Source organism: Chitinophaga sp. 22308 (genome assembly GCF_052045305.1).
GTDB lineage: Bacteria > Bacteroidota > Bacteroidia > Chitinophagales > Chitinophagaceae > Chitinophaga > Chitinophaga varians_A.
The window spans coordinates 328,932-386,602 of sequence record NZ_JBQEOP010000005.1 but is presented as its reverse complement, the minus strand read 5'-3'; the positions used below and the strand labels follow the sequence as shown (position 1 = coordinate 386,602).

The 57,671-nt window shown below is 51.2% G+C and carries 35 protein-coding genes (2 of these 35 cut by a window edge); 33 read left to right on the top strand and 2 right to left on the bottom strand.

Going from position 1 to position 57,671, the window contains the following annotated elements; genetic code table 11:
• The 18 genes from ACTJJS_RS21780 to ACTJJS_RS21695 form a co-directional block, all read left to right on the top strand.
• Window position 1 carries a 1-nt sliver of a PH domain-containing protein gene (locus ACTJJS_RS21780; protein WP_440665240.1) on the top strand. It extends 380 nt beyond the left edge of the window, so a 1-nt sliver of its 381-nt coding sequence is all that appears in the window; its start codon lies off the left edge, out of view; its stop codon straddles the left edge of the window (only 1 of its three bases is visible, at window position 1).
• Between the two features lie 180 nt (window positions 2-181).
• Window positions 182-736 (top strand): RNA polymerase sigma factor, encoded by a 555-nt coding sequence (locus ACTJJS_RS21775; protein ID WP_168871884.1) that lies wholly within the window; start codon window positions 182-184, stop codon window positions 734-736.
• A gap of 66 nt (window positions 737-802) precedes the next feature.
• Window positions 803-1,897: a FecR family protein gene (locus tag ACTJJS_RS21770; RefSeq protein WP_440665239.1), complete on the top strand. Its 1,095-nt coding sequence runs from the start codon at window positions 803-805 to the stop codon at window positions 1,895-1,897.
• 112 nt (window positions 1,898-2,009) lie between these two features.
• Complete coding sequence (locus ACTJJS_RS21765) at window positions 2,010-5,369, top strand: TonB-dependent receptor (protein WP_440665238.1); 3,360 nt, start codon at window positions 2,010-2,012, stop codon at window positions 5,367-5,369.
• Between the two features lie 12 nt (window positions 5,370-5,381).
• Complete coding sequence (locus ACTJJS_RS21760; RefSeq protein WP_440665237.1) at window positions 5,382-6,785, top strand: RagB/SusD family nutrient uptake outer membrane protein; 1,404 nt, start codon at window positions 5,382-5,384, stop codon at window positions 6,783-6,785.
• 71 nt (window positions 6,786-6,856) lie between these two features.
• Window positions 6,857-7,897 carry a cyanophycinase gene (locus ACTJJS_RS21755; protein WP_440665236.1) on the top strand — a complete coding sequence of 347 codons (1,041 nt, stop codon included), beginning with the start codon at window positions 6,857-6,859 and terminating at the stop codon, window positions 7,895-7,897.
• A 24-nt stretch (window positions 7,898-7,921) separates the two neighbouring features.
• Window positions 7,922-8,959: an isoaspartyl peptidase/L-asparaginase family protein gene (locus ACTJJS_RS21750; RefSeq protein WP_440665235.1), complete on the top strand. Its 1,038-nt coding sequence runs from the start codon at window positions 7,922-7,924 to the stop codon at window positions 8,957-8,959.
• 300 nt (window positions 8,960-9,259) lie between these two features.
• Window positions 9,260-9,817 carry an RNA polymerase sigma factor gene (locus ACTJJS_RS21745; protein ID WP_440665234.1) on the top strand — a complete coding sequence of 186 codons (558 nt, stop codon included), beginning with the start codon at window positions 9,260-9,262 and terminating at the stop codon, window positions 9,815-9,817.
• 86 nt (window positions 9,818-9,903) lie between these two features.
• Complete coding sequence (locus tag ACTJJS_RS21740; RefSeq protein WP_440665233.1) at window positions 9,904-10,992, top strand: FecR family protein; 1,089 nt, start codon at window positions 9,904-9,906, stop codon at window positions 10,990-10,992.
• Between the two features lie 179 nt (window positions 10,993-11,171).
• Window positions 11,172-14,615 (top strand): SusC/RagA family TonB-linked outer membrane protein, encoded by a 3,444-nt coding sequence (locus tag ACTJJS_RS21735; protein WP_440665232.1) that lies wholly within the window; start codon window positions 11,172-11,174, stop codon window positions 14,613-14,615.
• A 12-nt stretch (window positions 14,616-14,627) separates the two neighbouring features.
• The gene (locus ACTJJS_RS21730; RefSeq protein WP_440665231.1) at window positions 14,628-16,325 is read left to right on the top strand and encodes a RagB/SusD family nutrient uptake outer membrane protein; all 1,698 of its coding nucleotides are present in this window, start codon (window positions 14,628-14,630) and stop codon (window positions 16,323-16,325) included.
• Window positions 16,326-16,637: 312 nt separating this feature from the next.
• Entirely contained in the window at window positions 16,638-17,237 is a 600-nt protein-coding gene (locus ACTJJS_RS21725; RefSeq protein WP_168871892.1) for an RNA polymerase sigma factor, read from the top strand.
• A gap of 85 nt (window positions 17,238-17,322) precedes the next feature.
• Window positions 17,323-18,471, top strand: coding sequence for a FecR family protein (locus ACTJJS_RS21720; protein WP_440665230.1), 1,149 nt, complete (start codon window positions 17,323-17,325; stop codon window positions 18,469-18,471).
• 100 nt (window positions 18,472-18,571) lie between these two features.
• Window positions 18,572-22,036: a SusC/RagA family TonB-linked outer membrane protein gene (locus ACTJJS_RS21715; protein WP_440665229.1), complete on the top strand. Its 3,465-nt coding sequence runs from the start codon at window positions 18,572-18,574 to the stop codon at window positions 22,034-22,036.
• A 10-nt stretch (window positions 22,037-22,046) separates the two neighbouring features.
• Window positions 22,047-23,555 (top strand): RagB/SusD family nutrient uptake outer membrane protein, encoded by a 1,509-nt coding sequence (locus tag ACTJJS_RS21710; RefSeq protein WP_440665227.1) that lies wholly within the window; start codon window positions 22,047-22,049, stop codon window positions 23,553-23,555.
• A 6-nt stretch (window positions 23,556-23,561) separates the two neighbouring features.
• The gene (locus ACTJJS_RS21705; RefSeq protein ID WP_440665226.1) at window positions 23,562-24,401 is read left to right on the top strand and encodes an endonuclease/exonuclease/phosphatase family protein; all 840 of its coding nucleotides are present in this window, start codon (window positions 23,562-23,564) and stop codon (window positions 24,399-24,401) included.
• 8 nt (window positions 24,402-24,409) lie between these two features.
• Window positions 24,410-26,458: a DUF5689 domain-containing protein gene (locus tag ACTJJS_RS21700; RefSeq protein ID WP_440665224.1), complete on the top strand. Its 2,049-nt coding sequence runs from the start codon at window positions 24,410-24,412 to the stop codon at window positions 26,456-26,458.
• 180 nt (window positions 26,459-26,638) lie between these two features.
• Window positions 26,639-26,977 carry a TfoX/Sxy family protein gene (locus ACTJJS_RS21695; protein ID WP_168871898.1) on the top strand — a complete coding sequence of 113 codons (339 nt, stop codon included), beginning with the start codon at window positions 26,639-26,641 and terminating at the stop codon, window positions 26,975-26,977.
• 1 nt (window position 26,978) lies between these two features.
• Here ACTJJS_RS21695 and ACTJJS_RS21690 read toward each other — a convergent pair whose 3' ends face one another.
• On the bottom strand, window positions 26,979-27,440 hold the full coding sequence (locus ACTJJS_RS21690; protein WP_440665223.1) for an Lrp/AsnC family transcriptional regulator: 462 nt from the start codon (window positions 27,438-27,440) through the stop codon (window positions 26,979-26,981).
• A gap of 113 nt (window positions 27,441-27,553) precedes the next feature.
• On the opposite strand from ACTJJS_RS21690, the gene ACTJJS_RS21685 reads away from it, so the two are divergent.
• The 6 genes from ACTJJS_RS21685 to ACTJJS_RS21660 all read left to right on the top strand — a co-directional run bounded on the left by ACTJJS_RS21685 (window position 27,554) and on the right by ACTJJS_RS21660 (window position 37,857).
• Window positions 27,554-28,786: an aminotransferase class V-fold PLP-dependent enzyme gene (locus ACTJJS_RS21685; protein ID WP_440665222.1), complete on the top strand. Its 1,233-nt coding sequence runs from the start codon at window positions 27,554-27,556 to the stop codon at window positions 28,784-28,786.
• A 646-nt stretch (window positions 28,787-29,432) separates the two neighbouring features.
• Window positions 29,433-32,633 (top strand): SusC/RagA family TonB-linked outer membrane protein, encoded by a 3,201-nt coding sequence (locus ACTJJS_RS21680; RefSeq protein ID WP_440665221.1) that lies wholly within the window; start codon window positions 29,433-29,435, stop codon window positions 32,631-32,633.
• A gap of 20 nt (window positions 32,634-32,653) precedes the next feature.
• Window positions 32,654-34,573, top strand: a complete 1,920-nt coding sequence (locus ACTJJS_RS21675) for a RagB/SusD family nutrient uptake outer membrane protein (RefSeq protein WP_440665219.1) — start codon at window positions 32,654-32,656, stop codon at window positions 34,571-34,573.
• A gap of 29 nt (window positions 34,574-34,602) precedes the next feature.
• A complete protein-coding gene (locus ACTJJS_RS21670; protein WP_440665217.1) occupies window positions 34,603-35,823 on the top strand; it encodes a DUF5000 domain-containing lipoprotein in 1,221 nt (406 codons plus the stop codon).
• A 14-nt stretch (window positions 35,824-35,837) separates the two neighbouring features.
• On the top strand, window positions 35,838-36,560 hold the full coding sequence (locus tag ACTJJS_RS21665; protein ID WP_440665216.1) for a DUF4998 domain-containing protein: 723 nt from the start codon (window positions 35,838-35,840) through the stop codon (window positions 36,558-36,560).
• A 157-nt stretch (window positions 36,561-36,717) separates the two neighbouring features.
• Window positions 36,718-37,857: a glycoside hydrolase family 88/105 protein gene (locus tag ACTJJS_RS21660; protein ID WP_440665215.1), complete on the top strand. Its 1,140-nt coding sequence runs from the start codon at window positions 36,718-36,720 to the stop codon at window positions 37,855-37,857.
• A gap of 96 nt (window positions 37,858-37,953) precedes the next feature.
• Here ACTJJS_RS21660 and ACTJJS_RS21655 read toward each other — a convergent pair whose 3' ends face one another.
• A complete protein-coding gene (locus tag ACTJJS_RS21655; protein ID WP_168871906.1) occupies window positions 37,954-38,247 on the bottom strand; it encodes a hypothetical protein in 294 nt (97 codons plus the stop codon).
• Window positions 38,248-38,489: 242 nt separating this feature from the next.
• Here ACTJJS_RS21655 and ACTJJS_RS21650 point away from each other — a divergent pair, with 242 nt between their 5' ends.
• The 9 genes from ACTJJS_RS21650 to ACTJJS_RS21610 all read left to right on the top strand — a co-directional run.
• Complete coding sequence (locus ACTJJS_RS21650) at window positions 38,490-39,089, top strand: RNA polymerase sigma factor (RefSeq protein ID WP_168871907.1); 600 nt, start codon at window positions 38,490-38,492, stop codon at window positions 39,087-39,089.
• A 105-nt stretch (window positions 39,090-39,194) separates the two neighbouring features.
• Window positions 39,195-40,193: a FecR family protein gene (locus ACTJJS_RS21645; RefSeq protein ID WP_440665213.1), complete on the top strand. Its 999-nt coding sequence runs from the start codon at window positions 39,195-39,197 to the stop codon at window positions 40,191-40,193.
• 417 nt (window positions 40,194-40,610) lie between these two features.
• Complete coding sequence (locus ACTJJS_RS21640) at window positions 40,611-44,255, top strand: SusC/RagA family TonB-linked outer membrane protein (RefSeq protein WP_440665212.1); 3,645 nt, start codon at window positions 40,611-40,613, stop codon at window positions 44,253-44,255.
• A 10-nt stretch (window positions 44,256-44,265) separates the two neighbouring features.
• The gene (locus ACTJJS_RS21635) at window positions 44,266-45,753 is read left to right on the top strand and encodes a RagB/SusD family nutrient uptake outer membrane protein (protein ID WP_440665211.1); all 1,488 of its coding nucleotides are present in this window, start codon (window positions 44,266-44,268) and stop codon (window positions 45,751-45,753) included.
• Window positions 45,754-45,781: 28 nt separating this feature from the next.
• Window positions 45,782-46,681 carry a zinc-binding metallopeptidase gene (locus ACTJJS_RS21630; RefSeq protein ID WP_440665210.1) on the top strand — a complete coding sequence of 300 codons (900 nt, stop codon included), beginning with the start codon at window positions 45,782-45,784 and terminating at the stop codon, window positions 46,679-46,681.
• A 12-nt stretch (window positions 46,682-46,693) separates the two neighbouring features.
• Window positions 46,694-47,989, top strand: coding sequence for a DUF4302 domain-containing protein (locus tag ACTJJS_RS21625; RefSeq protein ID WP_440665209.1), 1,296 nt, complete (start codon window positions 46,694-46,696; stop codon window positions 47,987-47,989).
• Between the two features lie 43 nt (window positions 47,990-48,032).
• On the top strand, window positions 48,033-56,969 hold the full coding sequence (locus ACTJJS_RS21620) for a gliding motility-associated C-terminal domain-containing protein (RefSeq protein WP_440665208.1): 8,937 nt from the start codon (window positions 48,033-48,035) through the stop codon (window positions 56,967-56,969).
• 19 nt (window positions 56,970-56,988) lie between these two features.
• Window positions 56,989-57,330, top strand: a complete 342-nt coding sequence (locus tag ACTJJS_RS21615) for a T9SS type A sorting domain-containing protein (protein ID WP_168871914.1) — start codon at window positions 56,989-56,991, stop codon at window positions 57,328-57,330.
• Window positions 57,331-57,357: 27 nt separating this feature from the next.
• Window positions 57,358-57,671 carry the beginning of a PKD domain-containing protein gene (locus ACTJJS_RS21610; protein WP_440665207.1) on the top strand. The gene runs 3,817 nt beyond the window's last position, so 314 of the gene's 4,131 nt are visible here — the first part of the coding sequence; its start codon is at window positions 57,358-57,360; its stop codon lies off the right edge, out of view.

Here is a 57,671-nt window from a genome sequence, read left to right as displayed (position 1 = left end):
ATGACCGTTCATCTGTTTCTATAAAAAACCGGCTCTGTACAGGAGCCGGTTTTTTTTGTTCAATAATCTACTGGATAATTTGACGGGTCTGTTTATCCTGACTGATCTGCTGCGGCTGGCAAATCCGGATAAAAAAATATAATTTGGCCGCCTGCCGGCATTATATTCTTAAAACCAGCCCATGTCAACCGAAGAAGATCATCATAGCCTACAATGGGAGCGACTGCGGAGCGGCGACAAACAGGCCCTGTTTGCGCTGTACAACAGCACCTATTCCCATTTGCTGCGCTTCGGGCTGAAGCTGTGTGGCAATGATGAGCTGGTAAAAGACTGTATCACACAGCTGTTTTTACAGCTCTGGAGCAAACAGGCGCAGCTGAAACCTGTTACTAACGTGCCCGCCTATCTGTTTACCGCCCTGAAACGGCAACTGCTGGACCAGCTGGCCTATCAGGCACGCATGCACGACGCCATCAGCCGTATGACCGGCAAAGAAGCCGAAAATGAATTGTCCTATGAAGAGATCATCATCCGGGTGCAGCAGGACGATGAAATAAAACGACGCCTGTACGAAGCCATGAAAGCTCTCACCCCGCGGCAGACAGAGCTGGTGCGCCTTAAATTTTTCGAAGGGCTTAGTTATGAAGAAATCGCCGCACAGACTTCCCAAACCGTGAAAACGGCCTACAACACTATCTACGACGCTATTAAAACCCTCCGGAAAAAACTTTCCTGAAAAAAAATGCTTTTTGTCTAGGAAAAACAGCGAATCCTGCCGTCTGTATTAAAAAGGGTCAACTGCATGAACTTCCAGGATTACGAGGCAATAGATTTTGCCTGTGATGAATCTTTCCAGCGTTATTGCCGGGAGGAGCATGAAGCGGACATCGCTTTCTGGGCCGAATGGGCGCGGCAGCATCCCGGTAAAACGGCCGTATTGGAAGAGGCCCGTCAGCTGGTAGCCTTGTTGTCTGCCCGCCAGGGCGGGCGTATGGAGCAGCTGAAGCATCTTCGGGACGGGCTTACGCAATACGAGCGGCTGCAACACGCGCTGGAAGGGAGCTTGCCGGCACTGCCTGAAGAGCCGGCGCCGGTCAACCGTTACCGTTATATACGATATGCCGCCGCTGTGATAGGCGGGGCCGTTATCCTGGCCGCCGGATATTTCTTCAGCCGTCAGCAGCGTGCTGCGCGTGTGTCCTCTGAAGTGGCTGCAGCCACTGTCATTTCCGCCGGTGATGAACCGCGTAAATCGGTGATACTGCCCGACGGTTCCGCGCTGGTATTACGGAAAAACAGCCGGGTGGAGCTGGCAGAAGGATTTAATCGTGTGAACCGCGACCTGACACTGACCGGCGAAGCCTTTTTTGATGTGGTAAAGGACGTGCACCGGCCTTTTATGGTACATACCAGCGCCTTCGATATTAAAGTACTGGGCACCGTGTTTAACGTGAGCGCCTATACGGGCCATCCCCTGATGGAGGCGTCCCTTTTCAGAGGAAGCGTAGAGATCACCTGTGCGCAGGGACCTGCACAGAAAATAGTACTGCAGCCGAATCAGAAACTGACCATAGCAGGCACCGCGACAGGGAAAACAACTGCTGCGCCGGTGCTGAAGGTGGTACCACTGGACGCCGACCCTGTCAACCATAAAGCCCGGGAAATAGCCTGGGTGCGCAACCGGCTGGAGATAGAGAATGAACCGCTGGCAGATATCGCCGGCAAACTGGAGAAATGGTACGGCATCCGCATCGCCTTTGCAGATGATGCCGTAAAACAATACCGCTACTCCGGTACGTTTGAGAGTGAAACTGTACTGAAAGCACTGGACGCCCTGCAGCTGTCCTATCCCTTCAACTTTAAAATGGTAAACGATACGATCATCATCAGCAAATAAAAATATCAACCAGTAACAACCAAAATAAAGAAGGGGAAGTGTTCGCACCACTCCCCCTGAAATAGGCCAGATAATGTCCTGAACGATCATTAACTAAACCAACATCAAAGGTATGGTAAAACTTGTATTCCTGAAATGGAAAGGGAAGGCTGTTCCCGCCGGCAAACTGCTGCTCACTATGAAATTGACAATCTTTCTTTTTTTGACCTGTCTGCAGGTGCAGGCGGTATGCCTGGCCCAGGAAACGATCACCCTGCAGGTGAGGGAAACCAGTATCCGGCAGTTCCTGAAAACACTGGAGCATCAGACCTCTTACCGGTTTGTTTTCCATGATAAAACACTCCCCGAAAACAGCAAAGTGTCTGTTACCGCTAAGGGCGCCTCGCTCGATGCCGTGCTGACACAGGCGCTGGCCGGTACCAACCTGGCCTGGTCCCAGCGGGAAGACGGCCTCGTGGTGCTGTATGCCGCAGATGCCAATAATAAACCCGCTGTGGATATGACAATCCGCGGAAAGGTGCGTGGCATCGATAACCTGCCGCTGCCCGGCGTTACCGTCAGGGCCGTTGGCTCCAATGCCGGCGCGCTCACCGCTGCCGACGGCAGTTACACCCTCACCGCCCCCGATCAGGTCCGTACCCTGCAATTCTCCCTGGTAGGATATACCACCCGCCAGGTAGACATCAACGGCCGCCACGAAATCAATATCACCCTCGAAGAAGATGTAAAGACACTGAACGCGGTAACAGTTACCGGATATACGAACTATGCCCGTGATAAGTCCACCGCTTCCGCCGGTATCGTAGGCAGCGATAAAATCACCCAGGTGCCCATGGCCAGCTTCGAACAGATATTACAGGGCCGTGTGCCCGGTATGGTGATATCCGCAGGCTCCGGTCAACCGGGGACCGCCGCCACAGTGACTGTCCGCGGCGTAGGTACCATCAACGGCAGCTCTTCCGTGCTGTACGTGATGGACGGCATCCCTATTGAAGCCGGACAGTTCCAGGGCATCAATCCCGAAGACATTGCTTCCGTAACTGTACTGAAAGACGCTTCGGCCAAAGCATTGTACGGTTCCCGCGGCTCCAACGGCGTTATCGTGATCACCACCAAAAAAGGGCAGGCAGGCAAACTGTCTTTCTCCTATAAATCACAGTACGGTTTCTCCAATATGACCACGCCGAAGTTCAAAATGATGAACTCCGCAGAGCACCTGCAATTTGAAGAAGAGATAGGACTGGAAACCGGTTCCAATATCGGCCCGGGCTGGGAGTTCTCCCCCAGGAACCCTGACTACGCCACCAAAACCCCGGAAGAAAAAAGACAGGCCGATCATATACTCGACAGTCTGCGTAATACCAATACCGACTGGCGCAAGATATTCCTGCGCACAGGCAAGTTCCAGGAGCATCAACTCAGTGCCAGCGGCGGTAATGACAATATCCGCTTTTATAGCTCGCTCAACTATTTCGATCAACAGGGCATCGCGCTGCGCTCCGGCCTGAAACGCTATAGCCTGAAGAACAATGTGGACTTCAACGCCGGCCGGTTGACCGGTAACGTGAACGTAGGACTGGCCTATTCCGAATCTTCCTTTATTGAGCGGGAAGCATCCAGCAGCGGCTCAAATCCGCTGGCAGCCGTTTATTACGCACTGCCTTACGAATATCCCTACCTGCCAGACGGCACGCTGGTCACCAACTGGAACGACGACGTGTATCCCGTGTATGACCTGCGGGAAGGCAGCAACGCCCTGGAGGCGCTGCTCAACACCAGCAACAAAGACAACCAGCTGAAAAGCATCATTGGTACCTCGCTGAACTTCACCATCGCCAAAGGGCTTGTGGCTAAGACAAGACTGGGACTGGATTTCAGGGAAACCACCACTGAGCGTTATGTGAACCCGGATTCTTATTCCGGTTATAAAGTAGATAACGGTGGAAAAGGCAGCTTTGGAGAAGGCACTACCCGTAACTTCACACTGGTCACTACTTCCGGCCTGACCTATTCCAAAAATATCGCTGATCGCCATGACTTTGAAGTGTCCGGTTATTTTGAATTCACGAAGAACAATTACCGTGCATTCAACTATACCGGCTTTGATCTGGATGGCCGCCTGCCGGCCACGCCTGCTGCCATTACGCCAGGTTCGCCTTTTGCGCCGGTAGTAGGCGGCAGCCGTACCCGCAGCGCACTGGCTTCCTACATCGCTGTGGGCCGTTATACTTTTGATGAAAAATATACACTTAACGCCTCCTTCCGCTATGATGGCGCTTCTACCGTGCCGCCTTCCAACAGGTGGCATGGTTTCTATTCCGTGGGCATCGGTTGGGAAGTGAAGAAAGAGAATTTCCTCAAAGACGTGAGTTTTGTGGACAACCTGCGTTTCCGCGCCAGCTATGGCACTTCCGCTAATCCGTTCTCCACGCTCGGGCCCTTCGCTTATTTCCGCACTTACGGCACCGACCAGTATGCCGGCCGTCCGGCCATTGTGCCATCACAACCTGGTAACCCGGGCTACGACTGGGAATATGCCAAAGAGCTGAATGTCGGCTTTGACCTGGGTATCTGGAACAACCGTATCCGCGTGGTGACAGACGTGTACAATAAAATCACCAACAACCTGTTCATCGAACAGCCGTTGTCCATCACTTCCGGCTTCAGCAGCATGTTCCTCAACTCCGGCGCCATGCGCAACCGCGGCATCGAGATGGACGTGCAGGCAGACATCATCCGCCGGAAAGATTTCACCTGGAACGTGGGCTTTAACTTCGCTTACAATAAAAACGTGATCACCGATCTGGGCGGCGCCAGCGAATTCACACAGGGCGATTCAAAAATTGTGCGGGTGGGCCTGCCTTATGGTTCGCACTACGCGCCTAAATGGGCCGGCGTAGACCCGCAGACCGGCGATCCGCTGTATTATGACCGTTCCGGCAAAACCACCAGCGATTATAACGAAACCGCGTTGAGCGTAGCGGAATTTGGTACTTATATTCCGCCTTTCGCCGGCGGCTTCAACACCGGCATTACCTATAAAGGTATTTACCTGAACGCGTTGTTCACTTTTGCAGATAAGACCATGCGTTATCTCAACGAAGATTATTATACCGAGAACCCGGCCTTCGGCAGCAGCAACCAATCTATACGCATGTTGTACGACCGGTGGAAGAAACCTGGCGACAACGCCATCCTGCCCCGTTTCGGCGCCAGGCGCGGTTACTCTTCCCGCGATATCCAGAACGCCTCTTATCTCCGTTTGCGTAATGTAAGCATCGGGTACAACTTCCCGAAGGCGCTGTTGTCGCAGTTGAAATTTATACAGGGCGTGCAGGTGTTTGCGCAGGCGCAGAACCTCATCACCTGGACCAAATGGAAAAGCTTTGACCCGGAAAACAACAATGGCGAAGGGCGTTTCGACTATCCCGCTGCGCGGACTTACACCTTCGGCCTGAATGTTAACTTTTAAATCCTGCTGTTCATGATCCGTTATATTCAACATACTGTTAAATACCTGGCACTGATGCTGCCGGTATGTCTGCTTTCGTGCAACAAACAACTGGACCTGTCGCCTACAGACAATATTATTGATCCGGGAAGGACTTTCCGTAACGTCGCCGACCTTAATGGCGGCCTGCTGGGCGCTTACTCACGGCTTACTTACAATACCATTTACAACGTATCGCTGGTTACGGACGAGTGTACGTTGCCCAGCGAAAACGGTACCGGTGGCGGCGTAGCTTCCTACCGCTGGCAGATAGACCCGGGCAACGGCACCATTACCGCTTCTTTCAATGAATACTATGTTACGATAGACCGTGCCAACCGTGTGCTGGCCGCATTGCCACAGGTGCCTGCCAAAGGCGATGAAGTAGCAAAGCGCGACCAATATCAGGGCGAGCTGCTGGCATTACGGGCGTACTGCCACTTCCAGCTGTTGCAGAGCTACGCACAGGACTATACGCCCAATGCGCTGGGAGTGCCTTATATGGACGTTTCCAAAGTCAGCTCACCCGCCCGTAATACTTTTGCGGAAGTAATGGCACGTATTGAAGATGATCTTAAAACCGCGAAGAAACTGATCCCTGCCTCCTTTGACGATAATACCCATATCACCCTGGCAGCAGTGTCAGCGATTCAGGCACGGGTAGCCCTGTACGAAAAGAAATGGAACGATGCCGTCACCTATGCCACAGAAGCTATCCAGGCCATGCCGCTGGCGGCACGTAACAAGTTCGCCGCCATCTGGAAAGATACCGACGAATCTGAGGTTATTTGGAAACTGAAGCAGATGCCCGGTACCGACGATGACCTGATCGGCGGTGTTTATTTCAAAAAGCGTGTAGCCTTATACGTTCCCTCCTTTGAACTGATCAAATTGTTTGACAAAGACAATGATGTGCGTTATCCGGCTTATATACAGTTTGATGACAGCCGTGGTGCCGGCAAATCCGCTTACCTGGTCAATAAATACACTGGCAGTAGTGGTAATCCCGGGCTGGCAGACCTGAAGGTGTTCCGTACCGGAGAGATGTACCTGGTCCGTGCAGAGGCCGCGGCGGAGCTGGGCCAGAACGGCGATGCCGCCAATGACCTGAACGGTCTGCGTGCCGCCCGTATTGACGGTTATACACCGCAGGTGTTTGCCGATAAAGATGCGCTGATCACTGCCATCTATACAGAACGATTTAAAGAACTGGCGTTTGAAGGGCATCGTTTGTTTGACTTGAGGAGACGTTCCTTACCAGTAACACGTGAACCGGAAGACGCGGTGAATGCGCTGGGAGCAGTGCTGCTGAAGCCGGGACAGCGCGGTTATGTGTTCCCTATACCTGACGCCGAAACCAAGGCTAACAGGAACATGGAGCAGAATAAACCTTATTAAATTACGAATTACGAATTACGAATTACGAATTACGAATTTGAGGTATCCACAAAATGTAAAACGATCAGTAAATGAACGGAACAAAGATAATGGGCCTGTTAACGATAACGGCTATATGTTTTAGTGCTTGTGACGGTGGTGACAAAGCTCCTAAGACGATTCCCGGCCGTCCGGCTTCTATTGGTATTGTGGGTGATACGGCCGATGTGATTAAACCGGTGACGGGAGGCGTGGCGCTGATAGGTGGCGGCGGCAATGTGGACGGCGCTTTCCGCTGGATGATAGCCCGCAGCGGCGGTGGCGATGTGGTAGTGCTCACTGCCTCTGCGAACGCCGGTTATAACGTGGACATCGATTCACTGGGCAAGGTGAATTCCGTCGAAACGCTTAATATCACTAGCAGGGAACTGGCGAATAATGATACGGTGGCACGTACTATCCGGAATGCGGAAATGTTGTTTATCGCCGGTGGCGACCAGTCCCGTTATATGAACAACTGGAGAGGCACTAAAACAGCGGAGGCCATCAACTATCTGCTGACAGAGAAAAAGGCGCCGGTAGGCGGTACCAGCGCCGGTTGCGCTGTGCTCAGCGGGCTGTACTACAGCGGAGAAGGCGGTAGTGCGGTGTCCGACAGCGTGCTGGCCAATCCATACGATACGCTGGTAAAAGTGTATAACAATGATTTCCTGCATGCGCCTTATCTGTCCGGCGTAATCAGCGACCAGCACTATGTGAAACGCGGCCGGCAGGGCAGGCATGTAACTTTTATGAGCCGTATTATCACAGATTATGGTATTTTTCCGATGGGTATTGCACCGGACGAGAAGACGGCCGTTTGTATTGACGAGCATGGCATGGCAACGGTTTTTGGGGTGAGCAAAGCTTATTTTATCCAGGCGGATAGCCTCAAGAAACCTGAACTTTGTGTGAAAGGACAGCCTTTACAGTGGAATTGTAACGGGCAGGCCCTTAAAGTATATGAAATACCTGCCTCCGCGACCGGCAATGGCCGTTTCCCGTTGTCTGCCGGTGATACCACGGCGCCGGCTGGCGGCACCTGGTACTGGTGGTGGGTAGAAAATGGTGTACTGAAAACCAGGCAGATTTGATGATTTTATAAAATGACACTTTACATGAAAAAAGGTTTTTGCTATTTGTTACTGGCCTGTTGCCTGATGATGTCCCGAAATATGGTGTCAGCGCAGAAAAAAGCAGGGCAGTATGTACTGGTGATCCATGGCGGAGCGGGCACTATCCTGAAAAAGAACATGTCGCCTGAGATGGAGGAAGCATATAAGGCATCGCTGAAGCGGGCGCTGGAGAAGGGTTATGGCGTATTACAATCCGGCGGCAGCAGTCTCGATGCGGTGGAGGCCACCGTGCGGGTACTGGAAGACGATTCTCTTTTTAACGCCGGAAAAGGGGCGGTCTTCACCCACGAGGGCCGTAACGAACTGGATGCGGCCATCATGAACGGCAAAACCAGGGCAGCGGGCGCTGTGGCTGGTGTGACGGTGATCAGGAACCCTGTCAGTGCCGCCCGTGCAGTGATGGAAAAATCCGAACATGTGATGATGATCGGCCCCGGAGCAGAGAAGTTCGCCAAAGAAGCCGGACTGGAAATTGTGGACCCTTCCTATTTCCGTACTGAGTCCCGCTGGAAAGGCCTGCAAAAAGCGTTGAAAGAAGACTCGCTTGCTTCGGCCAAATCCAACGCCTATACGAACCCTGCGAAGCTGGGCATTATCAACAAGGATAATAAATTCGGCACGGTGGGCGCTGTAGCACTGGACAAACAGGGAAACCTGGCGGCCGCTACTTCCACTGGTGGTATGACCAACAAAAAATATGGCCGTGTGGGTGATTCGCCGATTATTGGCGCCGGCACTTATGCGAATAATAATACTGTGGCTGTGTCCTGCACCGGCTGGGGCGAGTATTACATCCGCAACGTGGTAGCCTACGACCTTTCTGCGCTGATGGAATATAAAGGGTTGTCTGTGCAGGATGCCGGTAAAACCGTTATCAAAAAAGTGGGCGATATGGGTGGTGATGGCGGACTCATTGCGCTGGACAAAAACGGTAATATGGCCATGCCTTTTAATACAGAAGGCATGTACAGGGGAGCTGTTACCAAAGACGGGAAGATTGAAATTTATATTTATAAATAACAGTTTGTCCTAAGATATATCCGATTTTCAGGGGTTGACCGAATAGGTCGGCCCTTTTGTTTTTAACTCCATATGCAGGAACGGGAAGATGGATATTGCTTGCTACGCTCAGGAAATAACGTCCATCTTAATGCCATCGATTGCTTTCTGCGGGCGGCCGACAGCTGATTGCCTCCCTGAAAATTGTCTTGTTAATTCAGTATCAGTATCCGCTAAATTTCAGGTATTGTGGATAACCGGACTGGGCTACCTTACCAATACCATCTTTGTTGAGGGAATGCGGTTCACAATTATTTGCAGATGCAGGATCTGTTAGAGAAAATATACAGGGACAATGACCAACTAGCCTTTCGCCAGCTGTTTTTGCAGTACAGCGAACGGCTGATTGTTTTTGCCGCATCGTTGCTGCCTTCCCGTGAAGAAGCAGAAGAAGCCGTGTCCGATGTATTTGTGAAGATATGGCAGAACCGCGCCTCGCTGCCTGCGGTGCGTAACCTCAATACCTACCTGTACACCGCTGTCCGTAATACTGCTTACAACTACCGCACCAGTGCCGGCAGGATGCCGGAGATGCTGACAGGTGAGCATATCCAGGTGGCTGTTAATGCGATGGCTGCCTCCCCGGAGGATATGCTGATCAGCAAGGAAAACCTGCGGAAGATAGAATCCGCCATCAACCTGTTGCCCGCCCGCTGTAAACTCATCTTCCGCCTTGTAAAGGAAGATGGCCTTAAATACCGTGAGGTGGCGGAAATCCTGGAAGTGTCCATCAACACGGTGAACACCCAGATGGCCATCGCCCTGAAAAAATTGGGTGAGGTGATCGATATCCGCCAGCATTTCGGCTGGATGGAATAAAAAAAATAAAAAAATTTCTCCCGCGCTTCATAGTATTTCTCCAAAATACTGTCTTATCTGTTACATCACCGTAACATGTCAATTTAATGGAACAACACGAAAGGCTTTGGGAACTGATAGCCAAACGGACGGCAGGCATTTTGTCGGCCGCAGAGGAGATGGAGCTGGAAGTCCTGCTGGAAGCCACCCCTGAGGTGGCCCGGCAACAGGAGCTGTTGGACAAAATATCCCTGCAAAGTACGGGCAAGCCTACACTCGAAAGGAAGGAAATGCTGCTGGACCGCATCATGGGTGACATCGTCGCTGCTGAAAATAAGGAAACACCATCGGTGCCGGAGATGACGGACAACAATATGCAGGTGTCACGCCGCCGCTGGCGGGCAATAGCCGTTGCCGCTTTCCTGGCGTTGCTGCTAGGCGCCGCCATGATGACGTACCTGCGTACGGCCACTTCCCCCGCAGTGGTGTGGAGCACTGTGCAAACACGGCCCGGCTCCAAAACACGCATCACCCTTCCGGATGGCACGCTGGTCATGCTCAACGCCGGCAGCACCTTGTCTTATCCCAGTAATTTCGCCAAATCCGGACGGGAAGTGAAGCTCACCGGGGAAGGTTATTTTGATGTGACCAAAATGGCCAGCTATCCGTTTGTTATCCACACTAATACGGTTGATATAAAAGTATTGGGCACCACTTTCAACGTAAGGGCCTACACAGATGAATCACATACGGAAACAGCCCTCATCAGCGGCGCGGTGGAAGTGACCGTGAAAGATGCGGGGAAACAACATATAACGCTAAGCCCGCGGCAGAAATTACTGGTGGCCAACGTCATCACGGATACTGTGGCGAAACCCGCGCCGGCAGCCCGGGCGGACGACCAGAAACCATTGATCGTATTGGAAAGCATTGAAAAGGAACATACCGGTAGCCTGATAGCGGAAACTGCCTGGGTGGAAAACAGATTTGTATACCGTAATGAGCATTTTTCACAACTGATAAAAAGAATGGAAAGATGGTATGGCATTACAATAGAATGTCATAACCAGGCATTGTTACAGACCTCCTTTACCGGTAACGTACAGGGTGAATCGCTGGACCAGCTGCTGGGCATGTTAAAACAGACCAAACAATTCGATTATAACGTCGCCGCAGGAAAAGTCATTATTCATTAATCAAAGTCTAAATCGCTAGTTATGAAAGTACTGTCAGGCTTTACCTGATAACCACCTGTAACATCTTTATTAAAAAAAACGGGAAATGCGCGCACATTCCCCGTTGTCAAGCATGAGGAGACCTTTTACGTTCGAAGGTTTCAGGGACTCCTATTGTATCAACTCAACAAATCCAAGGTATGAAAAAATTTACTAAGTCGGGGCCTCCCACCGTATGGGCAAGGGTCCAGCAGATGTTATTGATTATGAAGTTCACCACGTTGTTGCTGCTACTGGTAGCGCAGGCTTCGGCCAGTGTTTATTCCCAGAAAAAGATCAGTATCCGGGCAGAGGCCACGCACCTGGATAAAATGCTGATCATGCTGGAGAAAAAATCCAATTATCGTTTTTTCTTTAATAATGATGAGTTGAAAGATGTGCCCCCCGTATCTGTTGATATGAGCGGCGTAACGGTGACTGAAGCGCTGGACCGCCTGCTGTTGCCCCTTAACCTGCACTATAAAGTGCTGGACAATAACGTTGTGGTGGTCACCCGCGCCGGCAACGAAATCCGCGACAAACATATCAAAGGAAAGGTGGTCAATGCGAAAGGCGAGCCCCTGCCAGGCGTGACGGTAAAAGTCTCCGGCGCCAATGCCGGCGCTGTTACCAACGCTAATGGTGAATACGAACTGAATGCGCCGGACAATGCGACCCTGGTGTTTTCCTTTATCGGCCACATCCAGCAGACGGCTACCCTGGAAGGACGTACCACTGTTAACATCACTTTGCTGGAAGATACCCAGGGCCTCAACGAAGTCGTGGTAGTAGGTTATGGCACCCAGAAAAAAGGCGACCTCACCGGCGCCGTAGCCACACTGGACGGCAAAAAACTTGAAAGCCGCCCGCTGGTAAACCTGGCGCAGGGCCTGCAAGGCATGATGCCCAACCTCAATGTGAACCTGAACAACGGCGCTCCAGGCAAAGGCGCCACCTTCAACGTACGCGGTAATACATCTATCAACGGTGGTGGCCCGCTGGTGCTGGTAGATGGTGTACAGATGGACCCTAACCTCATCAATCCTGCCGACGTGGCTAACGTCACCGTGCTGAAAGATGCGGCTTCCGCTGCCATCTATGGCGTAAGAGGCGCATACGGTGTTATCCTCATCACCACCAAAAAGCCGGGTAAAGATGCGCCGCTGCGGTTGAACTATTCCACTTCCTATACCATTACCCGCCCCACCCGCATGCCGAAATACCTCAATTCAGTGGATTATATCCGCATGCACCGTGAAGCCGACCGCACCGGTCAGCTCTCCGGCGGCAACGCTGCCTCCGAACCCTTTACCACAGAAGATTCTGTTCGTGCTGCTGCATACTTTAAAGATCCTGCCAACAACCTGCCGGTATACGTGGACCCTGCCAATCCCTCCAAATACCGCTACGTAGGCAATACCGACTGGATAAAAGAACTTTACCCGGGATGGGCGCCCATGATGGACCATAACGTGTCTATCTCCGGCGGCCAGGGCAAAACCGGCTACGTGGCCTCCCTCGGCTATTTCGATCAGAAAGGCCTGTTGAAAGTGGCCGACGAAGATTTTAAAAGATACAATGCGAGCCTGAAACTCAATACAGAAGCAACGTCCTGGCTGGAGCTGAATATGAAAATGATGCTCAACCGAACAGAGAGCAACAAACCCACTCCTGCCAGTCACGGCGGCCTTTCATCCGGCTGGATCTCCGGCGACCTGCGCCCCATTATGCCTGTTTACCACCCCGACGGCCACTTCTCCGGACAGGGCTCCTTTACCAACATCGTAGCCCTCGCCACTCTCAACGGCCGCACCAAAGAAACGGCCAATGACCTGTGGCTCACCGGCGGATTTGTACTGAAACCACTCAAAAACCTGCGTATCGTGGGCGACTATACGTGGAACAGTTATGGCCTCAACAACCAGCAACATTATAAAGAGTACCAGGAGTACGGCGCCAACGGCATACTGCTGGGCACTTTCCCCTGGAGTAAACCCAGCAGCGTAAAAGAAAGCAATAACAACGACTACTATACGGCGTTGAATGCCTATGCGGAATACTCCCGTCAGTTTGGCCAGCATTTCCTGAAAGCCATGGTGGGCTACAACCAGGAGAAGAAGCAGGTGAAAGGGTTTAACGTGAAAGTGAAAAACCTGATCGACCAAACCATGCCGGCCATCAATCTCAACAACGACAACAGTCCACTGGCTGATGGCCGCCAGTACAGCTGGGCGCTGGCCGGCTCTTTCTTCCGGTTGAATTATGATTATGCCAACAAGTACCTCCTGGAAGTGAACGGTCGTTATGACGGTACTTCCCGTTTCCCGGCCAGCAACCGCTATGTGTTCCTGCCGTCCGTATCTGCCGGCTGGCGCGTATCTGAAGAAGGCTTCTTTAAACCGCTGCTGGACGTTGTCAACGATCTGAAACTGCGCGCTTCCTACGGTACGTTGGGCAACCAGGCGCTGAACCCCGACCAAAACGCCAACACTGACATCTATCCCTATATTCCTACCATGCCAAGTGGTAAAGTGGATTATATTTTCGATGACCAGAAAGGTGTATACGTAGGCGTGCCCGGTCTGGTAAGCCAGAATTTTACCTGGGAAAAAGTAAGCACGCGCAACTTCGGCCTGGACGTGACCCTGCTGAAAAACCGTCTCAGCGCCACTTTCGACTGGTATATCCGCGATACCAAAGACATGCTGCTGAATGGTTATCCGCTGCCCGGTATCCTCGGTACTTCCGCTCCTAAAGTAAATACCGGCGAAATGCGCACCAAAGGCTGGGAACTGGGTGTTAACTGGAGAGATAAGATCAACGACGACCTTTCCTATGAAGTAAACCTGGCACTGTCTGATTATTCCGCTACCATCACCCGCTATGACCTCAATCCTACCAAAACACTGGGCAGCTACTATGTGGGCCAGAAGCTGGACGAGATATGGGGATATGTGACAGACGGGTTTTTCCAGTCAGACGCGGAAGCTGCCGGTGCCGACCAGTCCAACCTCTGGAACGGCAAATGGCTGGCCGGCGATATCAAATTCAAAGACCTGAATGGCGACAAAAAAATCACCAGTGGCCAGAACACCGCTGTTGATCCGGGTGACCGCAAAGTGATTGGCAATAAAACACCCCGTTACCAGTTTGGCGTGAATCTCTCTGTACAGTATAAAAACTTCGATTTTAATATGCTCATTCAGGGCGTAGGCAAACGCGACGTGATGCTGGACGGCAACACCTTCTGGGGCTTCAAGAGCGAATGGGACGTACCTATGGTATATCAGCTGGATTACTGGACCCCCGATCATCCTGACGCTTACTACCCACGCCAGCGCTTCGGTGGTGGCGGTAACTTCCAGGCACAAACGAAATACCTGCAGAACGCTGCTTATGCCCGTATGAAAAACCTGTCGGTTGGCTACACGTTGCCGGCTTCCGCCATGCGGGCCATGCGGATGCAGAAACTGCGTGTGTACGTGTCTGCGCAGAACCTGTTTGAAGTGACCAAACTGCACAAAGCGTACGATCCGGAAATATTTGACGCGAAAGACTATCCGCTCAACAGGGCCATCTCTTTCGGTTTGCAACTGGGCTTATAACCAATCCAAAACATGATGATGATGAAAAAAATAAATATCATATATGCGTTAACGTTATCAGTCATGGCATTGGCCGGCTGTAAACGTGATTCTTTCCTCGACCTGAATCCCGACGATGCTTTCAGTGATCCGACTTTCTTTAAGAACGAGTCTGACCTGAAATTGTACTGCAACGGTTTTTACAGCACATTGCCGGTGATGGACAACAACTCGGACAATAACTCCGATGACATGGTGCCGCGCAGCAAAGACGCGTTTTTGTCGGGCCAGTACATAGTGCCCATCGTAAAAGACGATGACAAAGGTGAGTGGAGCTGGAAAAACGAGCGAAGCGCCAACTACTTCCTGGCGCGTTATCAGCGTGCCGCCGTAGGTGACGATGTGAAAAACAAATATGCCGCCGAAGCCCGTTTCTTCCGTGCATTGTATTTCTGGCAGAAAGTAAAACGTTATGGTGATGTGCCCTGGTTTTCCAAAGACCTGAACGAAAACTCTCCGGAGCTGGACCTGCCGCGTACACCGCACAAACAGGTAATGGACTCTGTGCTGGCAGACCTGAACTTTTCCGTAGCCAATCTGCCTGTACCAGGCAGTGCGGAAAAGGGCCGCCTGCATAAATTTGCCGCCGCCGCGTTGAAAGCGCGTATCTGCCTGTGGGAAGGTAGCTACCGCAAATATCACAGCCTCGGTGATGATCAGCCGATGATGCGTGAAGCTGCTAATGCTGCGCAGCTGGTGATGACCAGTGGTTTGTACGATCTGTATACCACCGGGCATCCCGCCACCGATTATTATAACCTGTTTATACAGGAAGAACTGCTGGGCAACAAGGAAGCGATCATGCCCAAACGTTTTATCAAGGATGTGTTCATGCACAATCTTACCCGCCAGCTGGGAGAAGGTAATACGGGTTTCAGCAAAAGTTTTGTGCGCTCTTTCCTGTGTACTGATGGCCTGCCCACTGTGCTCAGCCCTTTGTATAAGGGAGATGATTCCATCCAGGCGGAGATCACCAACCGAGATCCCCGTTTCGGGCAGCTGATTGCCACCCCGGGTTTTGTATTTCAGGTAGATGCCAGCGGCAACAAGGATATTATCACCCTGCCGCGTATAGGCACCAGCGTTACAAGCACCGGCTACCAGCGCGTGAAAGGCCGTTCTTCCAGCCTGGAGCAGTGGAACGCCAACCAATCCACGCTGGACCTGTTTATTTTCCGTTATGCAGAAGTGCTGCTGGTATACGCAGAAGCCAAAGCAGAACTGAACGAATGTGACCAGGCCGTGATCGATCAGACGATCAGCAAACTGCGTGCAAGGGTAGGCATGCCCGCCATGCAGATCGCTGCGCTGATAAAAGACCCGAAATCCGATTTCCCTGCATTGCCTGTGCTGCTGGATGAAATACGCCGGGAGAGGAGAGTAGAGCTGGGCGCCGAAGGTTTCCGTTTTGACGACCTGTTGCGCTGGAATGCCGGCAAGCTTATCGAGAACCCTGAATCTATTCTGGGCATGAAACTGCGCCCCGAGGTAAAAGCGCAGTATCCCAACCAGGGCCAGGTAAAAGATATCGTGCTGGACGCCAACGGTTATATCCGGGTATATCCTGATATCACCGCCAGGGTGTGGAACGATAAAATGTACCTGTATCCTATTCCCACGCAGGAACTGACATTGAACCCTAAATTACTGCCGCAGAACAAAGGCTGGTAATAATTACGAATTACGAATTACGAATTACGAATTTGGGGCATGTATGAACAGATAGTTTGTTCGTACATGCCCCAAATGATTTTTAAGGTTGCCTGGTTGCTTTTGTTTATCTGGTTGTGTATTTTAAAGTTTTTAAAAATCTTGTTTTATATTTTAAGCGTTCCGTTGGTGATATTGAATTAAGGAAAACCTCAATTCGTAATTTGTAATTGGGCTTAAATGTTATTTAATTATGAAATCCAGTCGCAGCGGGCATTAGGAGAAAGTGATAAAAGCACCTCCATATTATATTTGTGACCAAAATCTATCTGGATGACCGCCCACGAGCTACATACTGAGAACAACCTGTTCCGGGCGATTGCCAACGGAGATGAAAAAGCATTCGAGACGCTTTTTCATCGGTACCGTAATAAAGTATACACTATTGCCTGGAAGATCACCGGCTCCGAAGCGGTGGCGGAGGAGATAGTGCTGGACGTATTTCTGAAGGTATGGTTAAAACGGGAACAATTGCCAGAGCTGGAATACTTTACCGCCTGGCTGTTTACGATTACCCGTAACCGTGTGTTCAAGACGCTGAAACAGCTGGCGCAGCAGGCTACGAGCCACGCTATTTCCGACCAGGAAGAGTGGTTGTTGCCGCCAGTGGCTTCGTCCAGCGAGCCGTTGCTGGAAAAAGAATACCGTCAGATATTACATGATGCTGTGTCCCGTTTGTCGCCGCAGCAACAGAAAGTTTACCAGCTGATCAAAGAGCACGGCATGAAGCGGGAAGAGGCGGCCAGAGCGCTGAACCTTTCGCCCGAGACCGTGAAACGCCATCTGGCAGAGGCGATGCACTTTATCCGTACCTACTGTAGTTATCATCTGGGCACCTACGCCACCTTGCTTATTATTAAGGAATTGTTATGAAGCAGATTTTTTCTGTTTTCCACTGACCCATTTTTCTTTTTTAGGGATTTCTTTTGATATACCCGGCACAAAACCGGTCCGCAGGATGTCCCGATTTGAATTTTTATTCCGCAAATCGCTGGAGAAAACCAGCACAGAAGCCGAGCAGCAGGAGCTGATGCAGCTGATTGCCCGGTCGCAGCACGACGAAACGCTGATGCAGTTGCTGGACGAGGTGATCGCCGCTTCCGGCGACGAGAAGGCCATGCCTGCGCATCGCGCGCAGGAGGTACTGGCCATCATCCTGCAGGCCGGTACAAAGCCTCGCACTGTCCGCCGTACGGTACGTATGCGCTGGTGGGCTGCCGCCGCATCGCTGCTGTTGCTGGCAGGCGCTGCGTGGTACCTGCTTCGCCTCCCTGTTGCGCATACGCCTGACACTGTTCCGGTACTGGCCCTGCAGGACATACGTCCTGCCGCGCAAAGCGCCGTTCTCACACTGGACGACGGCAGCCAGGTAATACTGGACAGCCTGCATCAGGGCAGCATCCGTAATGCAGCCGGCGCCGTGATCCATCTGGGGCAACATACATTGGCTTACAGTAATAATAAAGATGCGGGTCAGGCTTACAATACGCTGTCTACTCCCCGCGGAAAACTCTTCCACCTCATCCTGCCCGATGGCACTGAAGTATGGCTTAATGCCGCGAGTTCATTGCGTTACCCTGTCAGCTTCCATGCTGCGGAACGGGTGGTGGAACTGAACGGCGAAGCCTATTTTGAAGTGAAACAGGCTGCTACAAGGCCTTTCCGGGTAAAGACCATACAGGAGAGCGAGATCAGGGTATTAGGGACCGGATTTAACGTCAACGCCTATACTAATGAGCCGGTCGTTACCACTACATTGTTACATGGCCGGGTTCAGGTGCTGGCGGCACAACGGCAAATGTTGCTGAAGCCGGGCCAGCAGGCCACTATGGCCGGCGTCGGTATCAAAGTGCAGGCTGCTGACACCAGCCAGGTGACAGCCTGGAAAGAAGGTATGTTCCAGTTCGATAACGCCGGTATTCAGCAGGTGATGAACCAACTGGAACGGTGGTACGACATCACTGTCATCTATGAGAATGGCGTCCCGGATATTCGCTTCGGCGGTAAGATGGAGCGGGAACTGGACCTGCGCAGCGTATTGAGAATACTGGAAATATCTAACGTACATTATCGTCTGGAGGGAAGAAAACTAATCGTCACACAATAACGAAGCGAAGAAGATTGTCATACCAGCCATTCCTGCGCCCCGGGAGCGCAGCAGGGCGCCGTATGCCTGTAATGAACCTTTAAATTCTGAAATCACCATAATGATGTCCAAACAGCTTTACACACCAAGACCTACTATTCCGCGAGGCCCTGTGCCCCGGCAGAACGATAGCCGGCAGGCCCGCAGCCGTGCGCTGTGGCCATGTATGCTGCTATTGTCTGCTATCCTGTGCCTCCAGGTACAGGCGCGCACCCTGGGCCAGTCCATCACCCTCTCAGGTAAAAACCTCTCTTTTAAAGAGATCTTTCAGGCACTGGAAAAACAAACCGGCTACGTCGTTTTTTACAACACGGCCATGTTGAGCAGAACAAAACCAGTGACCATCACCGTGAAAAATATGAACATCACGGAGTTCCTGCACGCTGTCATGGCTGATCAGCCGATAGATTTCGAGATCAGCGCCAAAACCATTACCATCAAGGAAAAGACCAAAACTCCGTCGGAAACTGCACCGGAACCACCAGGCAACGTGCCCGCCAAAGACCCGCCGGTAAAAGGGAAGGTGCTGGACAACGAAGGGAAGCCCCTTCCCGGCGCTACAGTGGCTGTTGCCGGGAGTGCTCATGGCGTGCAGACCAACGAGAAGGGAGAGTTTACCATAACAGCCGCTAAAAACGCATCGCTGCTTATCACTTACATCGGATTTGAAAGGAGAGTAGTGGTACTTGCCCATGAACAACTACCGCTGAACATACAACTTACGCCAGCCAAAAAAGATATCAACGAGGTGGTCGTGATCGGCTATGGCGCCGTCGCAAAAAAAGACCTCACCGGTGCCGTATCTACGGTGCGCCCCGCAGATATCGAAGGCCTCCCCGTTACGCGAGTGGACCAGATGTTACAGGGGCGTATCGCCGGGGCGGAAATCGTTTCTGCCGACGGCGAACCAGGCTCCGGCACCTCCGTTCGGATACGCGGCACCCGTTCTATTACCGCCAGTAACGAACCGCTTTACATCGTAGACGGACTGATGGACGGCATCACCAGCCTTAATGAACTGAACCCTTCTGATATAGCTTCCATCAATGTGCTGAAAGATGCGTCTTCCACCGCGATCTACGGTTCCCGCGGAAGCAACGGCGTCATCATCATCACCACCAAATCGGGCGCCAACAGGGCAGGGAAAACAAATTTCACTTTCCGCTCCGATCTCGGCAGCTCTGTATTGCCCCGCTACCTGGACCTGATGAACGCCACAGAGTTCGCGCAACTGCAAAACGACCGTTTTTATTTCGCTAATGCTACCAATCCTACAAAGCCGCTGGAAGAATATCCCTACCCCAATCCGTTGTCATTGGGAGAAGGTACTAACTGGACGAAAGAAATTACCCGCGTAGCGCCTTACCAGAACTATACCTTATCGGCCAACGGCGGTGACAAAGCCACGCAGTATTATTTCTCCGCCAATTACAACGACAACCAGGGCATCATTAAAAACAGCGGCCTGAAACGTTACCAGGTGCGGCTTAACCTCGACAGGACCATCAGCCGCTATGTGAAAGCAGGCGTACGTTTTAACTATTCGCAGATCGCCCGCAAACTCAATAACGCCGACGTAGGTACGAGCACTTTATGGTACAGGTCCACCATCTTTCTGTCGCCTACCATGCCGGCATACAAGCCGGACGGCAGTTTCAACGATTGGAACACCCAGTGGTACAGCGGTACCCTGTTCGATTCACCGTTGGCCAATGTGGAGCTTAAACAAAACGATGCATTGGAAAAAAGCCTGAGCTCTATGGGATATATTGAAATCACCCCGATAAAAAATATCCTGATCAGGTCTACCGTATCGTATACCGACTATAATAAGAATGACAACCAGTTCATTCCGTCCACGATGCCGTCCCGCGCCAATGCCAATACTGGTGCATACGCCTATAAGCGCAGCTACTTCGATAACAATATCCTGAACGAGAATACCATTACCTATAAAAACACCTGGAAACGTGTACACAATTTTGATGCGATGTACGGCTTCACTGTTCAGAAGAAAAAATTTAATAACATGTCCGCCAGCGGAAATGGTTATTTTATTGATGATATCGGCACCAACGACCTGGGAGCCTTACCTTCCAAAGAAACGATCAACATCGGTTCCTCGCTGGAAAACCTGGGCCGCATGTCGCACCTGGCGCGTATCAACTACAACTACCGCAACAAATATTATGTGACCGCTACCGGTCGTGCAGACGGCGCTTCCAACTTTTCACAAGACCACAAATGGGCTTATTTCCCTTCTGCCGCGGTGAAATGGAATATCGCCAACGAGCCGTTTATGCGCCGTTTCAGGGATATCAGCGAGCTGTCTGTTCGCCTTAGTGCGGGTACATCCGGCAACGATGCTATTTCCAGGTACCAGTCGCTTTCCCGTCTTAACTCCACATCATCCGGATATCTGTTCGGCGGTACACAGCCGGTGGCGTACTATCCGGCACGTATTGAGAACGAAGGCCTCACGTGGGAGAAGACCACATCCTACAACGCCGGGCTGGATTTATCTTTCCTCAACAAAAGGGTGGACATCTCCCTGGAAGTATATAAAAGCAATACCTCCGATCTGCTGCTGACCGTCCAGCTGCCTACGCACACCGGCTTTGGTTCGAGGCTGGCCAATATCGGGAAGACTTCCAACAAAGGCATCGAACTGACGGTGAACACGGAAAACATCCGCCGGAAAAATTTCTCGTGGTCCACCACTTTCACCATTGCGCGCAACAAGCAGCTGGTAGAAGATATCGGCGGCCTGGACAGGGTATCTGTATATGACAATCCCTATGGCGCACAGTACATGATGTACGGCTATGTGAAAGGACAGCCGCTGAATGCCTTGTGGGGCATGGAATACGCCGGTGTATGGAAAAGCCAGGCAGAGATAGACCAGGACAAAAAAGATAAAAAATATGCATCGGCCGCAGTAAGCTATTATTCACCTGGCCGTCAGCGTTACATCGATCAGAACCATGATGGCGTCCTCGATAACAATGATATGGTGTATCTCGGAAATGCTGACCCCGACTTCTATGGCGGTATTCAGAACACGGTGAGATTTAAAAAGCTGATGATCTCTTTTTATTTCAACTACAGCGTAGGCGGACAGATTTACAATCCCACAGAACTGTTTATGGGCACCGGTACTTACCTGAGCAACCAATACCGTTATATGGTAAATGCCTGGCATCCTGTGCGGAATCCCAATTCCGACTATCCGCGGGCTGATTCAAAAGACGACATTCCCAACGACCGGTTTGTGCATTCCGCCACTTTCCTGCGGTTTAAAAACTTCTCTGTCGCCTATCCTTTTGACCTGAGCAAGATCACCCGTAAGCGGCTGCAGTCCATTTCCCTGTCGCTGGGCGGTAACAACCTGGTACTGTGGAAACACTATAACGGCTATGATCCGGAGGTGTCCACACAGAGCGGCGGTTCTACCATGCGCCGCATGGACAACGGCGCTTATCCGTCCAGCCGTACGATCACTTTCGGCGCTGAATTAAAATTTTAAAGTATTGGGTATGAAAAGAAAACTGAATTATATCATTGCTTTGCTGTTGCTGGCCGGAGCCACAGGGTTTACCGGTTGTAAGAAGTTGCTGGAAGAAGAGCCCAGCAGTTTTGTCAGCCCCGGTGATTTTTTCAAAAACGAAAATCAATGTATCGCCGCGCTGAACGGTTGTTATATGCCGCTCAACAGCATCTATATCTCCGATTTGATCATTCCGCTGGAAGGTTCTACAGACCTGGCTTTTCTCAATTCCTCGCAACTGGATGCCAAGTTTGAAATATCTCCCGCCAACCCCGGTATGGGAGATAACGTTTGGACAGCCTGTTACAACGGCGTGATGTATTGCAACGCCGCTATTGATGGTATTGAGAAGGCTACGATCCCGGCGGACAGGAAGCCGCCGCTGAAAGCTGAAGGAGTGGTGCTGCGGGCCCTGTACTATTACATCCTTACCAGCACTTTCAATGATGTGCCTTATTATACGCAGAATGTCAACAGTCTGATTGCCCTCGATGAGGTAATGAAGCTGGGACGAATGAGCGCCACAGAAACGAGGGACAAACTGATCAAAGAGTTACAGGAATATGCACCGAAGCTGCCGCAGGCACGTACTTCTGAAGTGCCGCAGAACCGGATATCTGCTGCTATGGCGTATATGCTTATCGGTAAGATGGCCTTGTGGAACAAACAGTACCAGGTATGTGCGGATGCCATGGAAGCCATCCGGAAGGTATACGGACAGCTGGCGCAATACCCGTTGCAGGATACATGGTTCCGCAATAAAAACACGCCGGAATCCATTTTTGAAGTGCAATATACCTGGTCGGCCACAGGACTGAAAAAGACCACCAACGTGGCGGCCTTCTTTACGCCCACCAAGGCTTCCGGTACCAGCACCTACGACGGCGTGAACATCCCCGAGTTAGGCACCAAGGCGAATCCTTTTAACTCCGTGACACCTACTGAATATTTCATGAAGCTATACGATTACGCCGATCCGCGCAGGGAGATGATATTGGCCTACAGCTACAACGGCGCTTATTTCAAGCGTCCTATGCAGAACAATGGTACCGGCAAAGCCTGGATGGGGCCTAAGTTCTGGTGCCCTGCCATGGACAACATCGCAGATGGCAATAACCAGAAAGTATTCCGTTATGCCGACGCCCTGCTGATGCTGGCCGAAGCAGCCAACGAAACCGGCGATGCCGGCCTCGCACTGCAATGCCTGAACGAAGTAAAAGGCCGCGCCTATGATGCGCTGAAGCTGCCGGCTTATCCTGGTAAAACGGAGTTTTTCGAGGAAGTGAAAAAAGAACGGGCCCGAGAACTGATGGGCGAATACGGCCGCAAATGGGACCTGGTAAGGTGGGGTGTTTTTTATAAAGCAGTCAGCGAAACAGCCGGCGCAGAGTATGAAGTCATCAAAAACAACCTGCGACCTTATCACGAATATTATCCGATACCGGACAAGGAAGTATTGCGTTCCGGTGGCATTCTAACTAATCCAGCTTATAAATAATTTATCATGAACCGTTTTTTAGTATCGCTGTTTTTATGCCTGTATATAGCCGGCGCGCAGGCCCAGGCGCCTTTTCGTGTATTGAGCTATAATATCCTGGAAGGCATGGTCACTGACACCACCAAAGGAAAAGAAGTGTTTGTACAATGGGTGAAACAATTCAACCCGGATATCGTTGCGCTGCAGGAATGCAATAAGTTCACCCAAAAAACACTCGAGGAACTGGCCGCTACCTGGGGGCATCCTTATGCCGTGATCGTAAAGGAAAATGGTTATCCTACCGGTCTTACTTCGCGGTACCCGATCACCAATATCCGCAAAGTGAACGAAAACATGACCCATGGCTTTATCATGGCGAATGTGCTGGACTATAATATCGTGGTATTGCACCTTAATCCGCATAAGTTCCGCAAGCGCCGCGAAGAGATCGCCAATATCCTCGCCAATGTGGAACAAACGAAAGAAAAGCGTGGCTGGATACTCATGGGGGATTTTAATTCCAACACCGCACAGGACATGGCCCGGCTGGACACCAACCGGATCAAGCTGGCGCATCTCAACGCAGTGAGAAAAAATCCCAATATCGAAAACCTGGACAACGGCAGTATCGATTTTGAAGTACAACAACGTATGCTGGACGCCGGGTTTATAGACGCACTGTTTGAACAGGACCGGCTGGAACGTGCCACTGGAGGCAAGGATATCATCCGCAGTACGTCCCGTATCGATTACATCTATCTCAGTAAGGACCTGGCGAAGAAACTAAAGACCTGTCACTTTATCTATGATGATTTCACTGCAAAGTACTCCGACCACAAACCGGTGTACATGGAGCTGAAAAAATAAATGTTGTCATGAAAAGATATTTATTCAATTGTTATACACTTCTGGCAGCAGCTTTCCTGCTGGCCGTTGCAGCCTGCCGTAAAAGCGAAGACTATCGTTTCAGCACGCCGCTGGCGATCGACGCCCGCATTATCCGGTTGGGCGCTGCTGCCGACACTACCCGCTTTATTGTGTACGCTGACGGCGACTGGAAACTGGAACTGACAGACGAAGCGCCGTGGCTGCAACTACAAACCACCAGCGGGCATGGCAAAAGCGACGCTCTGGTGGAAGTCACCGACAACGGCGGCCAGCTGCCACGCGCTGCCAAACTGGTAGTAAAAGGAGGTGGTAAATCAGATACCATCGTGCTGCAGCAAAAGGGGCTTACGCCGGCGCTGTCCATCACCGATGAAACGGCACAGGCCATCGCCAACGGCGGCACCTACAAGTCCGGTATCAATACCAATGTACCGCTGGAACTGATGGCCATCAGTTACGGTTACGACTCTACGGGAGCTGTCAACTGGGTGTCCGGTCTTCAGGTAAAAGACGGTTATCTGTTCTTTAAAGTAGATACAAACCAACTGCCTGTGGCGCGGACGGTAATGCTCCGCCTCAGTTACCTCGATGCATTAGGCACCACCACCAAAGACAGCATGCTGATCAAGCAACAGCCGGGCATGAGCTACGAAGGCGCTGTGCAGAAGGATTTCGCCTATGTAAAACAGTCCCTGGCCAATGGCGTGGTCAACGAAAATATTTTTGTGGAAGGCGTGGTGATCAGCGATAAAGGGCATCCTAATATCGCGCAGAACCTTAATAAATCTACCGATAAACACAGTCTTGATAAAACCGAAAACAGTATAGCCGTTTACGTGCAAAGCCCGGACGGCAGCAACGGTCTTTACTTCAAGACTAAAACGCCCGGCGATAATATCTTCAACTTCAACGACCGGGTGAAGATATGGTTGAAGGGCGCGACGGTACAGCAATTACAAAACCCTTCCCGGACCATCATCTCGGGTATTGATGTAATACACATCATGAAAAAAGATGTGGGCACCGGCGTGCTTCAACCTAAAGAAAAATATATCTCCGCTTTAACAGACAATGATCTCTACACTTATGTGAAGCTGAAAGATGTGGAGATTTCCGTACCCAGCGGCGCTTTCACGAACATCAACGAAGGTTACGCGGCGCGTATGGACTGTTACCCCACCCATATCCGTGACATACAAGGCAGCAGCCTGAACATGCTGACGAACCTCGATGTGCTGTACCGCCGTGATGGTAAACGGGTACCGCAAGGCTCTGGCTTCATCACCGGTGTACTGGTACACGAAGAGTATGACCGCTACGGCGGAGATATCGGCCGGTACTCCATCCGCCACCTGAAGCGGGAAGATATTGCGCTCAACGAAGACCGCAGCAACGGTTTCTCCAATGTGCTCGTGGAATGGATCCGGTTTAAGACAGAATATGCCGCTACGCCTAATGAGTTGCAGAACCCGTTGACCCCGGATGTGGGCAACGGCCGTATCTATCAGAGCGGCAAAAAATACCTCGATTTCACTACTAACGGTATCACCCCTACGACAGATTACAACGGTCTGCTGCAGGAGCCTACCACTAACAAAGGCGCTGTCAGCAATGGAGGCTGGGGTTGCAAGGGTTGGTGGAACACTGCTACCAATACCGGTGAATCCTGGATCATCGAGGTGTCTACTGCGGGAATTAGTTCCCCGGTATCGTTACAGGTGGAAGGTAACAGCGATATTGGCGGCCCGCGTAACTTTGTGACCGAATGGTCGGTGGACAATACCGCCTGGAACAGCCTGGGCAACTTCACCTTCCAGGACGTGGCCAACTGGTCTAACACTTTGCTGACGCAGGTGGCGGGGCAGAAGGTGCTGAATTTCCAATTGCCACAGGCGGCGTCCGGACAGGATAAGTTGTATATCCGGCTGCGGGTGACGAACAAAAATGCCGGTACTACGAATGCTGCGACCGGTGGGACGATAGCGGCTACGGCGACGTGCAGGTTGTCGCATGTGTCGGTGAAGTATAATAAGTAGGAATATACATCAAAACATAAAGGCCCGCCTCTTTAAGGCGGGCCTTTATGTTTTGATGTATATTAGAGGAGGTCGCTGGCTGCATACACTTTAATTTTCTCCGGGTGGCTGAAAGCAAATAAAGAAAAGCATGGATGAGGCTTACCTGACCATCCTCCGAACTTTTCTTACCTTCGCGCCATGAACGAAGAACAACTGATCTCCTGGGTGAGAAAATGTATGCAGCCTATTGGTCCTATCAGTACGCGGCCAATTATGCAGGGACAGGCTATTTATCTGGAAGGTGTTCTCTTCGCTTATGTGGCGGGAGAGCGGCTTTGGTTCCGGACGGATGATGAAAGCGACCTCGTATGGGACGCTGCCGGCAGCGAGTGGCTGCGCGGCGCTAAGAAAGACGGAACGCCTACGTACGAACCTTATCGCAGCGCACCGGAATCGGCCTATACGGACGAGAAGGAGATGCGTAAGTGGGCCAAGCAGGGCATGGCTGCCGGAAGACGCGGCAAGACAAAGCTGTAAGCTAAAGGGGAACGTTATAGCTCACCTTCACTTTGTCCATCACCACGTGAGTATAAAAATGTTTGAGGTTTTGGTTGTCCATGAGATGTTTTTTGGAGAACGCCTCAAAATGCGCCATATCCCGCGTATGCACGATGAGCACAAAATCATATGTACCCGTAACATAATAGCACTGCGCCACCTCGGCGCAGTTTTTCATGGCGGCTTTGAATTTATCTATTGACTTAGAGCTGCCTTCATGTAACACTACGTCCACTACACAGGTAATGCCCACGCCCGCCGCCAGGGGGGAAACGATGGCCACATCCGCTTCAATGACTTTTTCGTTCCGCAGCCTGGTCAGCCGCCGCTGTACGGCGCTCTGGCTGAGGTTGACTTCCTCCGCCAGCTGCTCTGTGGTCAGCCGGTTGTTTTGTTGCAACAGCCGGAGCAATGCTTTATCATAATCATCCAGTTGAAACATAATTTACCCGTTTATAGCAGGAAAATAGGCAAAATATGCCGGTTATATGCAGATAATGCAGAAATTAGTCGGAGTGGCGCTGGTATTTTTGCATAGAGAAAAACACTAATGACATGACCATACATACCCCGGCAGATACCGTATTTTCAACAGCAGAAATACGCCGGTTCAGAGACGAGACTACCGGCACCGGGCAGGTAGTACATCTCAATAACGCGGGATCAGGCCTGATGCCCGATGTGGTGACACAGGCACAACTGGACCATCTCACACTGGAATCCCGCATCGGAGGCTATGAGGCTTCTGCTTTACAGGCAGAGGTAATAAAAGGCTTTTACCAGCAATGTGCGTTGCTGCTGAACTGCCGGCCGTCCAATATCGCGTTTACAGCCAGTGCAACGGATGCTTATACCAGGGCCTTGTCGGCCGTGCCTTTTGAAAAAGGTGATGTGATACTGACAGACCGCGATGACTTCGTGTCCAACCAGATCCAGTTCCTTTCCTTGCAGAAAAGAATAGGCGTCAGGATTGTGCATATTAACAACGCCGCCATCGGCGGGGTAGACCTGGACGATCTGCAGGAAAAGCTGCATCATTACAAACCACGGCTACTGGCCATTACACATATTCCCACCAACTCCGGGCTGGTACAGCCGGTGGAAGACATCGCCGCTATCTACGAAGGGTATTCAAAAACACATCCCGGTAAAACCTGGTATATACTGGATGCCTGTCAGAGCGCCGGACAAATGAAGCTGGATGTGAAAGCGCTGCAATGTGATTTTCTGAGCATGACCTGCCGTAAGTTCCTGAGAGGCCCCCGTGGCACCGGGGCGCTCTTTATCAGCGACAGGGCATTGCAGGCCGGCCTGGAACCGATGTTCATCGATATGAGGGGCGCAGAGTGGACCAGCAAAGACACCTATCAGCAACAGCCCGATGCCAAACGCTTCGAGGACTGGGAATTTGCCTATTCCACCGTGATAGGCACCAAGGCGGCGATTGAATATTGTTTACATATCGGGGAAGAACGCATCTGGCAACAGGTACGGCTGATGGCTGCCATCACCAGGGAGAAGCTGGCGGCACTTGATAAGGTAAGGGTATTGGACCGCGGGCCGGAAAGAGGCGGACTGGTGACTTTTCATGTAGATGGTAATGACCCGGTGCATATCGTGCAGGAGCTGTTACAAAGAAAGATCAATGTGGTGCTCAGCTACCGTGCCTTTGGGCTGCTTGACTTCGACGAAAAAGGAGTGAAATGGGCCGTGAGGGCTTCACCGCATTACTATAACACCGTAGATGAAATAGACTTTTTCATTGCGTCGTTAAAAGAGATTATATAAACAACAAACGGTGTCTTCACTAAAGAAGGCGCCGTTCTTTTTTATTAAGCGTACGTTTTACCCTCGCAGCGAAAAAAGTATGCGTCTTTGTTAAAATCAAATGAACAACCTATACTATTTTTCTCCATATTTGTTATAAGATTCAACCGAAATTTAATGACCTTGAGCGAACAGAAAGCAGACAACCGTGACTCCCGAAGTGTGCTGTAAAATCAACACAGAACTGTATTTCCACTAACTGAACTAAAGCTGATCCTTGTACTGACGAGCGTTATGAAATCCTGAAGACGACCACGTACCCATAGTTTTTTGCTGACAAATGATGACTGACTAAAGACGTTTTTCTGACTATTTTAATGCAAACGATTGCATCTCAAATAGTTAACTGCTGCTAATCTGATCGGGAAGATAGCAGTAGTCGTGCTTTTCCCGGATATTTTAATGCAAACGATTGCAATTTTCTTTTCTGCTAACTATTTATCAACCATAAAAACAGTACGCATGTACGAAAATTTACCAGTACCACAATAAAAACAATACAACACTGACATCAACCAAAGCAGTTTAATTACCAGCGGGAGCTATCGCAGTGCCCTGCCTGAGAGACCTATGCCCATGGCTAATGGTCTGCCTAAATAAATTTCACATGAAAAACAGATTTCTCTTTCTCCTATGTTGCATAGGGGTGTTGTTGCTGGTAATCCTGCCGGGAAAAACACCTGCACAGCAGAAGACAACAACCGGCACCGTCACGGAAAAAAGCCTTAAAAAAGAAGTGCGTGGACTGGTAACGGATACCGCCGGCTCTCCCATGCCGGGCGTCACCGTACTCGTAAAAAACAGTCCCAACATCGGTACCACCACCGACATGAACGGCCGGTACATCCTCGCGGTACCGGAGAATACTACCGTGATCGTATATACGATGGTAGGCTATACGCCACAGGAAATACCACTTACCAGCCGCGGCGTCATCAACGTACAACTGAAACCTTCCTCCAGCCAGTTGAACGAAACGGTAGTTGTAGCCTATGGTAAACAGAAAAAAGCATCTGTCATCGGCTCTATCACCACCATCAATCCGGGGGAACTGAAAGTGCCTTCCAGCAATCTCACCACGGCACTGGCAGGCCGCCTCGCCGGCGTAATCGCCTACCAGCGCAGCGGAGAGCCAGGCATGGACAACGCGGAATTCTTTATCCGCGGCGCCACTACCTTCGGCTACAAAAAAAGCCCGCTCATCCTCATCGATGGCATCGAATATGACGTGACAGAACTGGCCCGCCTCACCACAGACGATATCGCCAGCTTCTCCATCATGAAAGACGCCACGGCCAACGCGCTATACGGCGCCCGCGGCGCTAACGGCGTTATTCTCGTCACCACAAAAGAAGGCAAGGAAGGCAAAGCCAGATTCAACCTCCGCCTGGAAAACTCCATCTCTGCACCCACCCGCGACGTGGAACTGGCAGACCCCATCACCTACATGGAGCTGAACAACGAAGCGGTCCTCACCCGCAACCCGCTGGCACCGGTAACTTATCCGCAGAGCAAAATAGACAACACCAAAGCAGGCACCAATAAAGATGTATTTCCTACTACCAACTGGAAAGAGATGCTCTTTAAAAAACAAACGGTCAACAAACGCGCTAACTTCAACCTCGGTGGCGGCGGACAAATAGCCACCTACTTTGTGTCCGGCGGCTATACGAAAGATAACGGCATCCTCAACGTGGATGGCCGTAACAACTTCAACAACAACATCGACCTTACCACCTATACGCTGCGCTCCAACGTCAATATCCGCGTCACCAAGTCTACCAGCGCCATGGTACGCCTCCATGGCACCTTCGATGAATATAAAGGCCCGATAGACGGCGGCGAAAAACTCTATCAGAAAATGCTCTGGTCCAACCAGGTGCTATTCCCGGCTTATTACCCCGCAGACGATGCCCACCAGTTCGTTTCCCACCCGCTCTTCGGCAACTTCAACAACGGCGAATACCTGAACCCTTACGCCGACATGGTGAAAGGATATAAACAATACTCCCGTTCCCTCATGCTGGCACAGTTTGAAGTAAAACAAGACCTGTCCTCTTTCATCACCAAAGGCCTGTCTGTCCGCGCCATGATGAACACCAACCGGCAGGCTTACTTCGACGTGTCGCGCCAGTATAACCCTTTCTGGTATGCGGCCAACAACTACGATAAGCTCAACAACACCTACGTATTGCGGGATATCAACCCGGACCAGGGCACGGATTACCTGAACTATGTGCCCGGTAAAAGGACCGTGGCTTCCACCTTCTACCTGGAGTCCGCAGTGGATTATAACCGTACTTTCGATAAACACGGACTGGCCGGTATGCTCATCTTCATTGCACGCAATAACCTCCAGACGATCGATGATATTTCCAATCCTTCTGTGAACCTTTTACAGAAATCGCTGCCTTCCCGCAACCTGGGCTTGTCCGGCCGTGCCACCTATTCCTACGATAATCGTTTCTTCGGTGAATTCAATTTCGGTTACAACGGTTCCGAACGTTTCTATAAAACAGAACGCTACGGCTTCTTTCCCTCCGCAGGGGCGGCCTGGTTCGTTTCCAACGAAAAATTCTTTAAACCGCTGGAGAGGGTGGTCAATAAGCTGAAGATCAGGGCCAACTACGGCCTCGTAGGCAACGACGCCATTGGTAACGAAGATGACCGCTTCTTCTACCTCTCCAATGTGAACATGAACGATAGCAAGAAAGGCGCTACTTTCGGCGTGAATGGCGGCTACAACCGTTCCGGTATCTCCATCGGCCGTTACGATAACCAGGCCATCACATGGGAAACCGCCAGGAATTCCACTTTCGGACTGGAGATAAGCCTCTTTAATAAGCTGGACATCATCGCGGAATATTTTACCGAACAACGCTACAATATCCTGATGGACCGCGCTTCCACGCCCAAGACCATGGGTCTGCAGGCCACGCCTAAAGCCAATGTGGGCAAAGCACAGTCCAATGCTTTTGACTTTACGGCAGATTTCAATACCAACATCGGCAAAGAGTTTTTCCTGACCATGCGCGGCAACTTCACCTTCGCGCGCAATAAATTCCAGGCCTATGAAGAGCCACGCTACGATGAATGGTACCGCTACCACGTCGGTTACCCGATCTCTCAACGCTGGGGATATATCGCGGAGCGTCTCTTTATCGATGATGAGGAAGTAAGAAGCTCGCCCCAGCAGGCTTTTGGCAACTTCAAAACCATGGGCGGCGATATCAAATTCCGTGACGTGAACGGCGACGGCCAGATCACGCCCAGCGATATGGTGCCTATCGGTTACCCTACCACACCGGAAATTATCTATGGCTTCGGCTTCAGCGCCAAATACAAAGGCGTGGACTTCTCCGCTTTCTTCCAGGGTTCCGCCCGTTCTTCCTTCTGGATCGATGTAAATGCCACCTCACCTTTTATTGATGTGGACGATAATAGTGCAGTGACCTCCGAAACACAGTTGCTGAAGGCTTATGCAGACAGCCACTGGTCAGAAGAGAACCGTGACCTGTACGCGCTCTGGCCCCGCCTCAGCCCTGTGCTCAATACCAACAGTACCCAGAGCAGCACCTGGTTCATGCGTAACGGCGCCTTCCTGCGCCTCAAACAGGTGGAGCTGGGCTACACCGTACCGCAGCGTCTTATCCAGCGTATTCACATGTCTAATCTGCGTATATACGCCAACGCTACCAACCTGGTCACCTTCTCCAAATTCAAACTGTGGGATATCGAAATGGGTGGTAAAGGCCTCGGTTACCCGATTCAGCGGGTAGTCAATTTCGGGTTGATGGTCGGCTTCTGATAACTTATAAAAATTCAATCATGAGATATAAAATATTGATCGCACTCATATGGATAGGCGCTTTCTGCTCCTGCAGCAAGTACCTCGATGTGGTGCCGGACAACGTGCCTACGATCGACAACGCTTTTACTCTGCGCTCTTCCGCAGAAAAGTACCTGTTCACCTGCTTTTCCTATATGCCTAAGAACGGGCATTTTAATGATAACGTGGCCTTCAACGGCGCCGATGAAGTATGGTACGATGATCCCATCCGTGATGTGGACCCCACCAATTTCAATATCGCCAAAGGCCTGCAAAGCATGACCAGCCCGCTGGCCAACTACTGGAGCGGCACCGCACGCGGCACCTCCCTGTTCATAGGCATCCGCGACTGTAACACGTTCCTGGCCAATATTGACAAAGTGAGAGAACTGCGTCAGTACGAGCGCGAGAGATGGATCGCGGAAGTGAAATTCCTGAAAGCATACTATCATTTCTTCCTGCTCCGCTGCTATGGCCCTATTCCGCTGATTAAAGAAAACCTGCCTGTTTCTGCGGGTTCGGAAGAGGTACAGGTATACCGTCAACCGGTAGATACCTGTATCAACTACATCGTGCAGCTGTTGGACGAAGCTGCCGGCAACGAGTTCCTGCCCGCCAAACTGGAAGGCACAGAGAACACTGAGCTGGGGAGGATCACCAAATGCATCGTGCTGGCGCTGAAAGCCAAAGTGCTGGTGACCGCTGCCAGCCCGTTTTTCAACGGTAACCCCGATTACAGCCGCATGGTAGACAACCGCGGCGTACAGCTGTTCTCTGCCGGTTATAACGCAGAAAAATGGAACCGCGCCGCACAAGCCTGCAAAGAAGCGATTGAGCTTTGCCACGCTAACGGGTATACGCTGTACCACTTCCCGGGCAACTTTGGCTACAAGATCAACGACACCTTGCAGACCCAGCTGGATATTCGTGCGGCCATGACCGATAAACAGAACAACACGGAAGTGATCTGGCCCAATACCAACAGCACCGCAGGAGACATCCAACGCTGGTCTATGCCGCTGATCGCCAACGGCGCCAGCACTTCCGGGCCTAAAGGCATCATTGCGCCCACGCTGAAGATGATCGAGATGTTCTATTCCAAAAACGGCGTGCCTATTACCGAAGACAAAACCTGGGACTACATCAAACGTTATACGTTGCGCACCGCAGCCGCTCCGGATAAATACTATATCAAAACAGGAGAGCAGACAGTAGAGCTGCATTATGACCGTGAGCCACGGTTCTACGCCGACGTGGCTTTTGACCGGGCAGTGTGGTTTGGCAACTGGATATTAAACTACAACAAAGACAGCGCCCTGTATTTCGTGAAAGGCCGCGCCACGGAAATAGCTTCCAGGAGAGGTATCAGCAACTATTCCGTGACCGGCTACTGGGTGAAGAAAACCGTGAACATAGAAAGCAGCGCCGCCACCGATGGCAACATAGCCAGCGGACTGGTCGCCTATCCATGGCCTGAAATGCGGTTGGCAGACCTGTACCTGCTGTACTCCGAAGCATTGAATGAAGTGAATGGCCCCGGAGGCGGCACCACCCAGTGGATCAACCAGGTAAGGGCGCGTGCAGGCCTTAAATCAGTGGAAGAAGCATGGACCAACTTCTCTAAGAACCCTACGAAATACACCACCAAAGAAGGCATGCGGGAGATCATCCAGCAGGAGAGAGGCATCGAATTGTGTTTTGAAGGTCAGCGGTTTTGGGACCTGAGAAGATGGAGGACTGCCCACATCGCGCTCAATAACCCGATCAAAGGATGGGACATCACTCAGAACGCAGCGCCTTCCTACTATAAAGAAGTGCTGTTGTTCAACCAGCGCTTCGGCATGCGTGACTACCTCTGGCCGATAGAAAACGGGGAGATGATCATCAACAAAAACCTGGTGCAAAACCCGGGCTGGTAATCTTTTTCATGATGCTAAAACTTACTGAAATGAAATATTTTCATATCCTCCTATGTCTGCTGGCCGTATGTAGCGCCTGCAAACAAGATCACCTGGGACCCATCTCCGATGATAAAGCACAGCCCAATCCGGTCATGAACCCCAGCGCCATAGGTATGGCGGGCGCAGCGGAGATATCCTATTCCCTTCCCGACGACCAGAACCTGTCTTATGTACGGGCAGAATTTGAAATCAATGGCGTAAAAAAGGAAGCGAAGTCTTCTTATTTCAAAAGATCGGTACGCGTGGAAGGCTTTGGGGATACCGCTGAACATACTGTTACCCTGTATACGGTCAGCCGTGCGGAAGTAGCTTCCACCCCAGTGCAGATAAAGGTGAAACCTTTGCCGCCGGCCATCTGGAAAGTATACAAATCACTGGATGTGGCAGAAGCCTTCGGTGGCCTGCAGGTGAAGTTCAGCAATGAGGACAAGGGAAAGATCGTCATCGTTACCCTGCTGTATGACCCTGCCGCCAAAGAATGGCGTAACGTGAACAACTTCTACTACGGCCTGGATTCCGGGAAATTCACGGTACGCGGGCTGCAGCCGGTGAAACAACAGTTCGGTATCTATATCAAGGACCGCTGGGACAACAAAAGCGATACCCTCCGGTTCGAACTGACACCCATATACGAAGAAGAGCTGGACAAATCGAAGTTCGCCAGCGCCATGAAGAAAAAGTACCCGATACCACAGGTAGCGCCGTTGCCCAAGACGCCTGGCGTACAGATCGTGGAGCCGGGCAACCTGTCGTCCTGGCCTATTGAAAACATGTGGAACGGTATCATCGGCAACGAAGGGTACCATACCACGGAGAACAAGGATGTGCCTATCTGGGTGCCGATTGACCTTGGCGTGAAAGCGGTGATCAGCCGTTATAAGATCTGGCAGCGGCAGGCCGGTTATATCTACAACCATGGTAATCCGCATGAATGGGAGCTTTGGGGCACCAATACCCCCACAGACGTGAACAGCTGGGTGAAACTGGACCACCAGATTATGGAGAAGCCTTCCGGGCTGCCGCTGGGGCAGAACTCCAACGAAGATATTGACGCCGCTGCGGCAGGGCAGGAGTATGAGCTGCCGATCGGTTCGCCGGCGGTACGCTATATCGCCTGGAAACACATCGACAGCTGGGCCGCCGTGGACGGTATCATAGGGCATCTTCATATCAGTGAGATATCCATCTGGGGACAAATCAAAAAATAATCAAAACAGTTATCATGAAACATAACAAAGGCAGATGGCTGTTAGGAGCTATGTTGGTGCTGCTGGCAGCCTGCAGCAAAATGGACGACACCTACAAAAATTTTCTGAACGGAGGAGAGATCATTTATACCGGTAAAGTGGATTCCCTGAAAGTGTTTCCGGGCAAGAACAGGGTGTTGTTGTCCTGGTACCTGATATCAGACCCGAAGATCACCAAATGCCGCGTATACTGGAACCAGCGCAGTGATTCGACTGAGGTGGCCATAAAACGTACAGGCGGCACCGATACCATCCGGCTGCTGCTGGACAAGCTGCCGGAGAATATCTATACCTTCCAGGTGTATACCTATGACAATGCCGGCCATTCTTCCGTAAAAGAAGAGGTGATCGGCAACGCTTACGGTGACGCCTATCTGGCCACGCTGTCCAACCGGCCGGTGCGCATCGCCAAATACGACGCCACCAAAATGGAGACGACCATCTGGTGGTTTGGCGTAAATAACCAGGTACAGAGCGTGGAAGTGTTATACACCAATACCGCCGGCGTGGAAACCAAAATTGTGCAGGTGGCCGACAGCCTGCCTGCCGGTCCCCGCGATCCGCTGGAATTCCGGGCATCACTGAAACTGCCCGGCTACAAAGCAGGCACATCCTTCAAATTCAGAACGGCCTATAAGCCGGTGAAAATAGCGATCGATACGTTTTATACTGCTTATGAAACGCAAGCGGTGCAATGACGCTTGTCCCAGGGCTTTAGCCCCGGGGCTTAAAACAACAATAGCATTTTTCATCCCGATGATGTATTTTGGAGAACCATGCTGACGGAAACCACGGGCGTCATTCGTCGTATAGATTTTCCCGTTAGAAACCACTGAAAAGAAAAACAATCCACATATGAAAACAATGATGGCAGGCCTGTTGACACTACTGGTGATCAACACAGAAATGGCCACAGCACAAAAGAAATCTGCAGATGCGGACCTGACGCATTTTCCGAAAGGCAGCACACCAAAGGAGATTGGCAAGCGGGTGGCCGAACGTTTTGTAGCTACGCCGCATCCCAATTTCGGAAGGGCTACGTCTCCGAAACAAATCACCTATCCTGAAGTTTGCGCATGGTATGGTGCGCTAACGTTTGCACGGGCAAGCGGTGATAAGGCGCTGACCGGCAGTCTGGTGCAGCGTTTTGAACCTTTTTTCACCACAGAGGCTGCGCTGGTGCCTAAGGCCGACCATGTGGACCATACCGTTTTTGGCTCAGTGCCGCTGGAGCTGTATATACAGACAAAAGACAAACGTTACCTCGATATGGGCAAAGCCATTGCGGACAAACAGTGGGGCACACCGGAAGGTCCGCATGTAAAGCCCGAATCACAGGGGTATAAAGACCGTGGCCTTACCTGGCAAACGCGTATGTGGATTGACGATATGTTCATGATCACCGCTGTGCAGTCGCAGGCTTACCGCGCCACCGGCGATAAGGAATATATCAACCGTGCTGCGCGTGAGATGGTGGTTTATCTGGATTCCCTGCAGCAGCCCAATGGCCTCTTTTACCATGCGCCGGACGTGCCCTACTTCTGGGGCCGCGGTGACGGCTGGATGGCTGCCGGCATGAGTGAACTGCTGCGTTCCCTGCCTAAAGACAATCCTGACCGCGAGCGTATCATGAAAGGATATAAAACCATGATGGCCTCCCTGCTGAAATACCAGGCGCCGGACGGTATGTGGCGCCAGTTGATCGATGATCCGGAAGCATGGCCGGAAACGTCTGCCACGGGTATGTTTACCTTTGCCATGATCACCGGTGTGAAAAACGGCTGGCTGGATGCGGCCACCTATGGCGCTGCGGCGCGCAAGGCATGGCTGGCGCTGGTGAAGTACATCGATGACAACGCCGATGTGCGGGAAGTGTGTGAAGGCACCAATAAAAAGAATGACCGCCAATATTATCTCGACCGCGGCCGTATTACTGGTGACATGCATGGTCAGGCGCCCGTGTTATGGTGTGCCACGGCGCTTTTAAGAAAATAAAAATGTAAGGATTTGTTGATTACGGATTTTGGAATTTAGATAGTCATTCAATTATCTGATATTGTTGAAACGATTAAATAAACGCCAAAATCCGTATCAGTAAATTCGTAGATGACTTACTTCGTCAGTGATCTCGTTCTCCTCTTCCTGTTCCCTGTCTTTTTCCGCCTCCTCTGCTGCGGCGTCCCTTCTATCTTCTTCCTCCATTAATTCGTCGATTTCGAGATCATCCTCTTCCTCATTCAGGATATCTTCGGAAGTGTCTTCGCTGCGTGATTGCTCGTCCTGGTTACCTCGCTGAGGTACCGGTTCCTGCTGATGATTGATGACATCATCCGGTTGGATGTCATCTTCACGCAGGGGTCCTATGGGTGTTTTCTGCGTAGTCATATCGGATAGTTTGCATGGTTACACCCCAAAGGTACGCCGTATTTTCGCAATGGTTTTTTGCTATTAATTCTAACTACGTATATAACAATTTATAATTATAACTAATACGAATTTAATTATTAAATAATAATATTTGTTACTAATTTATACGGTCGAATGAATGGCCATTGTATGAGAAACCTGGCTTTTTCTTTAGCCATATAAATTGTATTCCACGGTATGATTTATATAAAAGAAAAGATATGAACACAACAGATGCTGAATTGGTTTTACGGCTCCGCGACAGTGACGTGAGCGCTTTTGACAGCCTATATGGGAATTATCACCAGGCCGTATACCGCAATATTCTCAAATTTGTGAAAGATGTTGCCGTTGCTGAAGACATCTTACAGGAAGTGTTTGCCAGATTGTGGGAAAAACGCCGCGAAATACAGGCAGAGCAGTCCGTCGGCGGCTGGTTGTTTGTTATCAGCTTTAACCTGTCTGTCAGCTGGGTGCGCCGTAAACTGAAAGAGCAGGCGCTGCATAAAAATCTGCTGGACCTGGAGCCGGAAGATCACCTGATGATCGACCGGAAAAATATGGACGAAGAACAGTACAGCCTGCTCGAACAGGCTATTGCGCAGCTATCTCCCAAAAAGAGGACCATTGTGACCCGTTGTAAACTGGAAGGTAAAACCTATGATGAAGTAGCCAGCGAACTCAATATTTCCCGCAATACCGTTAAAGAACATCTTTCTGCCGCGATGGTCAAACTAAATGACTATATGCTCCGTAATGGCGATCATAAATACATCGTCCTGTTTCTTTTTTTCTTTACCTGTCACAACGCTTCCAATTAAGTTTCTGATAAGAAATGAATTAGGATAAAATAAATATGTTTTTTCTTTGGGATTCACCCACCCACTTTTTATCAACCTGCGTATTTAAATTAAACCGTCACGATAGTGCACAACAGAAAGGAATACCTCAGACAACTGCTACATACGGAGAACTGGTCTGCCACAGAGCAGGAATGGATGCTACAGTACCTGGAAGAAAACGATCTGTCTGATCTGGAAGCGGTAGCCAAAGAGTACTTTCAGGCAAAAGGCCCTGAAATAAAAGACCTGCTGGATGAACGGCTATCGGCTCAACTGCTGAAAAAAATACATCGTCGTGCCGGTATTTCGCGACCAAACGTATTCACGCTGTATGGACGCAGAATAGCGGCTGCCGCCGCTGTAGTACTGCTGGCAGGCGCATCCTGGTACCTGCTGGTACGTCAACAGGTGAAACAACTGGTCATGAACAGTGGAACACAAAATAAAACAGTCACACTGCCTGATGGATCTTTGGTATATCTGGAAAAAAGTTCCAGCATCACCTATCCCGAGAACTTTGGAAAAAAAAACAGAACACTGCAACTCGACGGTGAAGCCTTCTTTGATGTGAAGCAGGATAGCAAACATCCCTTTGTAATATCCTCTGCTTTCATCAATACTACTGTACTGGGCACCTCCTTCAATATGGAAGCCCGTAACAACGGTGTAGCAAAAGTAGTGGTAATATCCGGCAGCGTTCAGGTAAATACCCATAGCGGTGAAACCAACCCGAAGCATCAACTGGTGCTTAGTGCCAACAAGAGCGCCGTTTATCACGCCGCGTCCAAAGGGCTCGAACTGGTAGATGCTACTGATGATGCACGCTTTTTCCGGCAGAAACAGGCCGGCGTATTTACTTACAAGGGACAATCATTGTCCGCAGTGCTCAACGACCTGCAACGCTTTTATGACGTGCCGGTCAGCACCGATAGTAAAATGGAACACTGCCCCGTCTTTGGAGACTTTAATACCACAGATGATTTGCAGAAAACACTAACCATCATCGCCGGGTCCCTCAACGCCAAAATTAAAAAGGATGCCAACGGAAACGGATATGTAATAGTTGATGGCAATTGCCACTAAATAACCGATTAGAGAAGAAAATACCGTTAACCAAAATCAATATGCAAGATGGAAAACTTGTTTTGTAGCTATTGACCTGACTTATTTTAGAGAAATAAAAGTTGTATTGCTGGTAAGCTATCCTGTGTAACTTTTAGCCTGGAAATGGTTCTCATCCCTGGTTATCTGCCATTGATTGAATACGCTGGTATTCTCTCAACAGGGCCCCTATTGCCAATACATTCCCGATATTTTTTCATTTAACAACCAAACTAAATTGCGTTTATGGACCATACTGTCTCTTTCTCTTCCGGTTAATAATTGTCATATAGACACTAAAAAATAATACTGCACAGCAGAAGGCCCTTTATTGCCCGGTTTTCCAGCAAAACCGGATCAGGATTCCTATTACCCGGAATGAACAAACATTAATTCAATATGCATAATAAAACCCGATACTACATTTGTTGTCTGACGCTCTTCCTGTCGCTGTTCCACCTGCAAGCGGGCGCCGTGGACCTTCAGGATGCGCTTGACAAAAAGATTACCCTCCACCTGCACGATGTTGTACTGAAAGATGCACTGGAGAAAATCAGTAACCTCGCGGAAGTATCTTTTGTATACGTAGGCAATGAAGTACTGAATGCCAACAAAGTCAGCATTTCCGCCCACAATGAAAAAGTAGGCGACCTGCTGCATAAGATATTAACACCCTATTCCTTGTCCTACAGCGTGATCTACGACCGCATCGTGATCAGGCGCGACGCTTCCAAAAAACTCACATCTCTCACTACCGTCAGCACGCCGCGCCAGGTAACACCCCGCTTTACCGATGTGAAAGGCACCGTGATCTCTGAAAAGAAAGAACCACTGCCAGGTGTCACCGTACTGGTGAAAGGCTCCTCCAGAGGCGCTACCACAAACGCCAAAGGCGAATTCGAAATTCACCGCGTACCCGGCGATGCTATACTGGTGTTCAACTTCACCGGCTATAAAATGGAAGAAGTACACTCCAGCGAATTTAAAAACGGCAGCATCACCATCGTGATGAAAGAGAAACCGACACGCCTGCAGGAAGTCGTAGTGACAGGCTTTCAGAGCATCGATAAAAGTAAATTCTCCGGCGCCGCCACCCGCCTCAAAGGTGAAGATGTGAAGATAGACGGCATCACAGACGTAAGCCGCATGCTGGAAGGCCGCGTGGCCGGCGTGGCCATACAGAACGTGTCCGGTACTTTCGGTACAGCGCCGAAAGTAAGGGTACGTGGCGCTACGTCTATCAACGGCGACAACAAGCCACTCTGGGTGGTAGACGGCGTGGTGCTGGAAGACGTGGTGAATATCTCCAACGATCAGCTCTCCAGTGGAGATCCCACCACCTTGCTGGGTTCTGCGGTAGCAGGCCTCAACGCCAACGATATCGAAAGTTTTGATATCCTCAAAGATGCGGCCGCTACTGCCTTGTATGGCGCCCGCGCGATGAACGGGGTAGTGGTGATCACTACGAAAAAAGGTCGTGCAGGCAAGCCCGTTATCGCTTACAGCGGTAACTTCAGCACGCAGCTGAAACCAACCTATAACAATTTTAATATCATGAACTCCGGCCAGCAAATGTCTGTGCTGGCGGAGTTGGAACGTAAAGGTATCCTCACTTCGGATATCCTTTCCCGTGGTGACATCGGTGTTTTCGGTAAACTGTATGAATCACTGGACGCTGATGGCAGCGGCAACTTCCCCGTACAGAACGATCCTGTGGCCATGAAAGCTTTCCTGCTGCGTTATGCCAATGCCAATACCGATTGGTTTGGCCTGCTGTTCCGCAACAACTTCGTACAGGAACACTCCCTCAGTATCTCTTCCGGTACCGACAAGTCGCAATCCTATTTCTCTACCAGCTTCTACAGTGACAACGGCTGGACACTGGCCGATAAAGTGAACCGCTACACCCTCAATTACCGCAATACCTATAAATTCTCTGACCGGCTGAGTGCCGGTTTCTCCGCTTTGGCATCGGTGCGGCAGCAAAAAGCACCGGGAGCACTTACCCGTAGCAGTAACCCGGTAGAAGGGCAATATGACCGCGATTTTGATATCAACCCGTTCAGCTATTCACTCAATACCAGCCGTACGCTCACTGCCTACGACCAGAACGGGAACCTGGAATATTTCCGGAGAAATTTCGCACCATTCAATATCATCAATGAACTGCGCAACAACTCCCTCGACCTGAACATGATGGACCTGCGCCTCCAGGGCGACCTCGGTTGGCGGCTCACCCGCAACATCCGGTATGAATTCACCGGCGCTATCCGTTATGTTAAATCCTCCCGCGAACACCAGATCACCGAAAACGCGAACATGGCCAACGCCTATCGTGCTGCCGGCAACGCTACCATCGCACGGAACAACAAGTTCCTCTACCGTAATCCTGACGATCCGGACGCACAGCCTGTCATCGTGCTGCCAGCCGGCGGCTTCTACAACCGCACGGAAGACCAGCTCATGAACTTCGACTTCCGTAATGGCCTTACTTATGCAGATACGTTTGCACAAAAGCATAACATCAACCTGCTGGTAGGGCAACAGGTAAAGTATGCCGACCGCCAGAGCGCGTCCAATACCGGCTACGGCTATCAATATGAAAACGGCGGAACACCGTTTGTGGATTACCGTATCCTGAAACAAACCATTGAGTCCAACTTCCCGTATTACAGCATGGGCCGCGACTATGACCGTTTTGCAGCTTTTTATGCTTCCGGCACCTATGCTTACAATAACAAATACAACCTCACCGCTACCGGTCGGTATGACGGTTCCAACAGGCTGGGCCAGTCCCGCAAAGCCCGCTGGCTGCCTACCTGGAGCGTGGCCGGTTCATGGAACATGGACCAGGAGCCTTTCCTTCAGAAAGTGAACTGGCTGAACTATCTCACGCTGCGCGCCAGCTACGGCCTTACCGCCAGCATGGGCCCTGCCACTAATTCCAACATCGTTTTCCAGACCATCAACACCCGCAGGCCGCACCTCAATGAAGTGGAATCCGTGATCAGCCTCGCGCATCTGCAAAATGATGATCTCACCTGGGAAAAGCTCTACACGACCAACCTCGGACTGGACGCCGGATTCTTCAATAACAGGCTTAACGTTTCTCTTGATCTCTATACACGTAAGAGCTTCGACCTTATCAGTATCATCAAAACATCCGGCATAGGTGGCGAAATGTACAAAGCGGCCAACTATGCCGACATGACTTCGAAAGGAGTGGAACTGCTGATCGGAGGGGATGTAGTGCGTAAAAAGGACTGGGGTTGGAAATCCAATATCACTTTCGGTTACAATACCAACAAGATCACCAATGCCAAAAATATCCCGGCCATTTTTGATCTGGTAGTAGCAGAGGGCGGCAACAAAGAAGGATATCCGGTGCATAGCCTGTTTTCCTTACAATACAAAGGCCTTTCTCCGAAAACAGGCATGCCCTCCTTCGTCAACCAGGACGGTGTTGTAAGCCCGGACGTGAACCTGCAGGACCTTAAAACAGCACAGCTGGTATATGAAGGACCGGTAGACCCTCCGGTGACAGGCGGTTTCTCCAACACGTTCCGTTATAAAGCCCTTTCATTGAATGTCTTCTTTACCTATCAGTGGGGCAATAAAATCCGGTTGTATCCGGCTTTTAAAACCGCCTATTCCGATCTGGACGCCATGCCCAAAGAGTTTTATGACCGTTGGGTAATGCCGGGAGATGAGAACACCACCCGCGTGCCATCTATCCTGGATGCCTATGAACAGACGCTGATCCGCGGCGCTTATCCGTATAACAACTACAACTATTCCACTGAACGGGTGGCCAAAGGCGATTTTATCCGGTTGAAAACCGTATCACTGACCTATCAGCTGCCCGTTTCCCTCATCCGGCGCGTAGGCTTCAACAGCATGTCTGTGAGCGGCGCCGCTATCAACCCGTGGCTCATCTATGCCGATAAGAAGCTGCATGGCCAGGACCCGGAATTTTTCAACTCCGGTGGCGTGGCACAGCCTATTCAGAAGCAATTCACCCTGTCAATAAAAGTTGGTATTTAAAAATGGACCTATGGAATTGAGATATATAACTGTTTCGACTACACGTTTTATAAGGCCCTTTGTGACAGCCGCACTGACAATAGGCCTCCTTACACTGGGCAGCTGCCGCAAGTACCTGGAGCAGGTGCCTGACAGCACCTGGACCGACCTGAGCACGCCTGATAAAGTGTCTAAGCTGTTGGGCACCGCCTACCCGCAATCGTCTTACGTGACGATGTGCGAAGCGATGACGGACAACGTGGCTGATAAAGGCGCCGGTGTTATCAGTCGCCCCAATCAGGACGCGTATTTGTTCCGCGACATACAGTCCATCGAGCAGGATTCCCCTGAAGCCTACTGGACGGCCTGCTACGTAGCTATTGCTGCCGCTAATCAGGCGCTGGAAGCCTGTGACAAGGCCGCTGACAAAAAAGCCTACGCCACGCAGCGGGGAGAAGCGCTGGTGGCCCGCGCCTACGCGCACTTTATGCTGGTGAATATTTTCTCCAGAATGTATGATCCCGCCACGGCCGCCAATGACCCCGGCATTCCTTATGTGACCGTTCCTGAAACGGTGGTGATCAAACAATACGACCGCAAAACGGTAGCTTATGTGTATGACATGGTGGAGAAAGACCTGTTGGAAGGATTGCCGCTGATCAGTGATGATACTTATAAGGTGCCGCGCTATCATTTTAACCGCAGCGCTGCCTATGCCTTCGCCACCCGTTTCTATCTCTATAAAAAAGACTACGCAAAGGTTGTACAGTACGCAGATCAGGCATTCGCCAACAACGATGTGGCCAGCAACATGCGCGGTTGGAACACTACCTACAGCAGCCTTTCACCGGAACAGATCTTCGACCTCTATGCCAACGCCAAAGAGAACGCGAACCTGCTGCTGGTGGAAACACAATCGCTCTATGGCCGCAGCGTGGGGCAATACCGCTATGACCTGGACAACGCCCGGCAGCTGCAGGTCCTGGGATACAATGTTACCGGCGGCCGCTGGGCTTACCCGATATACTATTATGGCTCCCAGAATTATTTCGTGCCCAAGCTGACGGAATACTTCGTGAAGTCCTCCGTGAACGCCACTATCGGTCAGCCTTATGTAATGGTGCCGCTGTTCACCACAGAAGAAGTGCTGTTCAATCGGGCGGAAGCCAATGCACAGCTGGGCAAATCCGCTGCTACGCTGAAAGACCTCAACCTCTTTGCCAGCAAACGTATCCGCAACTACGATCCGTCTGTGCACACCATCACCACTACGTCCATCCGGAATTTTTATGGTATCAGCAATGAAAAGGACGGGCTGATACATACCATCCTCGATTTCAAACGGGCGGAATACCTGCAGGAAGGTATGCGTTGGTTTGACCTGCAACGCTATAAAATGTCCGTCGTGCATACCACCCGTGAAGGCGAGATACTGGAGCTGAAACCGGGAGACAACCGCTGGGTCTTCCAGATCCCGCAGTCCGCCACCACATCCGGCATCGCATTAAACCCGAGATAATTATCAACCAAATAAAAATCGCTTTCGTATGAAACTTTTTCTTCTCGCTTTGTCCTTCCTGTTGCTGATGTCCTGCAGCAAGAAGGATGACCTGGGCAAGGTAGACGACATTCCCGGACTGGGAGGCGATACCTGGGTAAAAGGCCCGCTGGACCGGTGGCTCTTCGATACGCTCACCGTGCCTTATAACATTGCTGTAAAATATAAATGGGACCAGTTTGAATTTGAACTGAATAAAACGTTGGTGCCTCCCCGTGAGGAGAAGATCATCCCCGTGATGAGCGCCATCAAAAAAGTATGGATGAGCACTTACATCGCGGAAGCGGGAGACCTTTTCTTCCGCCGCTACTGCCCCAAGTACTTCATCCTCAGTGGCAGCGCCAGCTGGAATGAAAACGGCACCATCACCCTGGGTACCGCTGAAGGCGGCCGTAAAGTGGTGCTGTACCTCGTCAACGATTTTGTGACCCGCGATATGCCCGATTACAAACCCGGTGATTCTGCCAATGTAAAACAGATGTTCCATGTAATAGAACATGAATTCGGTCATATCCTCCACCAGACAGTGATGTACCCGGTAGAATTCAAACGGATATGCGCCGGCCTGTATACGGCCAACTGGAACAATATCGATGATATGTCAGCCTATAGGGACGGCTTTGTTACTCCTTATGCCATGTCCGGTTATGACGATGATTTTGTGGAGATGATATCCACCATGCTGGTAGAAGGCAGGACCGGATTTGACAGGATCGTCAACAGTATTCCTCCCGGATACAGCATCAACGGCACATCACAGGCCGATGCAAAAGCGAGGCTCCGCAGAAAAGAGGCGATGGTGGTGAGCTATTTCCAGACTGTATGGCATATCGATTTTTATAGCCTGCAATCCCGCACCAGAAGAGAAATCAACAAGCTATTGTATTAACCGTTTATGGGTATGAGAAAGAAACTTTTGTATTTATTACTGGTCCTTGCAGGTATCTATTCCTGTAAGAAAGAGTCAGACCCGATGTTTGACAAGTCGCCCGATGAGCGGCTCAACGATACCTTACAACGGTACCAGCAGATACTGACACACGCTCCTTATGGCTGGAAAGCGCTGGTATATCCCGGTGGTTCGCCCAAATCGGTGTACAGCTTTTATTTCCGGTTCAACGATTCCAACCGGGTGCAGATGTACAGCGACTTTGAACAGTCTTCCACTGTTGCTGCCAAAGAAAGCAGCTGGCGGCTTAAAGCCCTGCAGCAGCCCAGCCTGCTGTTCGACACCTACTCTTACCTGCACGTGCTCTGCGACCCTGACGGGAGCCAGAATGGCGGCGACTATGGCAGGGGGCTGGGATCGGACTTTGAGTTTTCCATCAATGGCATGACCGGCGACACCATGGTGCTGACCGGCCGTTTCAACAGAAGCCGCGCCATACTGGTGAAAGCCACGCAACAGGAGCAGACAGATTATTACCAGCAGCATATCAACCGTAACATCGATAGCGTACGGAAAATACTGACCTATTTCCACAAGCTCACCCTCGGCAATACCCGCTACGATGTGCAGGTGAACACACTGACGCACCGCATCACCTTTACGTGGGTAGTGGGCGGGGAGGTAAAAACAGCTACTACCGGTTACTACTATACGTCGAAAGGAATTGCGCTGTCACCGGCCTTTTCGGACGGTACCAATACCATCAGCAGCTTTGAGAACGTCAGGTTTGAAGACGGTGCCGTAAAAGGTACTATCAACGGTCAGCCTGCCAGTATATCAGAAACCGTCAGGCCGCTGGCGATGGACATTGCAGCACCTAAACGTTGGTATCAGTTTGCCCTGGCACAGCGCCGTTACTGGGTGGCCGATCAGGGCTTCCATGTAAACGGTGTGGACGATGCCTACGGCCTGCGCACGCTTCCGGACTTCGTTGCGGCCACTTTCTGGCCCGAAGCCGGCGGCCAGGGCTCCGGCATTGATGCCTTTGGCATCATTGTGCCCGAAGAGGGACAGCTGACGCTGATGTACGGCGTAATACACAGCGCACCCACTTTCACCAATGATGGCCGTGTTGTTTTCCATGACAGCAGACTCTTTGGCGATCTGCCTCCGGACCCAACGCCGTTGCTGCGTACCCGTACGCTGATGGCAGACCAGACAGGTTTTTTCCTTGTACAGACCGGCGCCACCACTTATGACATGGTCAGCGCTAAAGACGGTAAGGCATGGATTACCTGGGTGTTCTGATAAAAGATTAACCCTATCTGAAAACCAGCAAATGTTTTTCTATATGAGAAATTATACGCTTTCGTTTATTCACAAAACCATCCTCGTGGCAGGTATGCTACTGATGCTGGGCAGCCGTCTGCTGGCGCAGACCGATATCAGCATCGGTACCGGTACCACGGGGAACAGTGATATCGGATATCCCTGTCCGTTACAGGACTACTACGAGGGCAACAGGGCGCAGTACCTGTTTACCGCAGCAGAGCTTACCGCTGCCGGTATGGCCCCGGGATATATTACCGGCCTTAAGTTCGTTGTTAAAAACCTGAACAATGCCGATCTGATCGAACAATACGGCATCAGCATCGGCACTACTACTGTGAGCACCCTCAGCGAAACCAGCTGGGTGCCCGGTACCACTGTGGTGCGCGCGCCGGCAGACTATACCATCCTTAATGGCGTCAACAGCTTCCCTTTCGCCAGTAATTTTTTCTGGAACGGAACAGACAATATTGTAGTGGAAGTATGTAGCGGCTCACCCGTCTCCAATACAGGCACCTTCTATTCCCACAACCCGGAAGTGGCTTTCACCACCGGGTTGGCGTTCAACGGCTCGCATACTTATCGCGCCGATAACGAAGATAACCTCTGCGGTACCATCGAAACCGACAATACCGGTACCATGACCACCCGTCCGAACATCACGTTCTCCTGGATTCCCGCCACTGCCTGTACCGGTGCACCTACCGCCGGCAATGCGGTGTCCAGCACGAGCAGCGTATGTCTCAACGGAACTTTCGACCTGCGCCTCAATGGCGCCACCGTAGCTTCCGGGCTCACCTATCAATGGCAGCAGTCTGCTGACAATGTTACCTGGACCAACATCACCGGCGCTGACAAAAGCATGCTGACGACCACACAAACAGCTACCAGCTGGTACCGCTGTATCGTCACCTGTACTGCCAGCACACAGAGCGCTACCTCTACGGCTGTAAGCGTTTCATCGCCTACACTGGTGTCCGGCAACTTTACCATCAATAAGGCGTTGCCCACATCCGGCAACAACTTCGCCTCTTTCAACGATGCCTATAACTATCTGAAATGCGGTATCAACGGCCCTGTGGTGTTCAACGTGGTGGCCGGCAGCGGCCCCTATACGGAACAACTGTTGCTGAAACCCGTGCCCGGCGCATCAGCAACCAATACCATCACCTTTAACGGTAACGGCGATACGCTGAAATTTAACGCCACCTCTGCCAACAGAGGCGTTATCCAGCTGGACGATGCCGATTATTTCACTTTTAATAACCTCGTGATCAAAGCGATGGGCAGCGGTAGCTCCGGTTACGGCTATGGCGTGTTCCTGACCAACGACGCAGACTTTAATACTATCAGCAACTCCACCATACTGGTGGATTCCACTTCTACCAGCAGCAGCAGTTACGCTGGTATCGTGATCAGCAGCTCTTATACATCGCCTACCACCTCCGGTGACGCGAAATGTGATAACAACACTTTCACCTCCAACAAAATTGTCGGCGGTTATTATGGCGTTGTGCTCACCGGTAGCAGTACCATGGCGAACATGAGCAACAAAATCACCAACAATACCATTACTGAATTCTATAATTCCGGGGTAAATGCCAGCGGATCATTTAACACGTTAGTGGAGAATAATATCATCAGCAGGCCGGCGCGGTCCAACGTGTCGACCTTCTATGGTATCTATTTCTCCAACCTGAATACCAAAGCCAATATCACCCGTAACCGCATCAGCAACCCTTTTGGCGGCGCACCTGCCAGCGTGAGCGGCAGCTACGGGATTTATTTCTCCAGCACGGACGCATTGTCGCAACTGGAGAACGTAGTGTCCAACAACCTGGTGTATAACTTCACCGGTAAGGGTGATGCCTACGGTATCTATAACTCCAGCTCTGACAACGTATGGTATTTCCATAACACCATTGCGCTGGACGGAGCTTCCACCAGCGCCACTACCTATACGGCCCGTGGTTTCTATCAGACTTCCCAGGCCGATGGTATTGAGTTTGTTAATAACCTCATCGCAGTGACCCGTGGTGGCGGTGGCAGCAAATATGCGGTATACTTCAATACCACCACCGGTACCATCCATGCCAATAACAACCTGTACTATATGGCCGCACAAGGCGGTACCAGCTTTACAGGCTACTATACGGCCAACCGCAGCACGCTGCTCGACTGGCAGACGGCTTCCAAACAGGACACTGTTTCCTTGTCGTCCAACCCGCTGTTTGCAGGTGTTGCCTCCGGCAACTATCAGCCTACCAGCGCTTCTATAGATAACAAAGGGCTGCCTGCCGGTATCACTGTCGATATTAACAGCAATACCCGCAGCACCACTACGCCTGACATCGGCGCCTACGAGTTTACGCCTGGTCCGTGTACCACGCCGCCCACACCCGGCGACGCCACTGTGAGCACTACACCGGTATGCGTCAACCGTAAAGTGTCGCTCAGCCTGATCAATAACAGCATCGGCCTGGGACAGACCTACCAATGGCAAACAGCTGCCGTAGCGGGAGGTCCGTATACCAACATCGGCAACCCGATGACCAATCCGGATACTACCATAACAGCAACGGCTACCCTGTATTATCGTGTGGCGGTGACCTGTACAGGCAATACAGCCTACAGCACTCCGGTGCTGCTGACGGTGAATCCGGCCTTCCCGGGCGGTACGTATACCATCAATAAAGGCGCACCGTCCAGCGCGACTAACTTTGTCAGCTTTAACGCTGCCAAGGCTGCCCTGGAATGCGGTATCGCCGGTCCGGTGATATTCAATGTGGTATCCGCTTCAGGCCCTTATGCCGAACAGCTGATACTGGATTCCATCGCCGGTATGTCCGCCACCAACACCATTACCTTTAACGGTAACGGCAATACGATCAAGTTTGCGCCGAACGATGATAACGAAAGAGCAGTGATCAAACTGCGTGGCGCTGACTATGTGACCTTCGACAGCCTCGTGATAGATGCACGCGGCGGTACCAACGGTTATGGCGTACACCTGCTGGCCAATGCGGACAACAACAAGATCACGCATAACCGCATCCTTACCGATAACACCTCCAGCAGCTCCGGTATGGCCGGTGTTGTGATCAATGGTGGTGATGCCAGCACCAGCAGCGGTTCCAATAACCTCTGCGATAACAACCTGGTACGCGGTAATAATATCAACGGAGGATATTACGGTGTGATCGTTTATGGTACAACACCAGGTTCGCCTTCCGGTAACCGTATCGACAGCAACGCCATCAGTGAATTCTATTCCTACGGCATATACCTGACTAACGCAGAGAATACCGTAGTAGACCACAACGACATCTTCCGGACGTCACGCAGCAGCGTGTCTTACTCCAGCTATGGCATCAGTGTGAACAGCAAAGGCGATGGCACCGTTATCAGCGGTAACCGTATCCATGGCCTCTTTAATGCTGCCACAACCACCACGAACTCCTTCTATGGTATTGAGTTCAGCAGCGCCGATGCTATCGTTACCAACCCGGCGAAAGTGATCAACAACGTGATATACGATATCCGTGGAAGTGGTACGCAGCGTGGTTTCTATAACTACAGCAGTGATTTTGTGCTGTACTACCACAATACCGTTGCGCTGAACGATGCCGTCAACACCGGCAGCGCGGAAGCCACCGGTATGTATCAGACCAGCACCGTGGCAGGCGTGGAATTCCTCAATAATATCCTCGATATCAGCCGCGCAGGTGGCGGTAGCAGGACCGGTATCTCCATCGCTTCCGGAGCGGAATTCAAATCCGATTACAACGATATCTTCGTGAAAAGCAGCCGTAATACCGCTTACACCGGTAATAACGGCACCAACTATATTACCCTCGCCGACTGGCGTGCCGGAGCTAAGCTGGACAGCAACTCCCTCGCTATTCAGCCGGTATTTGCCGATCCTTCCGTGGGTAATTTCGCACCGGTGATTTCCCCGCTGGACAACAGCGGCCGCCCGGCAGGCGTCGCCATCGACATCCTGGGCACCGTCCGCAGTACTACCACACCGGACATGGGCGCTTATGAAATCACTATCCCTGAATGTACCTCACCACCATTAGCTGGTAATGCAACGGTAGACCCTACCACGCCGATTTGTATGGGTACGGCCATCAAGCTGGACCTCGTGGGCAACAGCAAAGGTGGTCATCAGACCTACCAATGGCAGGTGTCCGCTACCGCTACCGGTCCGTGGAAATATGTGAGCGACACCCAGTACGTGAGTGTTTTCAATACCATCGCCGGTGCTGAGAAATACTTCCGTTGCGCGGTGGTGTGCAGCAACCGTGATACCGCGTACTCCACACCGGTAATGGTGAACCTCAATGATCCGTTGCTGGCTGGCACTTACACCATCAACCCGTCACAACCTACCAGCACCACTAACTTCCAGTCTTTTGCAGCAGCTGTCTCCAAACTGGAATGCGGTATCGCAGGACCGGTGTTGTTCCTCGCCGCCAACGGCACGTATACCGAGCAACTGACCATGCGTAATATACCGGGTGCTTCCGCTGTCAACAGGGTGACCTTCAGCAGTGCTTCCGGCAATGCGGCAGATGTGACCATCAGCTACGCCGGTACGTCCGCGCTGAACTACGTGCTGAAGCTTGACAGTGTGAGTTATGTGACCTGGCAGAAAATCACCTTTAAACCAACAGGCACTACTTACACAAGGGCCGTGGAATTTGCGAAGAAAGCATCTTATGACAGCCTGCAGCTGTGTGCCATCACCCTGCCTGTATCTACGTCCACAGGGACCAACAGCGCCGGCGTGTACGCCAGCAACTGTACCGGCCTGGGCAACGTGATCGCCGGCAATACCTTCACCGAAGGCGCTAACGGCGTGTATTGGGTAAACAGCTATGGGGAATTAATGTCTCCGGGCGTTACCATCGACAGCAATACCATCAACCGTTCGTATAACTATGCTGTTTATGCATCGTATGTCAACAGGCTGACCGTGCGTAAAAACACCATCAACCTGAATGGAGCCCTGGCTTCAACAACATATGGCGTTTATGCGGGTGATTGTGATACCGCTATCACCGTTACCAGAAATAAAATCAATATCAACAATACCGCTTCCAAAGGATATGCGATCTACCTCAGTTATTGCGATCCGGGAGCAGCAGCCCCCGGCCTGGTGACCGGCAATGAGATATTTGCCCGCACGGCCAATACCGGTGAACTGAGAGGTATCACCATGACATCTTCCAATACTACTACTGTGAGCAACAACGTGGTCAGCATTCATACTACTGCTACCAATTCGTACGGCCTTTACAGTGAGTATGGCAAGAACCTGAATTATCTTAACAACAGTATCCTGAACACTTCCACCAGCAGTAACAATAACTATGCGGCTTACTTCTCGCATACGTCTTCTTCTGCTTCTCCGGTGAAAGTGAGAAACAACATCTTCTCTTCCGATGCAGGCCGTACCATGTATGTCGCTAATCCGAACTATCTGAACAGCGATTACAATACATTGTACACTACCGGTACTGTCTTGGTAAGACAGAATACGCCGGCAGCGTCTTACGCTACACTGGCTGACTACCGTACCGGTAGCGGGCTGGATGCCAACGCGATCGTGTACAAACCGGCGTTTACAGGGGTTAACGACCTGCATCCGGTGCTCACGGATCCGGAAGTGTGGGCTATCCATGGCCGTGGCGTGCAGGTGCCTGGCAACGATAAGGACATCGACGGTAACCCAAGGCCGGTGACATTGCAGGAAGGCGTACCTGACATGGGCGCCTATGAATTCCTGCCTACTTCCGTGCCTCCGGCATTACCTGCCTTCCCGGCCGCACCGGCAGCAGGAGTTACCCAGACCTTCATGTTCGGTACCGATACCGTGACGAAGATCACCTGGAACAATGCCACCCTGCCGTCCAATATGACCGTACGCCGCTATTCCGGCGTGAAACCGCCGAATATCGCACCGGGCACAGACTTCATGTATTTCTATACCGACGTGGACGTTACCCCGGCCAGCGGCGTGTATAACTTCAATATCCAACAGTTCTATCTCGACCCTTGGCAGGGTTATATCAAACGCCAGAAAGACATCCGCCTGGCGATGACCGACAGCACGGACAAGTGGAAGACAGATACGCTCAGTAAAGTGGATGATATCGCCAATGTGATCGTTGACAGCACCCTGCATTATTTTGATAAGTTCACCGGACTGAATGGCGGTATTAACGCACCGCAGCAGCTGCAACCCGCAGACAGCTCCAACAGGGGCACCCGCTTCTGGGTAGGCTATGGCCATCACCAGTTCTTCACCGGCGACAACAGCCAGCAGATGGTGCTGTACCTGAACGCGAAAGACTCCTCCAACGTGACAGTCCGCGTAAACGGTACTTCATGGGTACGTACCTATCACATACCGGCCAATAAAACCATCACGACGGAAACACTGCCCAAAGGCGGTATGAACGACGCCCGTCTGTTGGAAGAAGGCTGGTCCGACAGAGGCATCAGCATCGAAAGTGATGTGCCTATTGTGGCCTATGCGCATATTTATGGCAGCGCTTCTTCCGGCGCCACCATGCTGCTGCCGGTAGGTACTTATGGCTACGATTACTATGCGCTGACTTCCAGACAGAATTACGGCACAGATACCTATTCCTGGTTCTACGTGGTGGCGGATTATGACAACACCACCGTGGAAATAACGCCCAGCGTGCCTACGCTGGCAGGCCGTCCGGCCAACCAGACGTTTACCGTAACGCTGAACAAAGGTGAAGTGTACCAGGTACTGGGCGCACTGCAAGCCGGTTCTGAAGGGTTCGACGTATCCGGCAGCCACGTGCGTTCCATTGTGAACAGCGACGGTAAGTGTTTCCCGCTGGCCTTCTTCTCCGGCAGCAGCCGTACCGGTATCGGATGTGGCGGCAGTTCGGGCAGTTCCGGTGATAACCTCATCCAGCAAAACTTCCCGTCACAGGCATGGGGTAAAAAATACCTGACAGCGCCTACTTCTATCGATAATGACGCTGCCAGCTTTATGACCAACATCTACCGCGTACTGGTGAAAGACCAGGCCACTATCGTGAAACGTAATGGCGTGGCACTGACCGGTCTGATCAACAACCGCTTCTATCAGTATGAAAGCAATACCGCCGATTACATCGAAGCCAATCAACCGGTAATGGTGGCACAGTACATGTCGTCCAGCGGCTCCTGTGATAACACATGGGGTGATGGTGATCCGGAAATGATCTACCTCAGCCCGCTCGAACAGGGTATCAAGCAAGTCGGTTTGTACCGCAATACCGTTGAATCTATCAACACCAACTATCTTACCCTCATCATACCAACAGGCGGATTGAGTTCTTTACAGATCGATGGCAGCAACCTGTTTGACCACACTTACGCGCATCCTAACCATCCCGGCTATACGGTAGTGGTGAAAAGGTGGGATGCCGCCGCAGCACAATGTAATGTTGTCGCTGACTCGGCCTTCACCGCTATCACTTACGGCTTGGGCAGTGTGGAAAGCTATGGTTACAACGCCGGAACATTGGTGAAGAACCTCAATATCCTGCCGGCCTTCAGCAACGTGCTGAACCCGTCCAGTGGCAATAACACGTACACCTGTGCGAAAACGCCGTTCCGCTTCTCCATGTTGATACCGGTGAAACCCACCACACTCACCTGGAAGCTGAGCGCTGTAAAGAACCTGACACCTGCGGTGGACGTGGTGCAGACCAATCCGGTGCCTAAAGATTCACTGGTGGCCAATGACCGTACTTACTACCGTTTTGTGCTGCCAGACGAATATGTGTTCTCTGCACCGGGTACTTACAACGTGCCTATCCTGATTTCCCATCCGGACATCGAAAGCTGTAACAACAGCTTTGAGGCTATCCTCTCTATGAAAGTAATACCAGCGCCGGTGGTGGACTTCACCAGTGCGTACTCCGGTTGTGTGGGCGATGTGGCCCAGTTCACCGGCAGCGCCACTACCAGCAACAATGTGGGCATCAACAGCTGGAACTGGAATTTCGGTGATACCACTTACGGTTACCGGAAGGATACGACCAAACAATTCAGATATCCCGGCATCCATAAAGTGAAACTCAGCATCGTAGCGGCAGAAGGATGTATCGGTGATACCACGAAAGAAGTGGAAGTATATGCGCCGGGCATTGCTGCTATCGTGAAAGACTCCATGACCGTGTGCTCCGGCAGTGATGTGTCACTGGCCGTAAAAGATCCGGAAGCAGGCGTGCTGTACAACTGGTACGATGCGCCGACAGGAGGTAACCTGCTCTTTACCGGTAACGTATACACGATCAATGCGGTGAGCGTCAGCGGTACCTACTACCTCGAAGCCATCAATCATGGTTGTCCTGGCGCAAGCCGCGCCAAAGCAGTGGTACATGTGCTGCCGCTGTTGACCACACCGGTGGTGAGAGTGGACACTGTAGGCGTAAACATGATACGCTTCAAATGGGACAAGGTGCCCAATGCCACCAGCTACGAAGTATCTACCGATGGCGGTCTTACCTGGACACAGCCATCGTCCGGAAGAGAAGGACTGGAGCATACGATCACCGGTCTGCAGCCATCACAGAGCGTGAAACTCCTCGTGAAAGTGAGAGGTTGTGAGGACAAAATATCTGATCCGGCCGAAGGCAAAACCCTGCCGGATGGTATCTACATCCCCAACACCTTTACACCGAACAGCGACGGTAAGAATGACGTGCTGAAAGTGTATGGTTATATCATCAACAAAATACACATCGCCATATTCGATCAGTGGGGTGAAAAAGTGTTTGAGTCCAATAGCCAGGATATAGGATGGGACGGTACTTACAAAGGCAAGACAATGCCTTCCGGCGTGTACATCTATGTATGTCACCTGGTATTGAAAGACGGTTCCAGTGTAGAGAAAAAAGGTGTGATCAACCTGATCCGATAACCAAAAAAATGAAAGAAAGATGAAGTACTTGCTTGCTTTCATAATTACAGCTGCGTTGCTGCATGGGGGAATAACCCATGCAGCAGCCCACAGCTGTCGGCAGGGGATAGACAGTCTGCTTAACAGCGCCCGGTCTATCACTGCTTATCCCAATCCGGCCTCTGTGTCCGTACATGTGAAGTCAGTGAAAGAACTGCGCGAGCTGGTCATTTACGGACTGGACGGCAGACAGGTAAGGAGAATAGCCACGCCGGGGAAAGACCATATGGTACAGGTTTCCGGACTGGCCCAGGGTTCTTACATGTTACGGGCCTTATTTGAAGATGGGACAAGAACGTCAAAGATGATCATCAAACAATAATCATTTCAAGATGAAAAATTGTACAAGATGTTAACCAAAATCATTTCTCATCCTGCCAGCCAACGGCTACAGCGATGTCTCATAACCATATCTGTGTTAGTGTTGCAGTTCGTAGCCTTTAGTTCGCACGCCCAGAATCTTTCCAATAAAGGGAAAGACTTCTGGGTTGGCTACGGACATCACCAGTTCATGGAACCGGGAGGGGGCAACACGCAGGAGATGATCCTGTACCTGAGCGCCGAACAGGCCGCTACGGTAATAGTGAACATCACCGGCACCGCGTGGACACGGACTTATAACATCCCTGCCAACACGGTTATTGCAACAGACCTGATACCTAA

What these genes read in the sequence shown, in the direction of transcription:
- ACTJJS_RS21695 (WP_168871898.1), top strand. Translation starts at nt 26,639, where the DNA reads ATGAACGAAGAACAACTGATCTCCTGGGTGAGAAAATGTATGCAGCCT.
- ACTJJS_RS21720 (WP_440665230.1), top strand. Translation starts at nt 17,323, where the DNA reads ATGTCCCGATTTGAATTTTTATTCCGCAAATCGCTGGAGAAAACCAGC.
- ACTJJS_RS21755 (WP_440665236.1), top strand. Translation starts at nt 6,857, where the DNA reads ATGAACGGAACAAAGATAATGGGCCTGTTAACGATAACGGCTATATGT.
- ACTJJS_RS21705 (WP_440665226.1), top strand. Translation starts at nt 23,562, where the DNA reads ATGAACCGTTTTTTAGTATCGCTGTTTTTATGCCTGTATATAGCCGGC.
- ACTJJS_RS21665 (WP_440665216.1), top strand. Translation starts at nt 35,838, where the DNA reads ATGAAACATAACAAAGGCAGATGGCTGTTAGGAGCTATGTTGGTGCTG.
- ACTJJS_RS21700 (WP_440665224.1), top strand. Translation starts at nt 24,410, where the DNA reads ATGAAAAGATATTTATTCAATTGTTATACACTTCTGGCAGCAGCTTTC.
- ACTJJS_RS21655 (WP_168871906.1), bottom strand. Translation starts at nt 38,247, where the DNA reads ATGACTACGCAGAAAACACCCATAGGACCCCTGCGTGAAGATGACATC.
- ACTJJS_RS21735 (WP_440665232.1), top strand. Translation starts at nt 11,172, where the DNA reads ATGAAAAAATTTACTAAGTCGGGGCCTCCCACCGTATGGGCAAGGGTC.
- ACTJJS_RS21675 (WP_440665219.1), top strand. Translation starts at nt 32,654, where the DNA reads ATGAGATATAAAATATTGATCGCACTCATATGGATAGGCGCTTTCTGC.
- ACTJJS_RS21650 (WP_168871907.1), top strand. Translation starts at nt 38,490, where the DNA reads ATGAACACAACAGATGCTGAATTGGTTTTACGGCTCCGCGACAGTGAC.
- ACTJJS_RS21710 (WP_440665227.1), top strand. Translation starts at nt 22,047, where the DNA reads ATGAAAAGAAAACTGAATTATATCATTGCTTTGCTGTTGCTGGCCGGA.
- ACTJJS_RS21670 (WP_440665217.1), top strand. Translation starts at nt 34,603, where the DNA reads ATGAAATATTTTCATATCCTCCTATGTCTGCTGGCCGTATGTAGCGCC.
- ACTJJS_RS21775 (WP_168871884.1), top strand. Translation starts at nt 182, where the DNA reads ATGTCAACCGAAGAAGATCATCATAGCCTACAATGGGAGCGACTGCGG.
- ACTJJS_RS21770 (WP_440665239.1), top strand. Translation starts at nt 803, where the DNA reads ATGAACTTCCAGGATTACGAGGCAATAGATTTTGCCTGTGATGAATCT.
- ACTJJS_RS21750 (WP_440665235.1), top strand. Translation starts at nt 7,922, where the DNA reads ATGAAAAAAGGTTTTTGCTATTTGTTACTGGCCTGTTGCCTGATGATG.
- ACTJJS_RS21745 (WP_440665234.1), top strand. Translation starts at nt 9,260, where the DNA reads ATGCAGGATCTGTTAGAGAAAATATACAGGGACAATGACCAACTAGCC.
- ACTJJS_RS21615 (WP_168871914.1), top strand. Translation starts at nt 56,989, where the DNA reads ATGAAGTACTTGCTTGCTTTCATAATTACAGCTGCGTTGCTGCATGGG.
- ACTJJS_RS21620 (WP_440665208.1), top strand. Translation starts at nt 48,033, where the DNA reads ATGAGAAATTATACGCTTTCGTTTATTCACAAAACCATCCTCGTGGCA.
- ACTJJS_RS21765 (WP_440665238.1), top strand. Translation starts at nt 2,010, where the DNA reads ATGGTAAAACTTGTATTCCTGAAATGGAAAGGGAAGGCTGTTCCCGCC.
- ACTJJS_RS21725 (WP_168871892.1), top strand. Translation starts at nt 16,638, where the DNA reads ATGACCGCCCACGAGCTACATACTGAGAACAACCTGTTCCGGGCGATT.
- ACTJJS_RS21630 (WP_440665210.1), top strand. Translation starts at nt 45,782, where the DNA reads ATGAAACTTTTTCTTCTCGCTTTGTCCTTCCTGTTGCTGATGTCCTGC.
- ACTJJS_RS21690 (WP_440665223.1), bottom strand. Translation starts at nt 27,440, where the DNA reads ATGTTTCAACTGGATGATTATGATAAAGCATTGCTCCGGCTGTTGCAA.
- ACTJJS_RS21740 (WP_440665233.1), top strand. Translation starts at nt 9,904, where the DNA reads ATGGAACAACACGAAAGGCTTTGGGAACTGATAGCCAAACGGACGGCA.
- ACTJJS_RS21730 (WP_440665231.1), top strand. Translation starts at nt 14,628, where the DNA reads ATGATGATGATGAAAAAAATAAATATCATATATGCGTTAACGTTATCA.
- ACTJJS_RS21640 (WP_440665212.1), top strand. Translation starts at nt 40,611, where the DNA reads ATGCATAATAAAACCCGATACTACATTTGTTGTCTGACGCTCTTCCTG.
- ACTJJS_RS21715 (WP_440665229.1), top strand. Translation starts at nt 18,572, where the DNA reads ATGATGTCCAAACAGCTTTACACACCAAGACCTACTATTCCGCGAGGC.
- ACTJJS_RS21625 (WP_440665209.1), top strand. Translation starts at nt 46,694, where the DNA reads ATGAGAAAGAAACTTTTGTATTTATTACTGGTCCTTGCAGGTATCTAT.
- ACTJJS_RS21680 (WP_440665221.1), top strand. Translation starts at nt 29,433, where the DNA reads ATGAAAAACAGATTTCTCTTTCTCCTATGTTGCATAGGGGTGTTGTTG.
- ACTJJS_RS21635 (WP_440665211.1), top strand. Translation starts at nt 44,266, where the DNA reads ATGGAATTGAGATATATAACTGTTTCGACTACACGTTTTATAAGGCCC.
- ACTJJS_RS21685 (WP_440665222.1), top strand. Translation starts at nt 27,554, where the DNA reads ATGACCATACATACCCCGGCAGATACCGTATTTTCAACAGCAGAAATA.
- ACTJJS_RS21760 (WP_440665237.1), top strand. Translation starts at nt 5,382, where the DNA reads ATGATCCGTTATATTCAACATACTGTTAAATACCTGGCACTGATGCTG.
- ACTJJS_RS21660 (WP_440665215.1), top strand. Translation starts at nt 36,718, where the DNA reads ATGAAAACAATGATGGCAGGCCTGTTGACACTACTGGTGATCAACACA.